Here is a 55936-nt window from a genome sequence, read left to right on the forward strand (position 1 = left end):
GATTGGCGGAGAACCGGCCCGTCCCAGGTCAGCCCAAGCCAGCGCAGATCGTCATAGATTTGCTCTTCCCAATGTGGTCGCGCGCGGCTTTGGTCGATATCTTCGATCCGCAGCAGGAACTGGCCGCCGGCCTTGCGTGCCATGTCATGCGCGAAGATCGCACTATAGGCATGGCCCAGATGCAGCGGGCCCGTTGGCGAGGGGGCGAAGCGTGTGATCATTGACGCGCGCACCCCGCCAAATCAGCCGCCCGCGCGGCGATCCGCATGCGCCTGATAGATCAGGATCCAGGCGAGCAGGATGAACATCGGATGCGTCAGCCCGCCAGAGAAGATGATCGCCGGGATCCAGATCACGAAGACGAGGATCGCAAGGAAGATGCGCCCGATCAGCACGATAGAAAGCGGCGGCAGAAACAGGGCCAGAACGTAATTCATACAGTCTCTCCTTGCTGCGCCAGCCAGTCGCCGAAGACCGTCTTGGCGCGATCGGTATAGGCCTTGTAGCGGTCTTTGCGGCCACGCCGCCCGCCCTTGGCGTCGATCGGCGGGAAGAGCCCGAAATTGACGTTCATCGGTTGGAATGTCTTCGCCTCGGCCCCGCCGGTGATGTGGGTGATCAACGCCCCCATCGCGGTTTCGGGTCCCGGCGGCGGCAGTTCGCGGCCTTGAAGCTCGGCAGCAGCCATACGGCCGGCCAGCAGCCCCATCGCGGCGCTCTCGACATAGCCTTCGACGCCGGTGATCTGGCCGGCGAAGCGCAGGTTCGGGTGCGACTTCAGCCGCATCTGTGCATCGAGCAGCGTCGGCGAGTTGATGAAGGTGTTGCGGTGGATGCCGCCCAGACGCGCGAACTTGGAGTCCTGAAGGCCCGGAATCATCCGGAAAACAGCGGCTTGCGCACCGTACTTCATCTTGGTCTGGAAGCCCACGATATTGTAAAGCGTGCCAAGCGCGTTGTCGCGGCGCAGTTGCACCACGGCCCAGGCCTTGGTTTGCGGATCGTGTTCATTGGTCAGCCCGACCGGTTTCATCGGCCCGTGACGCAGGGTTTCACGGCCGCGTTCGGCCATCACCTCGATCGGCAGGCAGCCGTCGAAATAGCCCGCGGTTTCGCCCTCGTGGAACTCGGTCTTGTCGGCCGCGAGAAGCGCGTCGATGAAGGCTTCGTATTCGTCCTTCGTCATCGGGCAGTTGATATAGGCCGTGCGCTCCTCCTCGGTTTCGCCCTTGTCGTAGCGCGACTGACGCCACGCGACGGACATGTCGATCGTGTCGGCATAGACGATGGGGGCGATGGCGTCGAAGAAGGCCAGACGCTCTTCGCCGGTGGCTTGCAGGATCGCTTTGCCCAAGGATTCCGAGGTCAGCGGGCCGGTCGCGAAGATCCATTTGCCACTTGAAGGAAGCTCCGTAACTTCTTCCTCGGTAAAGGAAATATTCTCATGGGCGCGCAGCGCCTCGGTCACGGATTGCGAAAACGCCTCGCGGTCCACGGCCAGCGCACCGCCTGCGGGCAGACGGTGCTTGCGCGCGGTTTCCATGATCAGCCCGTTCGCGGCGCCCATTTCCCAATGGAGCTGACCCACGGCGTTGCGCTCGTGATCGTCCGAGCGGAACGAGTTCGAGCAGACCATCTCGGCATAGTTGCCGGTCTGGTGCGCAAAGGTTTCGACCTTGGGCCGCATTTCGTGCAGCACCACGCGGATACCGGCATTCGCCGCCTGCCAGGCCGCTTCCGAGCCCGCCATGCCACCGCCGACGATATGGAGTTCTTCTGTCATGGCCGCTCATGTAGTGGTCAAAGCGGCAAAAGGGAAGGCCGATCGCAGATGCTCAGTCCAGGGCGAAGGTGCCGCGCGCAAATAGCCCGTCCAGCGGGCGGATCGGCGCGAAGTTCTGGTTGCGCACGCCGTGGCCGCGCGGGCCGAAGCGCAACTTGAGGCCGAGGGCGAGACGGGTCTCGTCGCGGCTGTCGGGGCGACCTGTGAAATGGGCGCGCTCGATGCGGGTGAAGAGCGTCGCTGGGCCGTCGCCCAGCCGGTGGCCTATGCCGAACGCGGCGGTGGTCTCGCGGGTGCTGAAGGCGAGTTCGGAGATGTCCACGACGGAAAGGTCGGCGGTGAGCGTCGTGCGCGGGCTGACGTCCCATCGTCCGCCGAGGCCTGCGAAGACGTAATCGTTGCTGCCGGGTTTGACGGTGCCGAGCCCGGCGCGTGCCGAGACGCTGCCGCGCGCGCCGACAGCCCAGATCGCTTCCGCGCCCGCCGCATAGGCCGTCTGGCTGGCGTGGCTGGTGTCGGAGACGGCGGCGAAGAGCCCGTATTTGGCGCGCTCCGTGGGCGCCATGTAGAGATGCGCCGCGAGATCGCCGCGCCAGCGCGGACCGGCATCGTTTGCGCCGAGGTCGAGTTGCAGCCCATGCGCCGGGGTCAGCGCGAAATCGGCGCTCAGATCGGCGCGGGCGGTTCCAAAGTCGCCGGTGCTGTTCTGGATCGTCAGCTCGGCCCCGGTGAAGCCGAGCGCGCTTTGGGCGAGCGCGGGGTCAGCGCTGACGGCTGCGGCGAGACAGAAAAAGGCGCCCCGCAGGGCAGAGACAGGAGCGTTGCGCATGATCGGACCTCGTGACGCGGTAACTGAACAAGGCCGATCTTCGCCGGCTGCGCTTCGGGCTCATGCTCCGCTGCGGCTTCGATCTCTTTTGGCAGGCGGGTGGGTCTTAAGGAAGGGTTAAACTTTCTAATGGGTTAACGGCCCGGAGCGTTTCCTCTCCGGGCCGTTCGATTGGGTCTGACCTCGGAATCGCGCGATCAGAAATCGTCCAGCTTGGGCCGCTTCCCGATCGAGACGTGGTCGATATCCTCCAGCGCAAAGCCCTTTATGATCGAGGGGATCATCATCGACACGAGGATGAAGATCGGCAGCCCGACGACCGTAATGACCTGCTGCAGCGCGGTCAGCCCCGCATCGCCCGCCAGCACGATCAGCATCGCCGCGACCAGCCCCTCAGCCGCGCCCCAGAAGACGCGCTGATGGACCGGGCCGGGGGTCGGCGTGCCGGTGCAGAGCATGTCGACCACCAGCGAGGCCGAGTCCGACGAGGTTGCGAAGAAGATCGCCACCACGATCACTGCGATGCCTTGGACGATATGGACGAAGGGGAAGTGCTCGAAGAAGGCGAACATCGCCAGCGGCACACTATCCGAGACGGCCTGAGACAATTGCCCCGCCTGATCGCCCATCGCATCGCGGGCGGCTTGGCCGATCCCGTCGAACTCCATCGCCTGCCAGCCGAAGATCGCGAACCAGATCAGGGTGAAGAGCGAGGGTGCCAGAAGCACGCCGAAGACGAATTCACGCACCGTGCGACCGCGCGAGATGCGGGCCACGAACAACCCGATGAAGGGCGACCAGGTCACCGTCCACGCCCAGTAGAACACGGTCCACGAACCCTGCCAGCCCCAGCCGGGCGTGTCGGGGTTCTCGTTGGCCAGCATGTCGTTCCAGAAGGCCAGATGCGGCAGGTTGGTGAGATAGAGGCCGACGGTCTGCACGATCCCGCGCAGCAGGAACAGGGTAGAGCCGAAGATCAGCACGAAGACCATTAGGCCCACGGCCATGCCGATATTGATGTTCGACAAGAGCTTCACGCCCTTGTCGAGCCCCGCCACGATGGAGGTGATCGCAACAGCGGTGAGCGCGGTCAGGATCGCGATCTTGACGAAGGTGCCGTCGCCGGTGCCCAGAAGCGCATCCAGACCGGCGGCGATCTGGCTGGAGCCGAGGCCGAGCGAGACGGCGACGCCGAACAGCGTGCCGAGGATCGAGGCGATGTCGATCGCTTTGCCGATCGGCCCGTTGATGCCCTCTTTCAGCAGCGGGTAGAACACCGATGACACCCGCACTGGCAGGTCATAGCGGTTGATGAAATAGGCGAAACCAAGCCCCGGCAGCGTGAAGATCGTCCAGGTATGCAGGCCGAGGTGATAGACCGCGATGGAAATCGCATCTTTCGCGGCCTCGTCTGAATAGGGCTCGACGCCCGGCAGCGGTGGCTTGGAGAAATGGCTGATCGGCTCGGCCACGCCCCAGAACATCAGCACCGTGCCGATGCCGCCCGCGAAGAGCATCGTGAACCATGACAGGTTTCCATATTCCGGGCGGCTGTCCTTCGGACCGAGCCGGATATGCCCGTGGCGCGACAGTGCGGCCCAGATCAGGAACCCGAGCCAGATGTTTACGCCGAGGATGAAGAACCAGCCGAGATTGGTGACAATCCAAGAACGGCCCGTGGCGAACGCATCGCCAATCGGGCCGGGGAAGATGACAAGCGCGAGCACGAAGAGGATCGTGAAGCCTGCCGATACGAAGAAAATGGTCGGGTCGGTTCTCAGACCGAGCCTGTCTGCAAAGGCTTTCATGAAACTCTCCCTGTTTCTAATAGTGCAACCGCAACGGGTGGCTTCAGGGGTGGTTCCGCGCAGACGGGACATTGGAGAAAAGAAAAAATGGAAACGGCCCGGCGCGTGGCCGGGCCGCAACATCGGAATGCGTCTGCAATCAGAAGGTGGGTCGGTAGCGGAACAGCTTCTTGTTCGAGCCTTTGCCGAGCGCCACGCGCCCGCCGAAGTTCCAGACGTCGACCCCGTCCTGTAACAAGAAAAAGCCCCCGTCCTTGCGGAGCGGGGGCTTGATTTCATTGCTTTTTGCGAAGCCGTTCCGAATTGGGAACAGCCCGTACGGGATCAGCTTTCGCTATCCGGCGTGCCGCCGTCACCCGACGTGTCGGGCGCGTCCGGCGCATCGGTCGGCCCTTCGGCCTCCGGATCCAGATCGTCGTCATCGCCCTGATCGGCGATCCGCGCGACCGAGACCACGACCTCGCCCTTGGCGGTGTTGAACACACGCACGCCACCGGCCGAACGCGAGCGGAAGGAGATGTCTTCTACCGGGCAGCGGATCGACTGTCCCGTCGAGGTGGCGAGCATGATCTGATCGCTCATCTCGACCGGGAAGGAGGCCACAAGTGGGCCGCCCCGCATCGCCTTGTCGATCGCCGTCACGCCCTGACCGCCGCGACCGCGCGTCGGGTAGTCATGCGACGACGAGATCTTGCCGGAGCCCTTGGACGTGATCGTCAGGATCAGATCCTCGGCGGCGGACATCTCGGCATAGCGCTCGGTCGACAGCTGACCTTCGACCACGGCTTCCTCGTCCTCGTCGGGCTCGATCTCTTCCTCGGTGACGCCCGCCATCAGGCGACGCTGCTTGAGGTAGGCCACGCGCTCTTCCGAAGTGGCCTCGAAGTGGCGGATGACCGACATCGAGACGACCTCGTCATCGCCCTTCAGCTTGATGCCACGCACGCCGACCGAGTTGCGCGAGTTGAACACGCGCACTTCCGGCACGGGGAAGCGGATCGCGCGGCCGCTGGCGGTGACCAGCATCACGTCATCGTCCTCGGAGCAGATGCGCGCGTTGATCAGGCGCATGCCTTCGTTCTCGTCCTCGAATTTCATCGCGATCTTGCCGTTGCGCATGACGTTGGTGAAATCCGACAGGCGGTTGCGGCGCACGGTGCCCTTGGAGGTCGCGAAGACCATCTGCAGGTCGTCCCATTCCGCCTCGTCGCGATCGACCGGCGTGATCGCCGCGATCGAGACGCCGGTGGGGATCGGCAGGATGTTGACGATCGCCTTGCCCTTGGACTGGCGCGAGCCGAGCGGCAGCTGCCAGCACTTCATCTTGTAGACCATGCCGCCGGTCGTGAAGAACAGAAGCTGCGTGTGGGTATTGGCGACGAACAGCGTGGTGACCGTGTCGTCATCCTTCAGCGCGCCACCCGACAGCCCTTTGCCGCCGCGCTTTTGCGAGCGGAAATCGGCGAGCGGCGTGCGCTTGATGTAACCGCCCTGCGTGACGGTCACGACCATGTCTTCGCGCTCGATCAGGTCTTCGTCGGCCATGTCGCCGGCCCAGTCGATGATCTCGGTGCGGCGCGGCACGGCAAAGAGCTCGCGCACTTCGCGCAGCTCGTCGGCGATGATCGCCATGATCCGCTCGCGCGAGGCGAGGATGGCGAGGTATTCGCGGATCTTCTCGGCCAGTTGGGCGAGCTCATCCGTGACTTCCTTCACCCCGATCTGGGTCAGACGCTGCAGGCGCAGATCGAGGATCGCGCGGGCCTGCGTCTCGGACAGGTTATAGGTGCCGTCATCGTTGACCGGATGCAGCGGATCGTCGATCAGCTTGAGATATTCGACGATGTCATGCGCGGGCCAGCGGCGCTCCATCAGGCGGGCGCGAGCCTCTGCCGCATCGGCCGAGGAGCGGATGGTGGCCACGACCTCGTCCACGTTCGACACTGCCACGGCCAGACCGCACAGGACGTGGCTGCGCTCGCGCGCCTTGCGCAGTTCGAACGCGGTGCGGCGCGCGACAACTTCCTCGCGGAAGCTGATGAAATAGCTGAGGAATTGGCGAAGCGTCAGCTGCTCGGGGCGGCCGCCGTTCAGCGCCAGCATGTTGCAGCCGAAGGAGGTCTGCATCTGCGTGAAGCGGAAAAGCTGGTTGAGCACCACATCCGGAGTCGCGTCGCGCTTCAGCTCGATCACGACGCGGACGCCGACGCGGTCGGATTCGTCAGCGATGTTCGAGATGCCTTCGAGCTTCTTCTCGCGCACGAGATCGGCGATCTTTTCGATCATCGCCGCCTTGTTCACCTGATAGGGAATCTCGTCCAGCACGATCGCGAAGCGGTCCTTGCGGATTTCTTCCACGCGGGTCTTCGCCCGGATGATGACCGAGCCGCGCCCTTCAAGGTAAGCCTTGCGTGCGCCACCACGGCCCATGATCAGGCCGCCGGTGGGGAAGTCGGGGGCGGGGACGATCTCCATGATCGCCTCGTCCGACATGTCGGGGTTGTCGATCAGCGCCAGAGTCGCGTCGCAGACCTCGCCGAGGTTATGCGGCGGGATGTTGGTCGCCATACCGACCGCGATACCGCCCGCGCCGTTGACCAGCATGTTCGGGAAGCGTGCGGGCAGAACCGTCGGTTCTTCCTGCTTGCCGTCGTAGTTGTCCTGGAAATCGACCGTGTCTTTCTCGATATCGGCGAGAATGTAATTGGCCGGTTTCGCCATGCGCACTTCGGTGTAACGCATCGCAGCGGCGTTATCGCCGTCCATCGAGCCGAAGTTGCCCTGACCGTCGAGCAGCGGCAGCGACATCGAGAAGGGCTGCGCCATCCGCACCAACGCGTCGTAGATCGCGGCGTCGCCATGCGGGTGATACTGACCCATCACGTCGCCGACCGGACGTGCCGATTTGCGATAAGGCTTGTCGAACGTGTTCCCGGTCTCGTGCATCGCGAAGAGAATGCGCCGGTGAACGGGCTTCAGACCATCGCGCAGATCGGGGATTGCGCGGCTCACGATCACGCTCATCGCGTAATCGAGATAGGCGGTTTTCATCTCGTCCGCGATGGACACAGTGGGGCCGAGATAAGCGGGCCGCCCGGGGCCTTCTTCTTCGGTTTCCGGCGGTTCAGGAGTGTCGGTCACGCGCGCCTCGATATTCTAGATATTGTTGTGGAACCTTATAAAGGCCGCAAGCGGCGGGTGCAATCATGGAGAAGGCCCCGGCGGGTGCGCGGGGCCTTCTTCGTGACGTCAGCTTGCGGTGTTCCGGTGCGGCGTGGGCCGCAACCGATCACGCTTCGCGCGCGGCGCGCTTACGCTCGTGCGGATCGAGGTGCAGTTTGCGCAGGCGGATCGATTTCGGCGTGACCTCGACGAGTTCGTCATCGTTGATATAGGCGATGGCTTCCTCGAGCGACATCCGCGTCGGCGGGGTCAGGCGGACCGCTTCATCCGTGCCCGAGGCGCGGACGTTGGTCAGCTTCTTGCCCTTGAGCGGGTTCACTTCAAGATCGTTCTCGCGCGAATGCTCGCCGATGATCATGCCGGTGTAGACCTGCTCCTGCGCGCCGATGAACAGCTTGCCGCGTTCTTCGAGGTTCCACAGCGCGTAGGCGACCGATACGCCATTCTCCATCGAGATCAGCACGCCCTGACGGCGGCCGTCGATCGGGCCCTTGTAAGGTGTCCAGCCATGGAACAGGCGGTTGAGCACGCCCGAGCCGCGCGTGTCGGTCAGGAACTCGCCCTGATAGCCGATCATGCCGCGCGACGGGACATGGGCCACGATGCGGGTCTTGCCACCCTCAGCGGGACGCATCTCGGCCAGCTCGCCCTTGCGGTAGCCGGTCAGTTTCTCGATCACGACGCCGGAATATTCCTCATCCACGTCGATGATAACTTCCTCGATCGGCTCCATGCGCTGGCCGTCTTCCTCGCGGAAAATCACCTTCGGGCGCGAGATCGACAGTTCGAACCCTTCGCGGCGCATGTTCTCGATCAGAACGCCCATCTGAAGTTCGCCACGGCCCGAGACCACGAAGGCGTCGCCGCCGGGGGTGTCTTCGACGCGGATCGCGACGTTGGTTTCGGCTTCTTTCATCAGGCGGTCGCGAATGATGCGCGACTGCACCTTCGAGCCGTCCTTACCAGCGAGCGGCGAGTCGTTGATGCCGAAGGTCACCGAGATCGTCGGCGGATCGATCGGCTGTGCGTCAATCGGGGTGTCGACTTCGGGCGCACAGAGCGTGTCGGCCACGGTCGCCTTGGTCATGCCCGCGACGGTGACGATGTCGCCTGCGACGGCTTCGTCGATCGGCTGCTGCGACAGACCACGGAAGGCGAGGATCTTGGTGCAGCGGAAGGCTTCGATGCGGTCGCCCTTGCGCGACAGCGCCTTGAGCTGATCGCCGACTTTCAGCGTGCCCGCCTCGATGCGGCCCGTAAGGATGCGCCCGATGAACGGGTCGGCCGAGAGCGTGGTGGCCAGCATCTGGAAGGGCTCGTCGGCGCGGAATTCCTGCTTCGGCGGCTCGACATGCTTCAGGATCAGGTCGAACAGCGCGTCGAGGTTCTCGCGCGGGCCGTCCAGCTCTTCGTCACACCAGCCGCCGATGCCGGAGGCATAAAGGTGCGGGAAGTCGAGCTGCTCTTCATCGGCGTCGAGGTTCGCGAAGAGGTCGAACACCTCGTCGAGCGCACGATCGGGCTCGGCTGCGGGCTTGTCGACCTTGTTGAGCACCACGATCGGCTTCAGGCCGAGCGCGAGCGCCTTCGAGGTCACGAATTTGGTCTGCGGCATCGGGCCTTCGGCCGCGTCCACCAGCAGCACAACACCGTCCACCATCGACAGGATACGCTCTACCTCGCCGCCGAAATCGGCGTGGCCGGGGGTGTCGACGATGTTGATGCGGGTGCCTTTCCACTCGACCGAGGTGGCCTTGGCGAGAATGGTGATGCCGCGTTCGCGTTCGATGTCGTTGCTGTCCATCGCGCGTTCGGCGACGGCTTGGTTTTCACGGAAAGCGCCCGATTGGCGCAGAAGCTGGTCCACGAGCGTCGTCTTGCCGTGGTCCACGTGAGCGATGATCGCAATGTTGCGAAGGTCCATGGGAGGTCGTCCTGTTCTTGAGTTGCCCCGCCCATAAAGGAAAGATTGCCTCTCGGCTAGCCCCCAGCGCGGCAATCCCGCCGCGATGCGGCATCACGTCAGTGGAAATGCGATTTCGAGAACAGGTTGATTACGATGATCCCCGTCAGAATCAGCGCGATACCGATCAGCGCGGGCAAATCCAACCGTTGATTGAACATCAGCCAGCCCACGCCCGCGATCAGAACCATGCCGATCCCGGACCACAGCGCATAGGTGATCCCGAGCGGCAGCACCTTCAGTACCAGCGTGAAGAAATAAAGCCCGCCGATGAAGCCCACCGCCACGCCCACCGTCGGCCAGAACCGCGTGAATTGCTGGCTCGCCTGCAGACAGGCCGAGCCGAAGGTCTCGAAGGCGACCGCGATGAGCAGGAAGAGGTAGGTGTTGAACATGCCCGGCACTTTGCCGGATCACTCGGCGATATACCAGTCGCGTCGGTGGTTCATCGCGACGATAAAGTTCAGCACCAGCGCGCCCAGAAGCGAGTAGAGAACCAGCGGCGGCGCGAGGATGAAGCTCGCGATGACAAACAGGCACAGGTCATGGATCAACTGCGTCCAGCCGGCGCGGAAGCCGAACTTGTCTTGCAGGATCACGGCGACGATGGAGACACCGCCAAGGCTGCCCTTGTGGCGGAAGAGGCCGAGAAGGCCGACGCCTGCCGAAATGCCGAACAGCACGGCGGCCACGGCGGGGTGGATTTCCGCGACATGCAGCACGGGTTTGAGCGCCTCGGCCATGAGCGAGACGAGCGTCACGGTCACGAGGCTTTTCAGCGCAAAGCCTGCACCGCGCGCGTAATAGGCGAAGGCGTAGAAGGGGATGTTGATCACGAAGAACACAACCCCGAAGCTGAACCCGGTGATATAGGACAGGATCAGCGCGGCACCTGCAGTGCCCCCGGTCACGAGGCCCGCGGCGCGCAGCAGGTGGATCCCCAGCGCGGCTTGGGCCGCGGCCACGACGAGGCCCTGCAGATCCTCGAGCTTCGAGTAATGCGGACGGGTCGCTTCTTTGGCTGCGATCTGGTCGGCGGTGATATGTGCGTCAGTGGTCATGACCTAATAATAGGGCATAATGGCTGACCTACCAAATCGCTGGGCGCAGGTCGGCTTTGCAGCGCGCGAAAGGGTCGGGGCAGGGTGCGCGGACCCGTTGCCCGCAGATCACGCCCGGATCAGGTGGCGATATAGCGGTCGCGGCGGTGGTTGATCAGGATGATCACGTTCAGAACCATCGCGCCCAGCAGCGACCACAGCACCTTGTCGAGCGGCAGCACGAAGAGCGCGAAGAGGAACACGCCGCAATCGAACAGGATCTGCGTGCGGCCCGCCTTGAAACCGGTCTTGTCCTGCAGATAAAGCGCCACGATCCCCACGCCGCCAAGGCTCGCACCGTGGCGGAACAGCGCCAGAAGGCCCGCGCCTGCGGTCACGCCCGCCAGCACGGCGGCCGCGCCGGGGTGAAGGATCGCGAAGCTCAGAAGATGCGGGAATATTTCGGTAAATCCGGACAGGAGCGCGACCGAGAGCACCGTCTTCACCGTGAACCGCGCGCCCATCCGGCGGAAGGCCAGCCAGTAGAAGGGCAGGTTGAGCGTGAAGAAGATCGCGCCGAAGCTCCATCCGGTGACGTAAGACAGCACCAGCGACAGGCCCGCGATCTGACCGGTGAACAGCCCCGCGCCATGCAGCAGCGACACCGACAGCGCCACCAACAAAGTGCCGGTGAGAAGCCCTTGGGTGTCCTCGGGCAGGGTGTGGCGGTGCGGGTCTTGGATACGGGTATCGCTCATGGCGCTCAGATGCCACGCGGCAACGCCAAGCGCAAGAACTGAGGCGCATCGGCAACAGAGGTGCTCCAATACCTGCGGATCACAGTCGCGTGAGTTGCCGCCGCTTTCGGGATCGGGCCAATTGGCGCCATTCGCAATGCCCAAGACAAGAGGAGGGCCGCCATGATGTCATATCGCCAAGCCCTCGCATCGCAGTGCGAAACCCGTATCGGTTTTTCGGGCACCACTCGCGTCGCACGACGCCAGGACTGACCCTCCCGATACGCCCCGGAGCCTAGGCTCCACTCCCGCAAACTGACCCGATTTCCGCGTCCCGATCCTGTCGTGACGCATCCTGGCCGCGCTCTCGCGGTCCCCGTCGGGTCTTCTTTCACATCAGTAGACGAAAGGCCGGTTGCGGGGATGGTCCCGCGCCGGGACATGACATGATCCAGACTCTCGAGCGTCCGAGCGACGCATTCACCATCGAAGCCGCCATCGCCAAGTTCGGCGCAGGCAAAGTTCTCCGCGCGGCGCTGTTCGCGCTGATCGCGCGCGGCGGCAAACCGCGCCCGCTCGATGCGGGGCAGCTCAGCGACCACTTGCGCAGAGATATCGGGCTCGGGCCCGCCGAGCCTCCGCCAGAGCCGTGGAGCATGATGCGGTGAGAGAAAGGGCCGGGCGTGTGATGCGCCTGGCCCATCCCAAACGGAGGGACGCGCCCGACCTCGGGTGGGCGCTGTGCCTCGTTCGTGGCTTGGTGCTTTATCGTGCAAGCCCGTGTGTCGGTCGTGCCTGCGATGTCTTCGCCAATGCGCCCTCCCCGGGGGGGAGGTCGGGCGCGGCCCGGGGCTGGTCGCCCCGTGCCAGAAACGAAAAAAGGCGGGGAGATCCCCGCCTTCCTCAGTCCATCTCGCAGCGCTCAGAGCGACAGCGACTTGTTCAGGTATTCGTCGATCTTCTCGAGGAAGCCCATCGTGGTCAGCCACTTCTGATCGGGGCCGACGAGCAGCGCGAGGTCCTTGGTCATGTGACCGTCTTCGACCGCCTGCACGCAGACCTTCTCGAGCGTTTCCGCAAAAGTCTGGAGCTGCGCGTTGCCATCGAGCTTGGCGCGGTGCTTCAGGCCACCGGTCCAGGCGAAGATCGAGGCGATGGAGTTCGTCGAGGTTTCCTTGCCCTGCTGATGCTGGCGGTAGTGACGCGTCACCGTGCCGTGGGCGGCCTCGGCTTCCACCGTCTGGCCATCGGGCGTCATCAGGATCGAGGTCATCAGGCCCAGCGAGCCGAAGCCCTGCGCGACCGTATCCGACTGCACGTCGCCATCGTAGTTCTTGCAGGCCCAGACATAGCCGCCCGACCATTTCAGCGACGACGCCACCATGTCGTCGATCAGGCGGTGCTCGTACCAGATGCCAGCTTCCTTGAACTTCTCGGCGAATTCTTCCTCGAAGACCTGCTGGAACAGATCCTTGAAGCGCCCGTCATAGGCCTTGAGGATCGTGTTCTTGGTCGAGAGATAGACCGGCCAGCCCTTCAGCAGACCGTAGTTCAGCGAGGCCCGCGCGAAGTCGATGATCGATTTGTCGAGGTTGTACATGCCCATCACGACGCCCGCGTCGGGGGCCTTGAACACTTCCTTCTCGATCACTTCGCCGTCGTCGCCCACGAATTTCAGCGTGATCGTTCCCTTGCCGGGGAAACGGAAATCGGTGGCCTTGTACTGGTCGCCATAGGCGTGACGGCCCACGACGATCGGCTTGGTCCAGCCCGGAACGAGGCGCGGGACGTTCTTGCAGATGATCGGCTCGCGGAAGATGACGCCGCCGAGGATGTTGCGGATCGTGCCGTTGGGCGAGCGATACATGCGCTTGAGGTTGAATTCCTCCATCCGCGCCTCGTCGGGGGTGATCGTCGCGCATTTGACGCCGACGCCGTATTGCTTGATCGCCTCGGCCGCATCGACGGTGATCTGGTCGTCGGTCGCGTCGCGGCTCTCGATGCCGAGGTCGTAATATTTCAGGTCGATATCGAGATAGGGCAGGATCAGCTTCTGCTTGATGAAGTCCCAGATGATGCGGGTCATCTCGTCGCCGTCGAGTTCGACGACGGGGTTGTCTACCTTGATCTTGGTCATGCGCGTTCCTTCCAAAATTCACGGGTTTGTGTTCCGGGGAGGCCGGGAATCGAAAGGGGCGGCCCGCGCCGCCCCCTCTGTCTCAGTGCTCTCAGCCGATGATGGCGTTGAGCGTTTCGCTCGGGCGCATCACCGCTGCGAGCTTTTTCGGATCGGCGTGGTAGTAGCCGCCGATATCGGCGGGCTTGCCCTGAACCTCTGCCAGTTCGGCCACGATCTTCGCTTCGCCATCAGCCAGCGCCTTGGCGATGGGGGCGAATTCCGCGGCCAGCTCGGCATCGCTCGACTGTGCGGCCAGCGCGTCGGCCCAGTAGCGGGCGAACCAGTAGTGGCTGGCGCGGTTGTCGGGCTCGCCGACCTTGCGCGAGGGCGAACGGTCATTGTCGAGAATGCCCTGCGTCGCGGTCTCGACGGTTTCGCCCAGCACGCGCGCTTTCGCGTTATCGGTCTGGTCGGCGAAGAACTTGAAGCTCTCGCCCAATGCGCAGAATTCGCCCAGCGAGTCCCAACGCAGGTGGTTTTCTTCCACCAGCTGCTGGACGTGTTTCGGCGCCGAGCCGCCAGCGCCAGTCTCGAACAGACCGCCGCCCTGCATCAGCTTCACGATCGAGAGCATCTTGGCCGAGGTGGCGAGCTCGAGGATCGGGAACAGGTCGGTCAGGTAGTCGCGCAGCACGTTGCCGGTGATCGCGATGGTGTTCTCGCCCTTGGTGATAGTCTCGAGCGAGGCGATGGTCGCCTCACGCGGGGCCATGATCTCGAACTTGTCGGCCACGCCTTTGGCCTCCAGGATCGGCTTCACGAAGGAGATCAGCTCCGCATCGTGGGCGCGGGTCTCGTCGAGCCAGAAGATCGCGCGGTAGCCGGTCGCCTTCTGACGGTCGATGGCGAGGTTCACCCAGTCTTCGATCGGCGCCTTGCGGGCCGAAGCCGAACGCCAGATATCGCCCTTCTTCACGTCATGCGAATGCAGCACCGTGCCGTCGTCGAGCACCATCTTCACGGTGCCGTCGGTCGGGATCTCGAAGGTGGTCGGGTGCGAGCCGTATTCCTCGGCTTTCTGCGCCATCAGGCCGATGTTCTGAACGGTGCCCGCGGTAGCGGGGTTCAGTTTGCCGTTGGCTTTGAAATACTCGATCGTCGCATCGTAGACCGGTGCGTAGGAGCTGTCCGGGATCACGCAGACGCAGTCGTGTTCCTTGTTGTCCGGGCCCCAGCCTTTGCCGCCGGCGCGGATCAGCGCGGGCATCGAGGCGTCGATGATGACATCGGAGGGCACGTGCAGGTTGGTGATGCCCTTGTCCGAGTTCACCATATACATCGGCGGGCGCTGGTCGCGGACCTCTTCGATCGCAGCGAGGATTTCCGGCTCGCCTTTGACGCGCTCCAGCAGGTCGCCCATGCCCGAAGCCGGATCGACGCCGAGCGACTTCATCTTGTCGCCGTATTTCTCGAAGACCGGCTTGAGCCATTCCTTCACCGCATGACCGAAGATGATCGGGTCGGAGACCTTCATCATCGTCGCTTTCATATGCAGCGAGAACAGGACGCCTTCGTCCTTGGTCTTCCTGATTTCCTCGGCGAGGAACGCGTCGAGCTTGTCAGCGGACATGTAGGTCGCATCGACCACGGTGCCTTCGGGATAGCTCACGCCGTCCTTCAGAACGGTCTCGCCATCTGCGCCTTCCAGAACGATCTTCGCGGTGGATGCCTTCGGCAGGGTGGCCGAGAGTTCGTTCGAGAAGAAATCGCCCTCCGACATGGTCGCCACGCGGGTCTTGCTGTCGGCGGTCCACTCGCCCATGCGGTGCGGGTTGTTCTGCGCGAATTTCTTCACGGCAGCGGCGGCGCGGCGGTCCGAGTTACCCTCGCGCAGCACCGGGTTCACGGCCGAGCCCTTGATCGAGTCGTATTTCGCGCGGACGGCTTTTTCCTCATCCGTCTTCGGCTCTTCCGGGTAGTCGGGCAGGGCGTAGCCCTGACCCTGCAGTTCGCGCACGGCGGCGACGAGCTGCGGCACCGAGGCCGAGATGTTCGGCAGCTTGATGACGTTGGCCTGCGGCGTCTTTACGTAATCGCCGAGCCATGCCAGATCGTCCGACTGGCGCTGCTCTTCGGTAAGCGCTTCGGGGAAGGTGGCGAGGATACGGCCCGCGAGCGAGATATCCTTGGTGCCGACCGAAATCCCGGCCGCTTGCGCGAATTTGCGCACGATCGGCAGCAGCGATGCGCTCGCCAGTTCCGGGGCCTCGTCGACCTTGGTGTAAATGATGTCAGGAGTGTTCTTGTCGCTCATGGCACAGCCCTCTTCGGTTGAAGCCTCGGTTTGCTGCCTCTTACCCGATTCAGATGCGCTTGGCTAGACGGTATGCGATTGTATACGGAGGTTCCGCGAAATCCCGGAGGAACGCCTCGGAATAGGGGGCAAGGGCCGAGTGTGGCTTAGCTGCGTGCGGCGAACCAGCCTTCGACCCGATCCCGTACCCAGTCCCACACCGCAGGCGCGCCGCGGGCGATCTTGGTGCCGATGCGCTCTTCGAGTTGGGTGAAGCTGACATCGTAATCGATCCACGAGCCACCGCCCGACTGGTGGTTGAGCAGCACAGGCTGCACCCGGTCGAGCGATTTCGCGAAGATCGCGTCGGGGGTCTCGTTGGCCTCGAATTCCTGCCAGAGCGCCAGCATCTGCGCTCCCTGATCCCCGGGCAACAACCCGAAGATACGTTCGGCGGCGGCGGCTTCTGCTTTCAGGATGTCTTCCGCGCCATGCGCCGTGCCGCCCTTGGAATGGATCGGCACATCGCCCACGTCGATCTCGACCAGATCGTGCAGCAGGAGCATGCGGATCACCCGGTCGATCGAGACGCCTTCGGGTGCCTGTTCGGCCAGCGTCAGCGCATAGAGCGCGAGCGACCAGCTATGCTCGCCCGAGTTTTCGGGGCGCGAGGCGTCGTGGATCGGCGTCGCACGGGTCACCGATTTCAGTTTCTCGGCCTCGGCGAGGAAGGTGAATTGCTGATCGAGCCGGGTCATGTACGTCTCCAGAGCCGGGGCAGAAGCAGAAGCAGCGCCACGAAGGCGAAGAGACCGCCGGCGCGCCAGCTCATCGCGCGGTCGGTGTAGCCGGAACAGTCGAGGTTCGGCGCCGCGAAGGCGTAGAACAGGACCGTGGCGAGGATCGAAAAGACGACGATGCCCATCCCCAGAACCGGCGGGATCGCGCGGTTTGCGGCCGCGAGCAGCAACCCGGTCCAGCCCAGCCAGAGCGGGGCCACAACGAGGATCAGATGCATCGGGTTTGCGAGGAGTTCGCCGAGGCCCATGACCAGCGCCGCGCCGCGCGACGACGCGCCGCTCCACTCTCCGTCGCAAATCATGTGGCTTGCATGAAAGCCTGTCGCGATGATCAGCGACAGGGCGAGGGAGAGGGCTGCCGCGAAAACGACGCGCGCGGCCCCCGGGCTCATGATCCGGTCCCGGAATCCGGTGTCTTCGCCGCTGCCTGCGCCCGCTTTTCCAGTTCCACCAGCTTGCGCTCGAAGAATTCGCGGCCACGTTGCTCGGCCATATGCAGGCGACAGGCCGTGATATAGGCCTCCTGCAGCGAGGGCGACGACGTGCCGATATAGTTGCTCACCTCCATGAAGAGGCGTTCGTCGTCGTATTTGCGCATCGCCTCCATCGTGTCGGTGGCGAGCTTTTCGGCGAGTTCGTCGATCAGCGCCATTAGCGCGTGCCCTCCGTCAGGCGGCGGCGGACATAGGTCTGAACCGTTTCGATCATCGGCTGCATATGGGCTTCTTCGTTCTTGAAGAAGTGATCCGCGCCTTCGATGACCTCATGGGTGATCGTGATGCCCTTCTGCTCCTGCAGCTTGGAGACCAGTTGTTCGGTCTCTTTGGGCTGCGCGATCCGGTCGTTCGTGCCGTTGATGATCAGGCCCGAGGACGGGCAGGGCGCGAGGAAGGAATAGTCGTAATTGCCGGGGCCGGGCGACGAGGGGCCGGGCGGGGCAACGGAGATGAAGCCGGTAATCTCGGGACGGCGCATCAGAAGCTGCATGCCGATCCACGCGCCGAAGGAGTGGCCCGCGACCCAGCAATGCTTCGAGTTGGGGTTCATCGTCTGCAGGTAGTCCAGCGCCGAGGCGGCATCGGACAATTCGCCCACGCCCTGATCGTATTCGCCTTGGCTGCGGCCCACGCCCCGGAAGTTGAAGCGCAGAACGGTGAAGCCCATTTTGTAGAAGGCGTAGTGCAGGTTATAGACGACGCGGTTGTTCATCGTGCCGCCGAATTGCGGATCGGGGTGCAGAATGATCGCGATCGGCGCGTCGGGTGCGGGCTGCGGGTGGTAGCGCCCCTCGAGGCGACCTTCGGGACCGGGAAAAATGACTTCGGGCATCGTCTCTCGTTTTTATTGCGCCAGCTCTGGGTTCCTTGGGCGCCTGCGCTCCTGCCTTTCTTGACGGGTCGGCGCGGCTGGCCTAGGAGAAAGCCTCCCCCGGCGCCATGCCGGGAGATCGGGCATTGGTGGAGGTAATCGGCCCTCGCGCTTGCGTCAATGCTTTAGCAATGATTCACTCCTGCGCGGGCGGTGTTTTCGGGCCGATTTTCGGCTAAATACGGGTTCGGATGGGTCTCGGGCCGAGGAGGGTGCATGAAACTGTCGACGAAAGGCCGTTACGCGATGGTCGCGCTGGTTGATCTGGCGCTGGCGGGCGAAGGCAGCCGGACCTCTCTGGCGGCGCTGTCGGAGCGTCAGGATATCTCGCTGCCCTATCTGGAGCAGCTCTTCGTGCGGCTGCGCCGGGCGGGGCTGGTGAATTCGGTGCGCGGCCCGGGCGGCGGCTACCGGCTGGCGCGCTGCCCGTCGGAGATCCGCATCTCGGAGATTTTCGAGGCCGTGGACGAGACCGTCTCGGCGATGCATGTCGGCGCTGGCGCGTCAGGGGCGATCTCGGGCTCGCGGGCGCAGTCGATGGCGAACCGGTTGTGGGAGAGCCTGTCGGCGCAGGTCTTCGTCTTCCTGCACCAGACGACGCTGGATGATGTGGTGAAGAACCGCATGAAACCCTGTCCGGCCGTGCCGAGCCTGTTTTCGGTCGTCGACGAGTAACTCCGACCGCCGGGGCGTGATGGCTTCTCGCGGACGCTCCGCGGGGGATATTTTTGCCAAGTCGAAGGCGCGCCCTTTCTTCTGGGGCGCGGCTGCCCTATCCCCGCCGCAGCTATCCGACACCTAACCAAGCGGAGCGTATCATGGCGCGCAGCTATCTCGATTGGAACGCGACAACGCCGCTGAGGGCAGAGGCCCGTCAGGCGATGATCGAGGCGATGGATGTGGTGGGCAACCCGTCCTCCGTGCATTCCGAGGGGCGTGCCGCGAAGGCGCTGATGGAGCGCGCGCGCTCTCAGGTCGCCGCCGCATTGGGGGCCGAGGGGCAGGATGTGATCTTCACCTCCGGCGCGACCGAGGCCGCGGCGCTGGCGTTGTCTGGGCGCGAGGTGCATTGCGCGGGCGTCGAGCATGACGCGATCCGCAGCTGGTGCATCGAGGATCTGCCTGTGGATCGGGCAGGGCGGATCACCGTCACCGATCCCGCAAACTCGGCCCTGCAGCTGGCCAATTCCGAGACCGGCGTGGTGCAGGAACTGCCCGAGGGGCTGTATCTGAGCGATCTCACCCAAGGCTTCGGCAAGATCCCATTTGCGTTCAACTGGCTCGGCACCACCTGCGGCATCGTTTCGGCGCATAAGCTGGGCGGGCCGAAGGGCGTCGGCGCGCTGATCGTGAAGCGCGGCACGGATATCGCGGCGCAGCTCAAAGGCGGCGGTCAGGAGATGGGTCGGCGGGCCGGCACGGAGAACCTGATCGGCATTGCGGGCTTCGGTGCGGCAGCCGAAGCCGCCTCGCGTGATCTTGAGGGCGGAATCTGGCGCGAGATCGAAAAACTTAGAAACATTCTAGAAAACGCCATTGCGGATCGGGCAAGCGAGACTATTTTTGTCGGGAATGAATCGCACAGGCTTCCGAACACCTCCTGCTTCATCACGCCCGGCTGGAAGGGCGAGACGCAGGTGATGCAGATGGACCTGGGCGGGTTCGCGGTTTCCGCAGGCTCCGCCTGTTCAAGCGGGAAGGTCAAAAGCTCTGCTGCGCTGGTCGCAATGGGCTTTTCGGAAACCGAGGCGGGATCGGCGTTGCGGGTCTCGCTGGGGCCGCAGAGCCGCGAAGAAGATGTCATGCGTTTCGCCGAACACTGGCTGAAATGCGAAGCGAAACACCGCGCACGGCGCGGGTAAGAGATGGGAGAGCCGGATATGGCGGGCGTTGATCAGGTGGAAGTACGTGAGGGCGTCGATCGCGAGACGGTCGAGACCGTCCAGAATATGGGCACCTACAAATACGGCTGGGACACCGATATCGAGATGGAATACGCGCCCAAAGGCGTGAACACGGATATCGTCCGCCTCATCTCGGACAAAAACAAAGAGCCCGAGTGGATGACCGAATGGCGTCTGCAGGCCTTCTCGCGCTGGGAAGATATGCCCAAGCCGAACTGGGCGCTGCTGAAGGTTCCGGAAATCGATTTTCAGGACCAGTATTACTACGCGCGCCCGAAAAGCATGGTCGAGAAGCCGAAATCGCTCGACGAGGTCGATCCCAAGCTACTGGCCACCTATGAGAAGCTCGGCATTCCGCTGAAGGAGCAGATGATCCTCGCGGGCGTCGAAGGCGCGGAAGACATCAACCTCGAAGATCGCCAGATCGCGGTGGACGCGGTGTTCGACTCCGTCTCCGTCGGGACCACCTTCAAGGACAAGCTGGCCGAGGCGGGCGTGATCTTCTGCTCGATCTCGGAAGCGATCCAGGAACACCCGGAGCTGGTGAAGAAATATCTCGGCTCGGTCGTGCCGCAGGCGGATAACTTCTACGCCGCGCTGAACTCGGCCGTGTTCTCGGACGGCTCCTTCGTCTACGTGCCGCCGGGCGTGCGCTGCCCGATGGAACTGTCGACCTATTTCCGCATCAACGCGGAAAACACCGGGCAGTTCGAGCGCACCCTGATCATCGCCGACAAGGGCTCGTATGTGTCCTATCTCGAAGGCTGCACCGCGCCCAAGCGCGACACTGCGCAGCTGCACGCGGCCGTGGTCGAGATCATCGTCGAGGAAGATGCCGAGGTGAAATATTCCACGGTGCAGAACTGGTTCCCGGGCGATGAAGACGGCAAGGGCGGCATCTACAACTTCGTCACCAAGCGTGCCGATTGCCGCGGCGACCGCGCCAAGGTGATGTGGACGCAGGTCGAGACCGGCTCCGCGATCACGTGGAAATACCCGTCCTGCATCCTGCGCGGCAATGAGAGCCAGGGCGAGTTCTACTCGATCGCCATCGCGAATAACTGGCAGCAGGCCGATACCGGCACCAAGATGATCCATCTGGGCAAGGACACCCGCTCGCGGATCGTGTCGAAGGGGATCTCGGCCGGTCAGGCGCAGAACACCTATCGCGGTCTCGTCTCGATGCACCCGAAAGCGACCGACTCGCGCAACTACACGCAATGTGACTCGCTGCTGATCGGCGACAAATGCGGCGCGCACACGGTTCCCTATATCGAGGTGAAGAACAACTCGAGCCGGGTCGAGCACGAGGCCACCACCTCGAAGGTGGATGACGATCAGCTGTTCTACTGCCGCGCCCGCGGGATGGACGAGGAAGAGGCCGTGGCGCTTGTCGTCAACGGGTTCTGCCGCGAAGTCCTTCAGGCGCTGCCGATGGAATTCGCGATGGAAGCTCAAAGCCTTGTGGCGATCTCGCTGGAGGGGAGCGTCGGGTGATCTTCACGCGCGCAAATATCGAAATTGCCGAGGATCTGCCGCATTTCGGGCATAATTCTTATGCATGTCTTAACCTGTCCAAATGGATAGGTGAGGGCCATGACGGTATCGAGCGCCAGCTTCAACGATCGCCTCGCGCGGATCGAGAAAACGCGGAAATCGGCGAAGGGCCGGATTCAGCTGCATATCGGGGATCAGGAAGCCTGGGTGGCCAACGATTCAGCGATGCTGCGTCAGGTCATCGCCAAGCCGCGTCACTCGCGGCTGGCCGTGTTCAAGGTCCTGCCCGCGCTGATGGTCGGCGCGATCGGAATGATGGTCGTCACCGCGCTGAAAATGCGTTTTCTGACGCCGGAACTGGCCGAGAAAGTGGGCTCCAACCCGGATCTGGTCCTCGTGGTTGCGGCAGTGCTGACGGCCTTCGGGCTGGGTATGATGCTGCGGCTGGCGTCGGTGAAACTGATGGCGGTGCAGCTGCTGGGCGTCGCGCTGGCCTTCGTGGGGCTGCACAATATCGCCTTCTGGCAACCGGACATGGCGGCGCTCGCCTTCACGCCCGACTGGGTGGAGCAGCAGACCGCGCAATTCGAGCCGCGCACCCTGCGCTACGCCGAGACCACCATCCGCTTCTGACCCTTCGCACGCCCGCCGCGGCCCGCAAGGGTCGCCAATCGGGAGAGCGCGCATGATCGTCACCACCACCACCAGCATCGAGGGTCGCCCGATCGCGACCTATCATGGCATCGTCGTGGGCGAAGCCATCATGGGCGCCAATGTCGTCCGCGATATCTTCGCGCAAGTCACCGATATCATCGGCGGCCGCTCCGGCGCTTACGAATCCAAATTGCAAGACGCGCGCGCCACGGCGCTCGGCGAGCTTGAAGACCGCGCCCGCGAGCTGGGCGCGAATGCCGTTGTCGGCGTCGATCTCGACTACGAGGTCGTCGGCCAATCCATGCTCATGGTGTCGGCCTCCGGCACCGCTGTAACCGTATCCTGAGGAAGAACCATGCTTGATATCAAGAACCTGCACGTCAAACTGGAAGAAGAGGACAAGCAGATCCTCAAGGGCGTCAACCTGAGCGTCGAGTCCGGGAAGGTCCATGCGATCATGGGGCCGAACGGCTCGGGTAAGTCCACGCTGTCCTATGTGCTCTCGGGTCGCGATGGCTACGAGGTCACCGAAGGCGAAGCGCATCTCAACGACACCGACCTGCTGGATTCCGAGCCCGAAGAGCGCGCGGCGGCAGGCCTGTTCCTCGCCTTCCAATACCCGGTGGAAATCCCTGGCGTCGGCAACATGACCTTCCTGCGCACCGCGCTCAACGCGCAGCGCAAGGCGCGCGGCGAGGAGGAAATCTCCGCTGGCGACTTCCTGAAACTGGTGCGCGGCAAAGCGAAGTCACTCAAGATCGACGCGGATATGCTCAAGCGCCCGGTCAATGTCGGCTTCTCGGGCGGTGAGAAAAAGCGTAACGAAATCCTGCAGATGGCGATCCTCGAGCCGAAGATGTGCATCCTCGACGAGACCGATTCCGGCCTCGATGTCGACGCGATGCGTCTAGTGGCCGAAGGCGTGAACGCGCTGCGCGACGAGGGCCGTTCCTTCCTCGTGATCACCCACTACCAGCGCCTGCTCGACCACATCAAACCCGATGTCGTCCACATCATGGCGGATGGCCGCATCATCGAGACCGGCGGGCCGGAGCTGGCCCTCGAAGTCGAGAAGAACGGCTATGCCGACCTGCTCGCGAAACACGGGATCTCGGAGGTGATGGCGTAATGTCGGCAGTCGAGAAAATGACCCCCGCCGAGACGCGGCTGGCGCGCGTTTCTCTGCCCGACGGGTTCGGGCCGCAACGCCGCGCCGCCCTGGACCGTCTGAACGCGATGGGCCTGCCGGGCCGTCGCGATGAATACTGGCGCTGGACCAACCCGACCGATTTCATCGCGCCCGATCCGGTGCCCGCAGCGCCGTTCAGCGATGACGAGCCGGAAATCTTCGGCGAGATCGATCGTCTGAAGATCGTGTTCCGCGACGGCGTGTTCGATGCCGAAGCCTCCGACGATCTGTCGATGTCCGGCGTTGAGATCCTGCGTCTGGCCGATGCGCCCGACGTGAACTGGGCCAGCAGCCTTTACGGCACGCTGGAAACCAACGGTCAGGACCCAGTGAAACGTCCTTTCGCGGCGCTCAACACGGCGTCCGCCACCGATGGTGTGCTGATCCGCGTGACCGGTGCCGCCGAGAAACCCGTGAGCCTGATTTACACCCATGAATCAGAGACTTCCGACCCGATCCTGCATCACCTCGTGAAGCTGGAAGAGGGCGCGGAGATCACGGTTCTGGAAAACGGCCCGGCTGGCGCGCGCTTCAACAAGCTGATGGAAGTGGATGTCGCCAAGGGCGCGAAATTCCACCACATCCGCGTGCAGGGCCGCGACCATGAGCGTCGGGCGATCACCTCGATCTTCACCCGCGTCGCGGAAGAAGGTCTGTTCAAGAGCTTCACGCTGACCTCGAACGGGGTGCTGACGCGCAATGAATGCGTGATCGACATCGTGGGCGACGACGCGAATGCCCATGTCGCGGGCGCGGCTCTTGGCGATGGCAAGACCGGCAAGTTCCACCACGACGACACCGTCTTCATCACCCACGGGGCCGAGCGCGGCGAGAGCCGTCAGGTCTTCAAGAAAGTGCTGAAGAACGGCGCCGAGGGCATCTTCCAGGGCAAGATCCTCGTGAAGCCGGGCGCGCAGAAGACCGATGGCTACCAGATCAGCCAGTCGCTGCTGCTCGACGAGAATAGCCAGTTCCTCGCCAAGCCGGAACTCGAGATCTATGCCGATGACGTGCAGTGTTCGCACGGCTCGACCACTGGTGCGATCGACGAGACCGCGCTCTTCTACCTGCGTTCGCGCGGCGTGCCGGAAGAGGAAGCCACCGCGCTTCTGGTTCTGAGCTTCGTGGCCGATGCCATTGACGAGATTGAGGAAGAGCGGTTCCGCGATGCGATCCTGACCCGGTTGGAAGGGTGGCTTGCACGCCATCGCGGCTGAGGCGCTGCGATGTCCGCGACAGACGATATCCGGCGCAGCTATCGGCGTCCGCGCGTGGTGATGCGCGAGCATCTCGCGCGCCCGGCCTCCGAGCCGCGCGCGCTGGTCTTCCTGCTTGCGGCGCTGACCGTGATCTTCATCGCGCAATGGCCGCGACTGTCGCGGATCGCCCATGAGATGCCCGACCAGCCGATGGTCGGGTTGATGATGGGCACGGTGCTGGCGCTGCTCGCGACCGTGCCCGTCTTCTACGCGATTGCGGCACTGAGCCACCTTGTGCTGAGGCTCCTCGGCGGGCAGGGAAGCTGGTATGGTGCGCGGGTCGCGCTGTTCTGGTCGCTTCTGGCGGTCTCGCCGCTGATGCTGCTGCAAGGGCTCGTGGCGGGGTTCATCGGGCGCGGCGGGGAACTTTCGCTGGTCTCCGCGCTTGTGACGGTAGCTTTCGTCCTGCTATGGGGCGCAGCGTTGCGCGTGGTAGAATTCGAAGGAAAAACAAACTGATGCAGCCCGATCTTAAAGAATGGCTTATCCGTAGCTTCACCGATCCGAAATCGGTTGCGCGCGATTTGATCGGGCTGAATCTGAACGCCAATGCGCGGTTCATGGCGATGGTTCTGGTGGTCGTGATGACCGCGATCCTCGGCACGCTCGCGCAGCTGGTGTTCAGCTTCATCACCAAGGTCGATATTGGCACGGTGACGCCGCCGCTGACCGTGGTGGGGCTGCAGGGCGCGCTTCTGGTCTATGGCGCCTTCGCCATGTCTTTCGTCGGCCAACGCTTTGGCGGGCATGGGAAATTCCCGGATGCGCTGCTGCTTCTGACCTGGATCGAATTCGTTCTGATGATCGGTCAGATGATCCAGGTCGTGTTGATGGTCTTCTTCCCGATCTCGGCCACGCTGATGTCGGTGCTGCTGGTGGCGCTGATGTTCTACTTGCTGGTGCAGTTCACAATGGTTCTGCACGGGTTCGAAAACCCCGTGGCGACCGGCTTCGGGGTTATCCTGACCTTTCTGGGCTCGGCGATGATCGCGGGGATCGTGCTGGTGTCGACCGGCCTCGTGCAAATGCCCGCAGACCCCGCGTCACTCTGAGGTGCTCCATGTATGATATCGAAAAAATCCGCGCGGATTTCCCGATCCTGACGCGAGAAGTGAACGGCAAGCCCTTGGTTTACCTCGATAACGGGGCCTCGGCGCAAAAGCCGCGCGTCGTGATCGACGCGATGACCCGTATGTATGAGCACGACTATTCCAACGTGCATCGCGGGTTGCATACGCTGTCCAATATCGCGACCGAGAAATACGAGAGCGTGCGCGGGATCGTCGCGCGCTTCCTGCATGTCGCCGATGAAGAGCAGATCGTGTTCACCACCGGCTCGACCGAGGGGATCAACCTCGTCAGCTACGCCTGGGGCGCGCCGAACCTCGAGCCGGGCGACGAGATCATCCTGTCGGTGATGGAGCACCACGCCAATATCGTGCCGTGGCATTTCCTGCGCGAACGGCAGGGCGTGAAGCTGGTCTGGGTGGAGCCCGAGGCCGATGGCTCGCTGCCGCCCGAGAAGGTGCTGGAGGCGATCACGCCGCGCACCAAGCTGATCGCGATCACCCATATGTCGAACGTGCTGGGCACCCGGGTCGATGTGAAACCGATCGCGCAGGCTGCACGGACGCGCGGGATCGCGACGCTGGTGGATGGCTCGCAGGCGGCGGTTCATGGCCCCGTCGATGTCGACGATCTGGGCTGCGATTTCTACGTCATCACTGGACATAAGCTATACGGACCAAGTGGTTCCGGGGCACTCTTCATCCGTCGCGATCGGATGCTCGAGATGCGTCCCTTCCTTGGCGGTGGCGATATGATCGACACCGTCACCCGCAATACGGTGATCTACAACACGCCGCCGATGAAGTTCGAGGCGGGCACGCCCGGCATCGTACAGCAGATCGGCATGGGGGTCGCGCTCGATTACCTGATGGGAATCGGGATGGAGAACATCGCCGAGCACGAGCGCGACCTGCGCGATTACACCACCGAGAAACTGAACGGGCTGAACTGGCTCAACCAGCAGGGCACCGCGGCGGATAAGGGCGCGATCTTCTCGCTCACGCTGAACGGTCCGGCCCATCCGCATGACATCTCGACCATCCTCGACAAGCGGGGCGTCGCGGTGCGCGCGGGGCAGCATTGCACTGGGCCGCTGATGGAATGGCTTGGGGTCACGGCCACGGCGCGTGCGTCTTTCGGGATGTACAACACCCGCGAAGAGGCCGATGCGCTGATTTCCGCGCTCGAATTGTGCCACGATCTGCTAGGCTAAGGGCGCCGCTCGGCGAGGGGACTTGCTTTTGCTGCGATGCAGCATAACTCTGCGGCAGGGAGGCAGGCAGCGAAAGGGCCGAGCCGATGAACCGCAAGAGCATTAACCTCGCGTTGCAAGGTGGGGGCGCGCATGGCGCGTTCACCTGGGGCGTTCTCGACCGTTTTCTGGATGAAGACTGGCTGGACTACGCGGCGATCTCGGGCACCTCTGCCGGGGCGCTGAACGGGGCTGCGTTCAAGGCAGGCTATGCCCGTGCCGGTCGCCAAGGGGCGCGTGCGTCTCTGGATGAGCTTTGGAGCCAGGTCGCCGAAAGCGTCGATCTGCGGCTCGAGCGGCTGATGCCTGCGCAACTGCCCGGCACCGAGGCGTTGACGCGCTGGTTCGACGCATTCACGCCGGCGGCCTTCATCGACGGCATGTCGCGGGTCTTCTCGCCCTATGACGCGGGGCCGTTCTACGTCAATCCGCTGAGTTCGGTGGTCGAACGGTTTCGCTATCGCGATGTCTGCGCCGAAGAAGGGCCGCGGCTGCATGTCTCGGCCACCAATGTGCGCACCGGCAAGATCCGCGTCTTCACGGGTGAAGAGATTACGGCGGATGCGATCCTCGCTTCGGCCTGCCTGCCGGAGATTTTTCAGGCGGTCGAGATCGAGGACCCGAAAACCGGCCGCACCGAGGCCTATTGGGATGGCGGCTATACCGGCAATCCGCCGCTTTTCCCGCTGTTCGAACCGGCCTATCCGCGCGACGTGGTGGTGATTTCGATCAACCCGCTCTGGCGCGACGAGATCCCGAAAACGCCCGCGCAGATCGACGAGCGGGTCAACGAGATCAGCTTCAACTCCTCGCTGTTGCGCGAATTGCGAGCGATCAATTTCGTACATCGGCTGATCCGGGAGGACCGGCTCCCCGAAGGGGCGATGAAGGATGTGCTGATCCATATGATCGCCGATGACGACGTCATGGGCGAGCTGAGCGCAAAGTCGAAGATCCTGCCCGAATGGGGGATGCTCGCGAAGCTGAAACTGGCGGGCCGGGCGGCGGCGGATCGTTGGCTCGACGCCCATGCCGACAAGATCGGCAAGGAGGCGTCGACCGATCTTCAGGCCTTGTTCGACTGAAGTTTCACCTTGGTTTTCTTCGCGGGCTTCGCCTCTTTCGGCTGCGGATAGACGAGCCCCGCCGAGATGATCAGCTTCGCCGCATCCTCGACCGACATGTCGAGATAGGTCACCTGCGATTGCGGGACAAACAGCAGGAAGCCCGAGGTCGGGTTCGGCGTCGTCGGCAGGAAGACCGAGATCAGCGGGTCGTCGTCTTCGGCCTTCGCCGCGATCTCGCCTTTCGCGGTCGAGGAGACGAAGGCGACCGCTTTTAGCCCCTCGCGCGGATATTCGATCATGCAGGCGCGGTCGAACTTGCCTTCGGACTGGCTGAGCACCGTTTCCGCGATCTGCTTGAGCCCGCTATAGACCGTGCGCACGAAGGGCAGGCGGTCGACGATGCTCTCGCCGAAGCGCAGCATCGTGCGCCCGAAGAAGCCCTTGGCGAGCCAGCCGACGATCACGGTGAAGACAAGGAAGATGATGACGCCGAGCCCGCGCACATTGATGCCGATATAGCGCTCGGGGCGCAGTTCGGGCGGGACAAGCGGCAGCACCCAGCCATCGACCCAGCCGGCCATCGTCCACATGAGCCATATCGTCAGACCGATCGGCGCGACGACGATCAACCCGGTAAAGAAGGAGGCACGCAGCGCGGCAAAGCGCGAGCGGCGGCGCGGATGGGGGTCGTCTTTTGTCATGATCTGGATGCGCCCTCTCGTGGCGATGCGTTGCCTGCTATCTAGGCAGCGCCGCCACGATGGGCAATGGGCCGCGTATCAGGCGGCCCGCGCTGTGATGATTTCGCCCGCGATTGCGGCAGCCAGACGGGCGTTGTTCAGAACGAGGGCGATATTGGCCTCGAGCGAGCGGCCTTCGGTCAGCTCGAAAATGCGCGACAGCAGGAAGGGCGTGACCGCCTTGGCGGCGATGCCCTGCGCCTCGGCCTCTTGCAGCGCCTGTTCGATGACCGGAACGATTTCCTCGCGGGCGATCTCGGCCTCTGCGGGGATCGGGTTCGCGATCAGCTGGCCGCCCGGCAGGCCGAGGGCTGCGCGTGCGAGCTGCGACTTGGCGATCTCGGCTGCGCTGTCTGCGCGCAGCGGCGCGGGCAGGCCGGAATTGCGCGACCAGAAGGCGGGGAAGGCGTCTTGCCCATAGGCGATGACCGGCACGCCGTGAGTCTCCAGCACTTCGAGCGTCTTCGGGAGGTCGAGGATTGCCTTGGCGCCCGCCGCGACCACGCTGACCGGGGTCTGCGCGAGTTCCAGAAGGTCAGCGGAGATGTCGAAACTGTCTTCCGCGCCACGATGGACGCCGCCGATCCCGCCGGTGGCGAAGACGTCGATGCCCGCGAGGTTCGCGCAGATCATGGTCGCCGCGACCGTCGTGGCGCCCGTCGCGCCCTTCGCAAGGCAGACGGCCAGATCGGCCCGGCTGACCTTCATCGCGTCCTTGGTCTGCGCGAGCGCCTCCAGCTCCTCGGGCTCGAGCCCGATATGGATCTTCCCGCCCATCACCGCGATCGTGGCCGGCACTGCGCCCGCCTTGCGGATCTCGGCCTCGACCGCCTGCGCGGTCTCGAGGTTCTGCGGATAGGGCATCCCGTGCGTGATGATCGTCGATTCCAGTGCGACGATGGGACGGTTTTCGGCTTTCGCGTTAGCGACTTCGGCGGCGAAGGTGAGGGGGGCGCTCATGTGGCGAGTTCTCCGGAAACATAGCGCGCGGCGGCGGTCAGGGCGCTCTCGAGCGCCTCCATGCGGTCCGCGCCGCGCTGTTCGGCCACGAGATGCGCGGCCATGAAAGTATCGCCCGCGCCAGTCACGCGGGTCACGAGGACGGGGGGCGGGGCCGAGGCGATGACATTGCCTGCGGCCGCACTGCCGTCGGCGGCCGCCTTGCCGCCATCGGTCACTAGCACGCGTTGAGCTCCGCGTTCCAGCAGGGTCTCGGCTGCATGTTCAGCGCTGTCGAAACTGCCCTGACACAGGATGCCCGCCTCTTCGAGATTGACGTAAAGCGTCGCCGCCGGATGGGCCAGAAGCGGCGTCAGCCGTTCCGCCTTGCCGGGGCTGGCGGGGGCCACGCGCAGATCGGCCTTGGCGAAAAGCGGAGAATGCGCGATCTGGCTGAGAAGCGCCTCGGTGAGATTGCCGTCGAGCGCGATGGCGCCGGTCCACGGCTCGTTTTCCGTGCCGAGCCGCCCATCCGCGAGCGGTGCGAGGATCTTCTCGCCCGCAGCCTCCAGCGAATGCGCATCCGCGATGGCCGCAATCAGCCCGTTCGCGCCTTCGATCGCCATATAGCGGTCGGTCGGCAGATCGTCGGAGCGATACAGATAGTTGCAATCGACGCCCAGCACCTCGGCGGATTGGATCAGGTCGTTGCCCTGACTGTCGCGCCCCAAAGCGGTCAGCACCGCAGGCTTCAGCCCATAGCGGCGCAGGGTCATCGCGATATTCATCGCGACCCCACCGGGCAGCCGTTCGATCCGCCCCGGCACGTCGGAGCCTTCATGCATATGCACCGAGGCGCGGCCGATGATGTCCCACAGGACCGAACCGATGCACAGAATATCAGGTCTGGATTCGCTCATGCGCGGTTCTTGGCGCGGTTTCCCGGGCGGAGCAAGGGGCTTTGCCCCCGCTCAGGCGCGGCGCGATTTCAGGAAAGCCCAGAGCCAGATGCCTGCCAGCACGAGCGAGCCGACCGCGTTGAGGTTGGCCATGGTGATGCCGAAGATGTCCCACGGAATCTCGTCGCAGCGCACCAGCGGGGCGTCGTTGATTTGCTTGAGCAGATCGGCGGCGGAGACGGTCGTGTCCACGGCGCTCGAGGTGCAATCGGTGGGCCCTTCGAAAATCTTCCGCTCCACGCCCGAGTGATAGAAGCCGATGACCGAGGTGGTCAGCGCGGCCAGCATGCCGAGAAGCGCGGTCCAGCCGGGCAGGCGGAAGGTGAGGATCACGATCCCGATGATCGCGGCGGCCAGATGCGGCCAGCGTTGCAGCAGGCACAGATGGCAGGGCGCGTAGCCGAACGCCTGAAAGACGAAGGCCCCGGCGAGCACGAAGGCGGAGCCCGCGGCGGCGAAGCCCACGAGGCTGCGGAAGGAGGTCAGGGTTTGCATGCGGTCTTGCATCGGGGGCCTCAGAGATATTTCAGAAGATAGAACCCGCCGATCAGCAGGATGACGAAGATGGTGAAGAGCGGGCCGAGCCAGCGCTCGATGAAGGTTTTGATCGGTTCGCCGAATTTCCACAAGAGCCCCGCGACCACGAAGAAGCGTAGCGCACGGGCGACAAAGGAGACGCCGAGGAAGAGCACCGGGCTCAGGTTCGTGGCGCCGGCGAAGATCGTGATCACCTTATAGGGGAAGGGCGTGACGCCCGCGATGAGCACGGCCCATCCGCCCATTTCGTTGAACCGGGCGGCGAGCGAGTTGAAGTCATCGGCCTTGCCGTAGAAATCCAGCACCGGCTTGCCGATCGCATCCATGAAACCATAGCCGATCAGATAGCCCAGACAGCCGCCCGCGACCGACGACAGGGTCGCCACCAGCGCGATGCGCCATGCCGCCCAGGGCCGCGCGAGGATCATCGGGATCATCAGCACGTCAGGCGGGATCGGAAAGACCGAAGCTTCGATGAAGGCGACAGCGGCGAGATACCACATCGCATGCGGGTGGCTCGCGCGGGCCATCGTCCAGTCGTAGATGCGGCGGATCATGGCGGCATCCTTTTCCTTGCTGCTCGGTTCGCTTCATCTCCCGCGCGGGCCGCAAGGTCAAGTCACGCGCGTAGCACCTTTGCTTTTCCCGGCCTCACGCTAGACTTCACATAAAAGCGAGGGAGGCATTCGCGAATGCAATGGCGAGGACGGCGCGGCAGTCGCAATATCGAGGACCGGCGCGGCCAGCGCAGGGCAGGGGGCGGCGCGATCCGTCTGGGTGGCGGTGGCCTGGGCGTCGTCGCGATCGTTGTGGTGGCCTATTTCCTCGGGATCGATCTGACGCCGCTGCTTGACGGCGGGTCGGGCGGCTCGGGGCAGGTGGTCACCCAATCGGGTGAGCTGAGCGATCGCGAGAAGGCGATGGGCGATTTCGTCTCGGTGACGCTGGCCGATACCGAGGAGGTTTGGCAGGGCGTGTTCGAAACCGAGCTGGGGCGGCAATACGATCCGGCGGTGCTGGTACTCTATAGTGGGGTCACGCAATCGCCCTGCGGCAATGCGAGCGGCGCGACGGGGCCGTTCTACTGTCCGGGCGATCAGAAGGTCTATCTCGACACCGCGTTTTTCGACACGCTGAGCCAGCAGCTCGGCGCGCGGGGCGATTTCGCCGCCGCTTATGTGGTCGCGCATGAGGTGGCCCATCATGTGCAGGATGAGCTGGGGATTCTCGGTAAGATTAATGAAGTGCGCGCGCAAAGCTCCGAGGCTCAGTCCAACGCGCTCTCGGTTCGGATCGAGTTGCAGGCCGATTGCTTCTCGGGGATCTGGGCGCGCCGGGCCGAGGATCAGATTGGCGCGATAGAACCGGGTGACATCTCCGAGGCGATGAACGCCGCTGCGCAAATTGGCGACGATACGCTGCAGCGCGAGGCGGGCAGGGTGCCGATGCCCGACAGCTTCACCCATGGCAGTTCCGCCCAGCGGCAGCGCTGGTTCGAGCGGGGCTATCAGAGCGGCGATCTCAAGCAATGCGACACGTTTTCAACGCGTAACCTCTAAGCGTACTTGCCTCGGGCGCGGCTGCGCGCTAGAGGACTCGAACTGGGCCCGAGTGGCGGAATGGTAGACGCAGCGGATTCAAAATCCGCCGCAGCAATGCGTGTCGGTTCGAATCCGACCTCGGGCACCAGACCTTCCGAAAATGATAGATCCATGCGCCGACGGTGATCCGACCGGTGCGCTTTGCCGTGTCCTGCGCGGGTGTTTTCCGTGCCCGGGGGCCCTTTGTCCAAATCTGGCGAAATTGGGGCAGAACTCGGCATCGTGAAACGTGGTTATCAAAAGATGATTCGGAGAAATCTCGTTTCGTTCTCAGAACAAACGGGCATCAGATGCCGGATTGCGGCGATGTTGAGGACAATTGGGGCATATTCGCGGCAGAAATATGGTCGCGATTTAGGCCGCTCCGGGAAACAAATCGATCAAGGTATTGTCGCTAAATTGAAGACAGTTTTTCGCCTTTTAAGACAGGTTCTACAATCGCTGCACAACCCTTAGTTTAAATGTGGCAAAACTTAGGCAAGTTTTCCGACAAAAAGATAGGTCGATCTTTTGCAAAATAGAAACGTCGTTAGAAAACAGGCACTTCGCGATTCGGATTATTGGTGCTCGTTTTTCAAGCAATCCCCCGAAATGAGGCAAGAAAGCGGCAAATTCCCCTTTTCTTTGTGGCGATCAGAAGGGCAAATTGAGGCCAAGCCCTGCTGGGGGGCTTTTGGCCATGGGGGTGGCCGAAGAGAAGAGTTGTCGAAAGAGAGCTCGCCCGGCGCTGCCAAGGGGACCGATCCATAACGGCCTCGACCTTTAGGGCAAAGGAGACGCGGAGCGATCTGCGGCGACTTTGCTGGCAGCGCCCGCGCGCGCTGACGCTGGCCAATTCTTCTCGACATTCACGTTCGGACTTCGGGTCCGGCCACGTCATGGCGCTGCCGCTTTGCGCCAAAGGGAAGACACGGCGCGGGGCCACGGAGCCAAGCGGACGGTAAAGGAGAGTTGGGGATGACTTATTATTACTATCATCACGACGACGATGATTGCGACAAGAACTCCGATCCGAACGCTGTCAACGACAGCGCGAACGTGAAGTACAACACCGCGCAGACGATCGCCGTGCTCTCGAATGACAGCGATCCCGACAGTGATCCGCTCAAGGTGACCTGGGCGAGCGATCCGGCGCATGGCTCGGTCACGGTGAATGCCGATGGCACGATCACCTACACGCCCGATCCCAACTATTCCGGCACCGACAGCTTCACCTACCAGATCTATGACGGGCAGGGCGGCTACGACACCGCGACCGTCACGATCGACGTGAGCGCGCCCGACGGCATCGTCGAAGGTACCTCCGGCGGCGATCTGATCGATGACGAATATACCGGCGATCCCGAAGGCGACATGGTCGACAACAACGACGCGATCCTGCCAGGGGCCGCGCCGAATGACGACTACATCATCGCGGGCGACGGCAATGACACGGTCTATGCCGGTCAGGGCGACGACTCCGTCGAGGGCGGCAATGGCAACGACCTGATCTTTGGCGAAGGCGGCAACGACACGCTCGAAGGCGATGCTGGCAACGACACGATTTATGGCGACAACGATCCCGCGGGCGGCCCGGCGGCCGATCCGGTTTCGGAGACCGTGGACTGGAGCCATTTCCAGACCGATTGCGGCGAGGTGAAGGACCAAACCGTCGATCTGGGCGAGACCAAGGTCCATTTCGACTTCCAGTCGCAGGATGCCGGGGCGAAGGCGACGCTGACCACCGCCGCGCAATATACCGAAGCGGGTGAGAACTTCGACAGCTGCTCGGCGCTGCAACTCTACGGTGCGGGCGGCGATTGCGGGGATGGCGTCTCGCCGACTTCGACGACCGTTCTGACCTTCTCGTCGGACAACAGCGACTATACCGGTGAAGTTCAGGGGCTGAGCTTCCGGATCAACGATCTCGACCGCTCCGACAGCTCGGACGATCACGTTGATATCGTGACGCTTTCGGCGGTGGATGCCGATGGCAATCCGGTCGACATCACGATCGATCCCGAGGGCAACCAGACCGTCACCGACAATGGGGACGGCACTTACACGATCACCGGCGGCGATCAGGATACCGGCTATCTGAATCAGGACGACAAGATCGGCTCGGTCAAGGTTACGATCAACGATCCGACCGCGAAGCTGACCATCGCCTACTCGAACGGTGGCGATACGGATCAGGCGATCTCGATCACCGACATGACCTATGACACCTGCCCGGTGGAAGACGACCCGGGCGAGCCCGGCGATGACAGCATCATGGGCGGTCTGGGCGATGACGTGCTCTACGGTCAGCAGGGCGAGGATACGCTGGAAGGCGGCGAAGGGTCCGACAGCCTCGACGGCGGCGAGGGCAACGATACGCTCGATGGTGGCGCGGATGCCGACACCGTCTATGGCGGCGACGATCGCGACCTGTTCATCGTCGGCTCGTCCGAGGACGGCATCGGCGACACGCTGGACGGTGGCGAGGGCGGCGACGATTACGACACGCTCGACCTGCAGGGCGCAGGCCCGCTGCGCGTCCACTCGACGGTCACCGATTACGACCCGGTCTCGGGTGTCAGCACCTATGCCGGGACGGTCGACTTCCTCGATGGCAGCGGCAATGTCACCGGCACGCTCGAATTCTCCAACATGGAGGATGTCATTCCCTGCTTCACGCCGGGCACGCTGATCGCGACGCCGCGTGGCGAAGTTCCGGCCGAGACGCTGCGCGAAGGCGACAAGGTTCTGACCCGCGATAACGGCATTCAGGTCGTTCGCTGGGCGGGCCGCGCCGAGATGAGCCGCGAGCGTCTGATGCACGCGCCGCATCTCAAGCCGGTGCTGATCCGCAAAGGCTCGCTGGGCAACGATCTGCCCGAGCGCGACATGATGGTCTCGCCGAACCACCGGATGCTCGTCGCCAATGACAAGACCGCGCTCTATTTCGAAGAGCATGAGGTTCTCGTCGCGGCCAAGCATCTCGTCGCCAATCAGGGCGTCGACACGGTGGAGACGCTGGGCACCAGCTACCTGCACTTCATGTTCGATCGTCACGAAGTGCTGCTCGCCAACGGTTCCTGGACCGAAAGCTTCCAGCCCGGCGATCAGACGCTGGGCGGCATGGGCAACTCGCAGCGTCAGGAAATCTTCGAGATCTTCCCCGACCTGCAGACCGCAAAGGGCCGCGATGCCTATCATGCGGCGCGCAAGACGCTGAAGAAGCACGAAGCGAACGTGCTGCTGATGAGCTAAGTCGCGCGCCCTATCGGGGCCGCGCCAAAGCGAAAATTGCGACCGCGTCCGGGGTGTCTCCGGGCGCGGCGCTTTTTGTGTTGTTTCCGCGACTTGAACACTTCGTTTCCGCTACTCCACACGTAGAAGTGGTAAAACACGTTTTCGCCTTAGAGTTTTGTCGCTATCGTGTCATTCTGGATCTCGACTGTTGGGAGGCAGGAGGATCGGATGACGCGGAGCATGCGCGCAACGGATATCGCGGAGATTTTGGCGCAATCGCCGGCTCAGGGCCTGCGCTGCACCGCGATGGCGCGCACCGAGGCGCTGCGTCTAGAATTCGACAGCCATGACGAAACGGATGGCCATATCAGCGGCTATGACGCGGCGGGCGAGACGGTGTTTTCCGGCTCGATCGCGGCGTTCCGCGCGGCCATTCCCTGCGTGACACCCGAGACGCGCGTGGCGACCGAGGCCGGCGGTATTCCGGCGGGCGATCTACGGCCCGACGCCCGGCTCGTGACCCGGGACTCCGGTGTTCAGGCGCTGCGCTGGGTCGGCTCGCGCGTCTTCACCGAGACCGATCTCGCGCTCAATCCGCTGCTGCGCCCGGTGTGCATTCGCGCGGGCGCGCTTGGCGAGGGGCATCCCGCGCAGAATCTGCGCGTCTCGCCCAATCACCGGTTGCTCGCGCCACTGCGCGGAAATGTCGTTATGGCACAGGAGCTTGTCGGGTTGGACGGGGTGGAGGTCGATCACGCGGAGGGCGGCGTGCGCTATCTGCAGCTGCTGCTCGACGCGCCGGAGATGCTGCTTTGCGAAGGGCTGTGGGTCGAGAGTTTCCGGCCCGAGACCGCGATGCTGGCAGGTTTCGATGCGGCGCAGCGGGCGGAGCTCCTGTCGCTGCGCCCCGATCTGTCGCGGCGCGATGCGGGGGCCGCACCGGCCGAGATGCAATCCAGCGACTGAGCTTCCACTAAACGGCAAAAAAGAGCCGGGCGCTGAGGCCCGGCCAAAAGACGATTCCGGTCAGGGGAATTGCCCGGATCGTTCGCGTCACAGGAAGCGGCGCCCTTCTTGCCGGGCAATCTCCCGGCTGATTCCGATATCTTCGAGCAGGTGGTCATCGAGTTTCCCCAGCGCCATCCGCGAACGGCGCGCTTCGAGGACGCGCGCAACGCGCGCGACCAGGCTCAGACGGCCATGACGGGCGGGAACGGGACGGGTCCGCGACAGGGTAAACATTGCGATGCCTTTCTGTATTGATACAATGTGATCTTTGTTGCTATAGAAGGGATACAATGACTCCTTTTAGGCAACCAGAGAAATATTGTGACTGATACAAGCTGGTCTCCCGAGCTCGCCCATATCTCCGGCCCGAAATATCTCGCGCTGGTCCGCGCGCTGCGCGAAGGCATCCGCCGCGGTGATCTCAAGCCGGGCACAAAACTGCCTACAGTCAGGGACTTGGCGTGGTCTTTGGGAGTGACGCCGGGCACCGTGGCGCGGGGGTATCAGATCGCCACGCAGGAGGGGTTGCTGGAGGCCAAGGTGGGGCGCGGCACCTTTGTATCGACACAAACGCAGAGACTCGGTCCTCGAGAGCCGCTTTATCGCCATACGGGAGAGGATATCGACGCCACCCCGGACGATCTGGTCAATCTCAGATCGCCACAATTGCCCGATGTCGGCCAGACAAAAGCGCTACAATGGGCGATGACCGAAGCCGCCCGCGACATCGGCAAGACCTATCTGCAATATCCCGGCCTGCGCCGCGACGCGTATTGCCGCGAGGCGGTGATGGACTGGTTCCCGAAAGATTGCTCGCTCGCGTCGGAGCTCAATGCCGACGATCTCGTGCTGACCCATGGGGGGCAGAACGGGATCAACCTCGTGATGCAGACCTGCCTGCGCGGCGACCGCCCCGGCGTCTATATCGAGGAGCTGGCCTATCCCGGTTTCCGGCACGCGGCGCGGCTGAACCGCGCCGAGGTGCATCCGGTCGCGATCGACGCGCAGGGCATGATCCCCGATGCGCTCGACGCGGTCTGTCGCAAACATGGCGGCCAGATCGTCTGCATCACGCCCGATGCGCAGAACCCGACGGCGGGGCGGATGGATGCCGCGCGCCGTGAAGCGCTGGCCGAGGTCGCGCGCCGCCACGATCTGCAGATCATCGAAGACGATTGCTACACCGCGCCGGTCACCGGCCTGCCGAGCTTCCGCGTCATCGCACCCGAGCGCAGCTGGCACGTCACCTCCCTGTCGAAGACTATCTCGGCGGGGATGCGTTTCGGCATTGTGGCCGCGCCCGAGGGCATGGGCGAGGTGGGGCGGCTAGCCGCCCAGCACAGCTTCTTCGGTCTCGCGCGTCCGATCACCGACATGGTCGCGCTGCTGTTCGAGAGCGGCGAGGCGATGCGCCTGCGTTACGCCGCGCAGGAGGAGATGGGGCGGCGGCTGCAGATGACGGTGCAATCGCTGGCGGGTCAGGATTTCAACTGGCTGCCGGGGCTGAGCTTCCTCTGGCTGAAACTGCCGATGGGTTGGCGCGGCTCCACCTTCGCGCGCATGGCGGAAATGGAAGGCGTGCTGCTGCGCTCGGCCGACGAATATGTCGTGCAGGACGGGCAGGCGCCCAACGCGGTGCGCATCGCGATGGCGGGCTCGGTGCCGGAGGAGCGTTTCCGCACGGCGCTGCGCACGCTGACGGGGCTGCTGGAGCGGATGCCCGACGATCTGCCGGTCTGAGAGCCGAAGCCTCACGCAGCGCCGCCGCAGCGCGCTGCACAAATTTACGGCACCTGCCTTGCCCTTACGCGAGTAGGGGCGGTTGCCCTCTTTTCACGCCCGCGCCCTTGTGCTTTCGTGACATCCAACGACGCCCGAGACGGGTGCAAATCGGGAGAGATGGATGGCGGGTAAAGGGGAGAGCTGGCTGCGCAGCGAGTCCGCGCAGGGCTATGCGTTGATCTCGCCGCCCTTCCTCTATGCCGTTCTTTTGCTGGCCGCACCGCTGGTCACGATCCTCGCCTATTCCTTCTTCCAGGACGGCTATCTGACGGTGGTGCATGAATTCACCCTACAGAATTACATCGCCACATGGACCGATCCGATCTTTCGCGTGATTCTGGTCCGCTCGCTTTTCGTGGCGGGGCTGGTGACACTGATCACGGTCGCGCTGGCCTTCCCGATTGCCTATTATCTGAGCTTCGGTCTCGCACCGAACCAGAAGGCCCGGTGGATCTTCCTGATCACCATCCCGTTCTGGACCTCCTATCTGATCCGCGTGTTCCTGTGGAAGGTGATCCTTGGCTATAACGGCGTGATCAACTCGACGCTGGAAAGTATCGGGATCATCGGGCCGAACGGGCTGATTGCGGACCCGCTGCAGATGCTGAACTCCGTGGGCGCGATCGCGCTGACGCTGGCCCATGCCTATGCGCCCTTCGCGATCCTGCCGATCTTCGTTAGTCTCGAGAAGATCGACCGCTCGCTGCTGGAGGCCGGCCAAGACTTGGGCGAGAGCCGCTGGCGCACCTTCCTGCGTGTGACGCTGCCCTTGGCGATGCCGGGCGTGGTGGCCGCGACCCTGATCGTCTTCATTCCGACGGTCGGCGATTACGTCACGCCCGAATTGATCGGGGGCGGCAAGATGCCGATGGTCGCGAACCTCATTCAGGCGCAGATGCTGCCGCTGGACAACCGGCCCATGGGCTCGGCGATCGCGGTCAGCTCGCTTCTGGTGGTCGCTGCGCTGTCGCTGGTGTTCCTGTGGCTCAATCGCCGTTTCCTGAAGGTCGGAAAGTGAGCCGCGCATGAAAATCTCGTCCCTCAAGATCTACGCGATCGCTTACCTGATCTTCCTCTATGCGCCGATCTTCCTGTTGCCGCTATTCGCCTTCAATGACGGCACGATTATCGCCTTTCCGCTGAAAGGGTTCACGACCGACTGGTTCGCGAAGATGGCCGAGAACGACACGCTGCGCCACGCGCTGTCGAATTCGCTGATCATCGCTCTGACCTCTTCCGCCGGCGCCACGATCCTTGCGATTTTCGCCGCCCGCGCGTCGACGCGCTACCGCTTCAAGGGCAAGGGCGGGATCATGGGGCTGATCCTGCTGCCGATGGTCCTGCCCGATATCCTGATGGGGATGTCGCTGCTCTTGGTGATGCTCGAAGTGCTGAAGGTGAACCTGTCGATCGCGACGGTGATTTTGGGCCATGTGATCATCTCGCTGCCCTATGCGATCGCGGTGCTGCAGACGGCCTTTGCCACGCTCGATCAGTCGCTGGAAGAGGCGGCGGTCGATCTGGGCGAAACCCGCATGTCGACCTTTCGGCTGATCGTTCTGCCACTGGTGATGCCCGGCATCATCTCGGCCTTCCTGATCTCCTTCACGATCTCGCTCGACGAGTTCATCGTGGCCTTCTTCCTCGCGGGCAACCAGCCCACGCTGCCCACCTACATCTTTTCCCAGCTGCGTTTCCCGTCGGCGATCCCGGTCATCATGGCGCTTGGCACCTGCCTCGTCGCGGCCTCGATCCTGCTTCTGAGCGTGGCCGAATTCTTCCGTCGGCGCGGGGTCAAACGGACCGGCGCCAAGGATACCGGAGGTTTCCTGTGACCGATAAACCGATGATCGCCTTTCAGGACGTTCATAAATATTACGGCGATTATCACGCGCTGCGCGGCATCACCGCCGAGATCCGCGCGGGCGAGTTCTTCTCGCTTCTCGGTCCGTCGGGCTGTGGCAAGACCACGCTGCTGCGCACCATCGCGGGGTTCGAGGAGATCTCGGAAGGCGCGGTGCTGATCGATGGCAAGACGATGGTGGGCGTGCCTCCGAACAAACGGCCTACCAATATGGTGTTCCAGTCCTACGCGATCTTCCCGCACCTAAGCGTGGCAGAGAATGTAGGCTTCGGCCTGCGCCGCGACCCGCGCTCGAAATCGGAGAAGGCCAAGCTGGTCGAGGAATCGCTCGAGATGGTGGGGCTTTCCGGCTACGGCGCACGTGCCGCCCATGCGCTCTCGGGCGGGCAGCGCCAGCGCGTGGCGCTAGCCCGTGCGCTGATCCTTAAGCCTAAGGTTTTGCTGCTCGATGAGCCGCTCTCCGCGCTCGACCGCAAGATCCGCGAGCAGATGCAGGTCGAGCTGATCAAGCTGCAGCGCGAGGTCGGGATCACCTTCGTTCTCGTGACCCACGATCAGGAAGAGGCGCTGGTCATGTCGGACCGGATCGCGGTGATGTTCGAGGGCGAGATCGCTCAGCTTGCCGATCCCGAAGTGCTCTATGGCCGCCCCAATTCGCGCCGCGTGGCCGATTTCATCGGGGTGATGAACTTCCTGCCCGCCTCCGTGACGGACGGGCCGGGCGACGCGGTCACGGCCGAGGTCGGAGGACTCGGTCGGCTCGAAGTCGCGCCGAGCCAGATTTCGAGCGCGCCTGCTGGCGATGGCGCGGCAGTGGGCTTCCGGCCGGAAACCCTAACGCTTCTTTACGAAGGTCAACAGGCCTCGGACCGCGAGGCGCCCGGTACGATCGACGAGGTCGTCTATTACGGCGACATGACCTATTACGACGTGCGCCTCGACGGGACCGAAAAGCCGGTCCGCATCTCGATGCGCAACGTCTTCGGGCGGCCCGTACTGGAGGTCGGCACCCGCACCCGCGTCGCATGGTCGCCCGGGGCGCTGGTTCTGTTCCGGTGAACCGGGCAGGGGGCCTAGCCCGACCGATAGTTGTCAGCGAGATAGCCTGGCTTTCCATAACTGACTAGCGGTATTCGCTTGAGCTTGCCCGTTTCCGTCTTTGGCTACTTGTTGCGCAGCCCGTGACAAAGAGAAAGGGCGCGGAATACACCGCGCCCTTTTCCTGTTCGTTTTGCGTGATCTAAGTCTTGTCAACCTTCGCTGGCGTTGTCCGACTTCCCGAGCGCAGCGCGTGCTGCGCCTTCGTGGCCAGGGGTGATGCCTGTCTTTTCGATCCGCTGCGCGATCTCGTCGCGCACGTCGTCCGGGCAGTCGGGATGATTTGCGATCCGTTTGGCGTTGGCGAGCGTTGCTGTTTCGCTGAACAGGCGGAAGAATTCAACTGCCTTGGGCGTACCCGCCAGCTGGGCCAAGACGCTCTCGAGGCTTGCGAACAGGGCTTTATTCGCGCGGTCGTGCTCCCTGTGCTGATCAAGAGCGATCTGCGCCGTGAGGTTTTCCGCGCGGGCTTTCATTTGCCGTTGGCGGTCGGTCATGCGGTTCCAGTCGATGACAGGATGTCGGTTTTTCTGTGCCATGTGGTCTAATCCTTTCGCGGCGGTCATTGCGGCGTCTGCCCTGCGCCTGTCGGGGGGCTTCTTGGCCGCTGATGATGAGGTGGGTTCATAGCGCTGAGCGCGGAAATCGAATTCGCGAACTTTTTCATGTTTTCTCATCCGGGCCCCGATCGGTGTTGTCGAACCGGTCGCTCGTCAAACGACGCCGAAGCGCATTCAGTGGCAACGAAAGCGATCTGCGCGCTTGAGCGAGACGCTGCCGGGCTTTATCGGGCAGCGTTTTCGAGATCTCGAGAAGCGCTGCGTCCGCCGCCTTGATCTGGGTGAACTCATCATCGAGTTCGGCGCGTGCTTCTTCGCGTGCTCGTTGTCGGAGAACCTCCAAAGCGCGTCCGAAAAGCGCCCGCACCGGCGATGGTGTATCGGCTTGAGCGACCTGTGACGCCGTCTCGTCCGTGTCGGAATCTATATCTACGCGGCCTTCAGCCACGGCAGCCGCGATATCGAGCACGGACTGTGCGTCTTGTTGCTGCTGCGTGACCGCCTGCTTCTCTTCAGCGAGCGTCGCTTTGTCGGCAGCGAGGGTGTCCTCAGCCTGCTTCACCGTCTTGTGGCGGGCGGACAGTTTGAATTCTTGTCTCTCGCGCCATTTCCGCGGGCTCATGTGATCGCGATGTTTCGGCAACGAAATCTCGGTACCAGGGTCGTCCACCCCATTGGCACGCGCTTCACGAACTTTCTTGTTGTGCTCAAGAGCCGCTCTTAGCGCTTGCTTGCGCCGCTTGCCGCGCCGGAGCCCGATCTCTGCGAACCATGCACCGACATTATTTTGCGCTTCCTCGTAGTTGCGGATCAGCGGATGAACTGCTGGCTGCAGCATGCGACGGCCATCCTTCGTCACTGCGCGTGGAACGATCACCGCGTGAATGTGGTATGTTGTTTCGTCGAGATCGGCGCGTGCGTGAACGCAATCGTCGCCGAAGTTTTCCAAAAGCCACTCCTTGGCCCGAGTCTCGAACTGCTTCTCGCGGGTTGGGCCGCTTTCTCCAAGAAACTCAGTCAGATCTTCGTCCAACCATTTTTTGCTTACGGTCAGAATGATTTCGCGCATCGGACCATGGCGCGTCGAACGCCACGGGTCGCGCGGACCGCGAAAGAGGGCATTCCGAAGTTCCGTCTTCCGCCGCCGGCGGCGCAACTGCTCGAGTTCGAGGAGATGGTTCGCGTGGCGCATGTCCTGGATTTCGTCCCAAGCATCTTGCGCCCAAGCGTCCGTTCCGATGAGACGTCTGTTGAGGGGTGTTCGGTTGCTGTCGCATTGACCGAGATCGCCGCCGTCACGCATGCGGTGCTTTTCGTAACCGGCAAGATCGCGGGGGCGCATGCCCTGCATGCGCATGACGATGGGATAGGTTTTAGGTGCTGATGACATAGTCGATCTCCGTGTTTGTGAGATCGAGGTGGGTTCATGTCGTTTGGCGCGGAAATCGCTGTGAATTTCCCCCGGTATCTGCCCGGGAGGTACTTGTTTGGCGAATGGCGGGGGCAAGCGGCTAGATGAGGCACGGCGACAAAAGATAATTCCCGACCTTGCGGCCGTGTGCATTTGATGCCGATAAATACTTAGACCGCTCCGCTTCCAAGCTTGGGTCTTTCGAAGATTGTTTGCATACGGCTTCGTCTCCGATGCTGACGCTCTCAACCAGATTCTGAATAACCCTATCGGGAATCTGACCTCGTTTCAGACAAATACGGAAACGCTCTAGGAGCACATTACGCGGCTCAGTCGACTGGAGTTTGCTGATGTGAAGTGCGTAGCCAGCGGCCCGTATCGTTCAGGTAGGTGGAGGCGCAAAGTGCTTCATAGATGGGCAGATCGGGCTTCTCAGCGGAGGCATGGTAGCTGAGAATGACAACATCGCCACATTGCGTTGCTCGACGCTCAGCCATCACCACGGACCGCCAGCCGGTTCTCCGCTTAAGGCCATGCCAGATCTGATCACCTTGAAGGATACCTGGCGGATAGGGAAAGATCATGACTGCGTTATCTGCGGTTGTGGCGCGCGCGTTCTCGGAGCCACTGGTCCAGAAGCGCTCTTCCATTTCCCAAAGAATTCCCTGATCCGGTGGAGATGCCCTGCCAATATTATTTGCAGCATGGTCGCGAGTGGTCCTTCGCGGTACGGAGAGGGTCATTCGGCTGTCTCCCATGTGCCGGAAAGGAATACCTGGATCAGGATCCCGATCACGACCGCTGCTGCCAAGATCGTTCCCGGCGAGAACACGATCCCCTTACTCATCGCATCGCTGAAACTCACAGCGGCCGGTGCGGGATCCGGGAGAAGAGGGGCGAGGGTGCGTGCCACCTCCCCATTCTCTGTCGCAAGTGCGGGCACGTCTCGGCAGCGTGACAGCAGCGTACTCAAGCGCGAGACAGCAGCCTCACGACCCGAAGACACGAGCTCGGCGGTCACTTCCCAAGGATCGAGGTCTAGCCTCGCAAGCGCAGAGAGCACAGTCACGATGGAGCCGTTTCGGTCTTCGCCGACCGAGGCGTAGAGAAACCGTTCCATTGCGGGGTCATGGGGGTTGAGGATACCGGCCGCAGACATTGTTTTTTCCCTTTTCTATGTAGCTCCGGATCGCAGCAGGTTTGGAGGCAGTATGGCTCGGTTCGCCAAGACTAGCTGAAGATCCATCGAATTGCTTCGATCCTGTCCGTATTCGGCTTTATGCGTGCTGACGTAGATCAGTCTGCCGCCAAGCCCTCGCCCCCTGACTGCCATACCTGGCCCGGTCTTGTCTGGAAGCTCACCATTGGGAGCGAGGCTAACATGAGTCAGTGCATGTCTTCCTGTCGCCGAGTAGAACTATCGATATCAGTAACCTGAGCCGTCTCCCCGAAACCATGGCGTGTGCGTGGACTTGGTGCTGCCCCCTGGAGACAGAACGGAGACCAGGTATGGCCATCCGCTCGACCAATTCGACCGTGACAGAAGACACCCGTTTATCTTCTCCCGTTGTGGTTACGCGGATGAATTGCCCGCCGACGACTACGACGTGGTCGTTGAGGAAGAGTTTTTCGGAAGGCCTCAGCTTCGCGGTCTACCGACGGACGACCACGCATCTCATCGTCCGCGCAAAAGGGACGAATGGAGAGAAAGGTCGAACTGCGATCGACCAGCGAGCACGATCTGGAAACGGCACTTGAATCGGACAGAAGGTCCGCGAAGCAAAATAGCGAGACGGCGCTTTCCCCGTCGGAGGACTTGAAATGAACACTCCTGAATGGCTCAAACCTGGCATCTATGGAGCTGCAATCGGCGCGGTCATTGTTGGCATTGTCGGATTTACCTGGGGCGGTTGGGTGACCGGCGGAACTGCGAGCGACAGGGCCATGACCATGGCTCATGACGATGTTGTCGCGGCCATGGTCCCCGTTTGCGTAGAAATGGCCCGGACCGACCCGGAGCGGGATGCAAAGCTGGAAACAATTCGCGCTGCTTCAACCTACCAGAAGCGCGCTGTCCTGATGGAGGCCGGATGGGCGACCGTACCCGGAACAGACTCTCCGGACCGCGACATCGCGCAAGCTTGTCTCGCGAAGCTCGAACTCTAACGCGTCCAAATGGAACGGTCCCCGGACACCGGCAGCGAAAAGATAAGGATCGAGCACATCAAACAGATGAGCGTCCACATAGCAGGTCCTTTGGGGGCCTAATTGTGGAGCTGACTACCGTGGCCGCCTCTCTCGCGTTTCCCGTTCTTGCTCAAGACGGCACTAGAACGATCCCGGAGAGCGCGAAGGCACGCAGTTATAGCGGAGGCTGAAACTCTGCCATGTGGGCCACCGGGTAGATGGTGCTAAGAGCGTCGCCACCGAAATCGCGGCGAATGCCTTTGTAGCGCGTCGTTTCTACGGAGCGGGATGGGAATGCCGCGGTGGATACGAAAAGGTGGGTGGGGCACCCTGCAACCCGATCACCGCACCGGCAAACGCCTTTCTGAAATATTCCGGTAACGACTGGCTGTGCGGACACGAATATCTGCAAGACCGCGCAACCGCGTGCAGATCGTCCGGCCGGATCACGCATTTCTCACCGAAGGTCCCGGAGGCAACGGCTGAACGTACGATCGCCGCGCCTTGGCCGCAAGCAGACACTTCGGTTCCCTCTCTCATCAGACCTGGCCACGCCAGAAAAAGAGGAAAACAGCATGCCGGATCATGATGACGGCCCGGACGATCGAGGGCCTTGGGGCACGAAACAGAACCGTGCACCACCAGAGATTGAGGCCATTCTCCGACAAGGTCGCGAACGTTTGGGAGGGCTACTGCCCGGTGGCCTGCCGCCTGCCACGAGCATCGCGGTGTTGGGGGCGGCCGCCTTCTTCGCGGTTGTGGCCTGGTCGTCCTACTACACGGTTCCAAGCGACTCAGTCGCAGTCGTTCAGCGATTTGGAAAATACACTGCAGAGGTTCCGCCGGGGCTCCACTTCAAATTTCCGCTTGGCATTGATGCCGCGACTCTAGTCCCCGTGAAACGTCAGCTGAAACAGGAATTCGGTTTCACAACGCCGGGTGCGGGTGATCCGTTTCAAAGCCCGGTCGACGGGCGCCGCGAAACCGAGATGGTAACCGGAGATCTGAATGCCGCTCTCGTTGAATGGGTGGTGCAATACCGCATTTCGGAGCCTCTGAAATTCCTCTTCGAGGTGCGTCAGCCGGGCGCGACGCTTCGCTATGTTTCCGAGTCCGTGATGCGCGAGGTTGTCGGCGACCGCACGGTCGACGAAGTCATCACCATAGGCCGGCAGGAGATCGAGAGCGAAGCGCTCCTGAAGATGCAGGCGCTGACCACGAAGTATGCGATGGGAATCAGCATCGACCAGGTGCAGCTGAAGAACATCAATCCGCCCGAACCTGTTCAAGCCTCTTTCAATGAGGTGAATCAGGCGCAGCAGGAGAAGGAGCGCCTAATCAACGAAGCGCGTCGCGAATACAACAAAGTCATTCCGCTGGCCGAGGGCGAGAAAGACCAGCGCATCCGTGAAGCGGACGGCTATCGCCTGAGGCGGATCAACGAGGCCGAAGGCGACGCCGCACGGTTCACCGCGCTTCTGGTCGAATACGTGAAGGCGCCCGAAGTTACGCGGCGGCGTATCTACATCGAAACGCTGCAGGACGTGCTGCCAGAAATCGGTTCGAAGATTATCGTCGACGGCTCGACCGCGAGCATTCTTCCGCTTCTGACGCTTGATCGGGCCCGTGAGGATAAGCCATGAAAATGAAATTTGGAATTCTTGCAGGACTCGCAATGGCGGTTGTCGTGACCGCTCCGGGAGCCTTTTATACGGTCGGCGAGGTCGAGCAGGCCATCATTACGCAATTTGGCAAACCCATTGGGAAGCCGGTTACGACAGCTGGCCTAAAGTTGAAACTTCCCTTCATTCAGGAGGTCAATCGGATCGACCGCCGGGTTCTCGAGTGGGACGGCAACCCTTCGGACATGCCAACCAAGGATAAGCTCTATATATCCGTGGACTTGTTTGCCCGTTGGAAAATTACTGATCCGTTGCAGTATTTTCTTCGGCTGCGCGACGAGCGCAGCGCGCAATCGCGGCTCGACGACATTCTTGGCAGTGAGACCCGCAATGCCGTCGCCAAGCACGAGCTGATCGAAATCGTTCGGACAACGAAAGACCGAGTGCCGCTACGGGACACGCTGCTGACGGATGAAGAACGCGCGCAAGACATCGGCGCGCTGGTCCCCATACAAAAGGGCCGGGCAATGGTGGAGCAGGAGATATTCGCGGCCGCCGCAGAGAAGGTCCGCGTCTTCGGGATAGACCTCCTCGACATTCGCTTCAAGCGGATCAACTACAACGAAAGCGTGCGGCCGAAAATCTACGATCGCATGATCTCGGAGCGACGTCAGATCGCCGAGCGTTTCCTGTCCGAAGGCAATGGCGAAGCTGCGCGTATCCGCGGCAATCGTGTGCGGGACTTAAACAAGATACAATCCGAAGCTTATCGGGACGTGGAAGAAATCCGGGGTCTGGCAGATGCTTCTGCAGCGGACATCTACGCACGAGCCTACAATATCAATCCCGAGGCTGCTGAATTCTATGCGTTTACTCGGACCATGCAGGCCTACAAGGATATGATATCGGGAGAAACGACACTCGTTCTCACGACTGACAGCGAGCTCTTCGGATACCTAAGGGCAATGGAAGCAGGAACGTCGGGCGTAGACGTATTGCCTCCCGCCGCAGGACCCGAAAATGTGGTCGAACGCTGATGCAAGGGAGAAAACGGCGATGACGGACGACCCGGTTGACCTCGATACAAGGCGCAGCGCCGAAGGCAGAATCGCGACCGATATCCGGCGGCATTCCCTGAAGGATTTCGAAGCCGACCAGAGAGCGCTCCGCTTGCGGCAGGAGGAACTTGAAGTGCAGCTCCTCGCCCAACCTGCCGCCAACTGGCACGAGGCAGCGCTCAAGGCGCAGTATCTGATACGGCGCTACTCCGAAACCGGTGAAGCCCGCGATGGCAGGAGACAGGAACTCATCGAGCGCGCGCTTGCTGATCTGGCACGGTTGATCGAAGAGGATGGTGCGGGTCGATGAACGAACTCGTAGATTAAATTCACCGGCATGTGTGGGCACTCAACGATGTAACGCAAGAGCGTCTCTGTCTCCGTTTCCGAGCGAAGGCTTCGGGGAGTGGTTTTTCCGATGGTGCAAAGTGTCGCGCTCATGGCAAGGGGCGGTGCGGCCAACGCTCTCGTCAAGTCGCCGATCGCAGATGGATTGCCGCGCCTCGGCTCAATTCCCAAATCCTGGACACTCTAAGGTCGCCGTCCGGGAGCTCCGTCTTGCATTGCTTCTCATTCCCTCGTCGTGAGACGCGTCAATTGAAGCAGTATCAGAGTGCCCAGTATGGCAGCGATGGCCGACCCTGATAGAATCCCCAGTTTCGCAGTGTTAAGCATCGTCGCATCGAAGGCCAGGCTGGCGATAAATAGTGACATCGTGAACCCAATTCCCGCGAGAAACGAGCCGGCCACGACGAAGGGCCAGGACAGGCCCGGCGCAAGAGCCGCAAAGCCGGAACGAACTGCAAGCCAGCTGAAACCGAGAACGCCGATCGGTTTTCCCAATACCAGTCCGGCAATGATCGCCAAAGAGACCGTTTGTCGCAAATCGGCACTCTGAAACGTGATGCCAGCATTCGCCAGCGCGAAGATCGGCATGATTGCAAAGCCGACCCAAGGGTGCAGAATCATCTCGAGACGCTCGACTGGAGAGACAGATTCCGTAACGGCTATCCTGGCCTGGAGTAGATCATCGCGTTCTGCGGTGTCGCCGCTCCAATACTCGCCTGCAGGATGGGCCAGCAAACGTCCCAGGATTCCTCGTAGACGTGCATCGCTGACCCAGATGCGGGTGGGGGTCATGAGGCCTAGAATGACGCCAGCGATGGTCGGATGGACGCCGGATGCGTCAAAACACAGCCAGATTCCCACTCCCATCACTGAATAGACCGGGAAACTTCTGATACCGAGCCGCGAGGCGCTTGCAACGACTCCAATGCCCAACAGACCTAACCCGACTGCAGACCAGTTCAGGGCGCCTCCGTATCCGAGCGCGACCACGAGGATTGCGCCGACATCATCGAATATCGCCAGCGAGAGCAAGAAAAGACGCAGGATAGGTGGAACCCGGTTTCCGAAAAGCGCCAGACACCCGATTACGAATGCCGTATCGGTTGCCATCACGGTTCCCCAACCATGCATTCCGGGTTCCTCGGACATCAGCGCCAAATACACTGCGACTGGAACGACCATGCCGCCCACGGCCCCCGCTAAAGGTAGGGCGGCTTGTCGTGGATTTCTCAATTCGCCCAGAACGATTTCTCTCTTGAGCTCGAGCGAGAGCACAAAGAAGAAGGGTGTCATCAGCCCGTCGTTGACCCAGTGGCGCAGGGAGCGGGTGAAATCCCATGAACCGAGTGTCAGACCGATACGAGTTTCCCAAAAATCCAGGAAGACGTGGTGCCAAGGCGAGTTCGCCAGTGCCAAAGCCAGTAGCAACGCCAAGAGAAGAAGGACACCGGCTGCCGCTTCGATTTTCAGAAAGCGTGCAAAGGGTCGCGCGAGCTTGTCGGCGGCTTCACGTGGCAGAGTTGTAAGGTCGTCGATCATTGGACCGATTTGCCTTTTTCCATCCTGAGTGGCGCTGCGCGCGCAACCGGGGTTTGTTTCTGTGTCCTTCAGCCAAATCGCACAGCCTTAGGCCGAAAGTGCCCGGGCCTTCGCGAACGACAAGAGTCTGTGGCGCTGCTCGTCCCAGAGGAGGAGGCGCGCGCAGTCGAAGCTTTCCCAAAGTGTTATGCGCTTAGTCTGCGCCAGGACGTCGTGGTTCCGGATAACCTCGTCCAGGCGATAGAAGGGAATGCGACTGGCCAGATGATGCACATGGTGAACTCCGATGTTTGCGCTGATCCAGCGCAGGATACCGGGCAACGCATAGTGTGAACTTCCTTGCAGGGCTGCGTCCTGAATGTTCCAGGCGCCTTCCATTGGCTAGGCTGTTGTGGCTGTTTGTTGCCTGTGTAGGACGAAAACGTCATGGGTGGTGCATCTCCGCTGCGATTTGATGCATCATGCTGGTGGTCTCCGCACTGAATTACCCCCCGCGATGATTTGGTTGATGAGGGCCGCCACTACCCGGTGGATTTCGGCGTCAGGCTCAGAGTCGATGGTGTTCTCGTGGGTGGCCGCAGCGTCGCGCAGCACGCCAACTATCTCGCTCTCCGGCAGCAGTCCGCGATCATTCATTGCAAGTAGAAGCGACTCGCATATCGAAAGGGCAGCCAGTCCTGCAGCGTCGTTCGACGTAGACATCCGGTGTAGTCCTTTCATCATATCACGTCTGGCCGTGAAGCCGGTTGATGCGATCCCCCTTCTTGCACGAAATGCTCTATGCTGAACTGATCGAGAGCAGCCCCTGTGCTAATCTCGGCAGATCCTTCGCAACCGAAAGGAACGGCTCATGATACCGGCCACGGCAAGCCCGCTCGCCCGAAAGCTATCGGCATTCGTCGCTTTGTCAGAGGTCGAACTTGCCGTGCTGGCGCGTCTGCACGGACGTCGGCGGTCCTTTGTCACAGGGCGAGATATAGCGCATCAAGGGCAATCGGATCAGGCCGCCTACATCCTGTCCGCGGGCTGGGTCTGCTCCTACAAGATACAGCCGGATGGGACGCGACAGATCGTCGATTTCCAGGTGCCAGGCGATTTTCTGGGATTGCGAAGCGTACTTTTGCGCACCTCGGACCACAGTTTCGAGCCAGTCGTGGACATACAGGCAGCCGAAGTCTTGACGGGCGATCTCCTCGATGCGTTCGCGCAGACACCGCGGCTCGCAACGGCTATCCTTTGGGCGGCGTCGCGGGATGAGGCGATGGTGGTTGAACATCTCGTCGGGATTGGGCGGCGGGACGCGGGTGCGCGTATGGCGCATTTCCTGCTGGAACTGGGATCGCGACTGGCTCTGGTGGGCATGGGGAGCAAGGCAGGATACGACTGCCCGCTCACGCAATATCATCTTGCCGATGCGCTTGGGTTGAGCGCGGTACATGTGAACCGCGTGTTGCGGCAATTGCGCGAAAGCTGCCTGGTGACCTTCCGGGACAGCCACGTGACGTTTCACGACTACAGTCGGTTGGTAGATTTCGCCGGGTTCGATCCGGCGTATCTGGATCAGACCGGGCCGCTTCTGAAATGACCGGTCGCACCCTCAGCCCGCTTCTGAGGAGGTCGCGATAGACACTGGAATGTCAACCAAGCGCGCGTTTGGCGGCGTCGAGTTCCACGTTCGTCTCAGCCTCGCTCATATCCTTTTGAGCTTTTTTGGCTACAAGGAGGGGCTGTGGCGCCGCGTCTTTCTTCGAACCTTCGGGCGCGTCATCGCACGCGGATTAGCCTGTGGCTCGGCGCAGTTTGATCTGGTCCGCGATTAGGTGCCGTTCAACTGAACACGATCCAAATCGGCTCCCAGCACTGCAGTATTGATCTGGCGGTGTGGAGACCATGCACATATCGTGATCACACTTTGCCAGCCAAGGAGCTTTCGAGGCCGCTCTTTCATCGGCTGACTTAGAAGGGAAAAAACACTGGAATTGCCAGGACTGCGGCGACACCCACGATAATGTTCATCGGCAGGCCGATCTTGATGAAGTCCGTGAATTTGTAGTTGCCGGCTCCATAGACCAGCGTATTGGTCTGATAGCCGATCGGGGTCGCGAAGCTCGCGCTCGCTCCAAACATGACTGCGACAACAAAGGGGCGCGGATCAACTCCAATCTGGACTGCCAGCCCGATCGCCAGAGGTGTCACGACAACCGCGACGGCGCTGTTGGTGACCGCCTCGGTCAAGATTGAAGCAAGCAAATAGACCGCTGCCAAGGCGACGATCGGGGGCATGTCCACGAGTAGAGGCGCAACGGCGCCGACGATCAGGGTAATCGCACCCGAGTGCTGCAGTCCGGCGCCGACTACGAGCATAGAGAAGATCAGGACGAGCACTCCCGCGTCGATAGAGCTCCATGCCTCGTCGTTGTCGATGCAGCGTAGGACGAGGATGAAGGCCACGGCAACAAGGGAAACAAGGCTGATGTCCGCCACACCCATTGCAGCCAGGGCCACAACCGCAGTCAGCGCCATGAGCGCGAGCGGGGCCTTGCCACGTCGAAACGGACGCCCACCGGCCCTCGTGACGCCAGCCAAGTCCCCGGCCTCTATCAAACGGCCGTAGCTTTCGTCCGTTCCCTCCAGTAGCAATTTGTCCGCAGGTCTGAGGCGCATGGTCGAGAGGTCGGGTCCGAGGCTTTCCCCGTGGCGATGTGCGCCTAGAACACGCATGCCATACCTGAACCCGATGGTGAGCTGCGCGATACGTACACCGCGACTGCGATGCGATAGTGTGACGATCGCCTCTGCGACTGTAGTTTCTGTGTTTTCTCCGGTCGCCGGTCCCTGACGTAGTCCGACATCCCATCCTTCCCTGGTTCTCAATGTCAGAAGTTCGGACGTTCGGATAACCGCGATCAGCCGATCACCAGCGGCTAGGACGTGATCGAGCACATTGTGACGTCTAACTTCTGCACCGGAACGTACTCCGACCACCGTCACTCCCGGACGGATCAGATCGTCGATATCCCCCAATCGGCGACCGAGACCCCAGAAATCATCTCTGGGTCGCAGCTCGGTCAGGAAATCCGCTTCACCTGCTGCACCCAAATCCGTCTGATCCTTACGGTTAGGAAGCAGAAACGGTCCGAGAAGCAGCAAGGCAAGTCCGCCTGCAGTCACGGCCACCAGCCCGACGGGTGTAATTTCAAGTATTGAGAAGGGCGTCAGCCCGATATCTCTCGCAACACCATCCACCAGCAGATTTGTCGAGGTTCCGATCATCGTGCAGGTTCCGCCGAGCACCGCCACGTAAGAGAGCGGGATCAACAGGCGCGTCGCCGCCAGCCCAAGGCTTTGGGCCAGACGTATGGCAACCGGGATGAGCACCAGCACGACAGGTGTGTTGTTCATGAGAGCCGAAGCCACGAGAATTGAAGCCAGAAACACGCTTGTTGCCGCGATGGGACGATGGCCAGCGGCGGCGACGACCCAGTTTGCCAACGCATCAAGTAACCCGGTGCGTACCAGGGCGCCGCTGAGAACAAACATTGCGGCAATGGTAATAGGCGCGGGATTCGAAAAGACCGATAGAACAGCGTCTTCCGGCACCAAGCCAAAAACGACGAACAACGCCGCGACGGCAGCGGCCGTCACCTCAGGGGCGTACCGCTCGTATAGGAAACCGGCGAAGAGAACCAAGAGGAGTACGAGCGCAAGATAAGGTTCGTAGGGCGGCAGGTGTGTCATTCGGGGGGCTCCTGTGCGACCTTCGCCATGAACTCGGGCGCGTGCTGCTTGCGTTTCCATATCTCTGATCTTCTTCTCGTCGAAGATAAGCAGACTGCAAATCGTAGCTTGTGTCAGTGTCCGAATTTCGGGGGCAGCTAACTTTTAGCTCTTTTATGGACTTTGCAGCGTTAACGGCAGCTATCAAAACCTATCACCACGAATAGCCTTGGCTCGCAAATTTGGCGTTACATTGGCCTGCCACCTTTCCCCCGCACACGACGCAATTGACAGGAGACCGGAGATGCACTTGGGAATCGACAGTGGAACCGCCCCAGCAGGCGAGCTGGCGGACATGATCGAATGCCATGCCCTCATCCTCTTCACCGGACGCTACCACGAGTGCGTGGAATGAATGCCGTCCGCAGACGGTGGCATCCAGGCTCAGTCAGCTCAAATCGGCAGACTGGAACCGACAAAGGGGACAGGTTGCAGAAGGAAATAACGTTGCGCGGCATGCCTGCGCTGACCTTGTCTTCCAGAAAGCAAGTCCTGAGGGACCTCTTCTCGACGCTTGCAAACGATATCAAGAGATTTGATCCGACCAGACCTCAAAGCCCTCAAGGGTATTCATTCCAAAGGAATGGATCAGCGGAACATCGGCAGCGTCGCGCCCTTGTGCCACAAGGATGCGCCCGATCCGCGGGGTGTTATTGCGTGGATCGAATACCCACCACTGACCGTCCAGCCAGGCCTCCATCCAAGCGGCGAAATCGCCAGGCGCGTAGGGCGGCGGCTGTCCAATGTCGCCGAGATAGCCAGTGCAATAACGCGCTGGGATATTCATGCATCGACAGAAAGTGATCGCGAGATGAGTGTAGTCACGACACACGCCTTGCGCCTCGGCATAAGCCTGTCCGGCGCTTCGCGTGGGACGTGCGGCGAGATAGTCGAACTGGATGTGGGCGTGTACGAAATCGCAGATCGCCTGCACGCGCTCTCGGCCCGGTTTCGTGCACTCAAAAAGGCGCCAAGCCGTCTCGGACAAGACGTCGGTCTCGCAGTAGCGGCTACCCAGAAGATAGACGAGTACTTCGCCCGGCAACGTTTCTATTCGGTCTGTCCCTGACTCAGGCGGCATTGGATCGATAAGACCATTGTCTGCAATGATGGTGTCGGTGCCTATGCTGAACAGGCCTTCGGGAGCGACAAGACGTGTGCACCAATTGCCGAACCCGTCGCGATAGGCACTGAGCGGGACCTTTGGCGTGGTGATAACGTGGTCAGGATATTCCAGATCACCAGCGCGCGAGAAATGCACATTGAGCAGAGCTATCATCGGGGTCGGCTGGGTCAGTCGGAGATCAAACCGGCAGCCGATCTTGATACGCAATTTGTTGTCTGCGTCCTCGGTCGTCGACGGATTGGACGGGGGCGGCGATGCCATGTTGCTTTTTCCTCGATGTGTATGCGGTCGGGCGCCCACCTATCCAGATCGGGCGCGTGGTTCGGGCCTCTTATTCGCAGAAAATCAGGAGATCGGCAGAAGCAGTCTTGCGAACTCGGCGAACTCGCATCAGCGGTCCCAAACCCGGGCAGGTATTGATCTCAATATGGGGGCGGCGCGTGTGATTGCGAGCTCTGTCTTTCTCGATCGCGCTCCCGATGATCTATCCTAATATGAAATCCCGCTTCTCGGAGATCGGTGTCATTTCTTTCACAGCGACTCTGTTGCGGCCACGCAAAGCGTGTTGGAGCCAAACTTCACGTTTGTTGATCAACTGGGAGATTTGTCGGCTGAGCGAACGTTCGACAACCGAAATTGCTGCGCTTAGCGGTCAACTTCAGGTAGGGGGAACTGTGCCGCGGCGATCGGAATCATAGTCAATGGCAGTTGTGGGCCGATTGCGGAAGGCTGATGCAGGTGAATTTCTCCG

The 55936-nt window shown here is 62.2% G+C and carries 56 protein-coding genes and 1 tRNA gene (1 of these 57 only partly in view); 26 read left to right on the forward strand and 31 right to left on the reverse strand.

Going from position 1 to position 55936, the window contains the following annotated elements; translation table 11 throughout:
- The 10 genes from gluQRS to BMI85_RS11515 all read right to left on the reverse strand — a co-directional run.
- Positions 1-221, reverse strand: partial view of a tRNA glutamyl-Q(34) synthetase GluQRS gene (gluQRS, locus tag BMI85_RS11470; protein WP_078601373.1) — the beginning only. It extends 628 nt beyond the left edge of the window; only the first 221 of its 849 coding nucleotides appear in the window; its start codon is at positions 219-221; its stop codon lies off the left edge, out of view.
- Between the two features lie 21 nt (positions 222-242).
- Complete coding sequence (locus BMI85_RS11475) at positions 243-437, reverse strand: hypothetical protein (protein ID WP_078520734.1); 195 nt, start codon at positions 435-437, stop codon at positions 243-245.
- Positions 434-1783 carry a methylenetetrahydrofolate--tRNA-(uracil(54)-C(5))-methyltransferase (FADH(2)-oxidizing) TrmFO gene (trmFO, locus tag BMI85_RS11480; protein WP_078601374.1) on the reverse strand — a complete coding sequence of 450 codons (1350 nt, stop codon included), beginning with the start codon at positions 1781-1783 and terminating at the stop codon, positions 434-436. Before trmFO ends, BMI85_RS11475 begins: the two co-directional genes overlap by 4 nt.
- A gap of 52 nt (positions 1784-1835) precedes the next feature.
- On the reverse strand, positions 1836-2612 hold the full coding sequence (locus BMI85_RS11485) for a hypothetical protein (protein ID WP_078601375.1): 777 nt from the start codon (positions 2610-2612) through the stop codon (positions 1836-1838).
- 197 nt (positions 2613-2809) lie between these two features.
- On the reverse strand, positions 2810-4420 hold the full coding sequence (locus BMI85_RS11490) for a BCCT family transporter (protein ID WP_078601376.1): 1611 nt from the start codon (positions 4418-4420) through the stop codon (positions 2810-2812).
- Between the two features lie 324 nt (positions 4421-4744).
- Positions 4745-7561 (reverse strand): DNA gyrase subunit A, encoded by a 2817-nt coding sequence (gene gyrA / locus BMI85_RS11495; protein WP_078601377.1) that lies wholly within the window; start codon positions 7559-7561, stop codon positions 4745-4747.
- Positions 7562-7709: 148 nt separating this feature from the next.
- Complete coding sequence (gene typA / locus BMI85_RS11500; RefSeq protein WP_078540857.1) at positions 7710-9527, reverse strand: translational GTPase TypA; 1818 nt, start codon at positions 9525-9527, stop codon at positions 7710-7712.
- Between the two features lie 98 nt (positions 9528-9625).
- Positions 9626-9961, reverse strand: coding sequence for an SMR family transporter (locus tag BMI85_RS11505; protein ID WP_078601378.1), 336 nt, complete (start codon positions 9959-9961; stop codon positions 9626-9628).
- A gap of 18 nt (positions 9962-9979) precedes the next feature.
- The gene (locus BMI85_RS11510; RefSeq protein WP_078601379.1) at positions 9980-10627 is read right to left on the reverse strand and encodes a YitT family protein; all 648 of its coding nucleotides are present in this window, start codon (positions 10625-10627) and stop codon (positions 9980-9982) included.
- Positions 10628-10746: 119 nt separating this feature from the next.
- A complete protein-coding gene (locus tag BMI85_RS11515) occupies positions 10747-11364 on the reverse strand; it encodes a YitT family protein (RefSeq protein ID WP_078601380.1) in 618 nt (205 codons plus the stop codon).
- 425 nt (positions 11365-11789) lie between these two features.
- On the opposite strand from BMI85_RS11515, the gene BMI85_RS11520 reads away from it, so the two are divergent.
- The gene (locus tag BMI85_RS11520) at positions 11790-12011 is read left to right on the forward strand and encodes a hypothetical protein (protein WP_078540864.1); all 222 of its coding nucleotides are present in this window, start codon (positions 11790-11792) and stop codon (positions 12009-12011) included.
- 254 nt (positions 12012-12265) lie between these two features.
- Here the strand turns inward: BMI85_RS11520 and BMI85_RS11525 are convergent, their stop codons facing one another.
- From BMI85_RS11525 to BMI85_RS11550, 6 genes are all read right to left on the reverse strand, one after another.
- Positions 12266-13480, reverse strand: a complete 1215-nt coding sequence (locus BMI85_RS11525; protein ID WP_078550291.1) for an NADP-dependent isocitrate dehydrogenase — start codon at positions 13478-13480, stop codon at positions 12266-12268.
- Positions 13481-13571: 91 nt separating this feature from the next.
- Positions 13572-15776 (reverse strand): NADP-dependent isocitrate dehydrogenase, encoded by a 2205-nt coding sequence (locus BMI85_RS11530; protein ID WP_078601381.1) that lies wholly within the window; start codon positions 15774-15776, stop codon positions 13572-13574.
- Between the two features lie 146 nt (positions 15777-15922).
- Positions 15923-16513 (reverse strand): HD domain-containing protein, encoded by a 591-nt coding sequence (locus tag BMI85_RS11535; protein ID WP_078550295.1) that lies wholly within the window; start codon positions 16511-16513, stop codon positions 15923-15925.
- Entirely contained in the window at positions 16510-16947 is a 438-nt protein-coding gene (locus BMI85_RS11540; RefSeq protein WP_078601382.1) for a hypothetical protein, read from the reverse strand. The genes BMI85_RS11535 and BMI85_RS11540 overlap by 4 nt, the downstream gene beginning before the upstream one ends.
- Entirely contained in the window at positions 16944-17207 is a 264-nt protein-coding gene (locus BMI85_RS11545) for a hypothetical protein (RefSeq protein WP_198453180.1), read from the reverse strand. Before BMI85_RS11545 ends, BMI85_RS11540 begins: the two co-directional genes overlap by 4 nt.
- Positions 17207-17884: an alpha/beta hydrolase gene (locus tag BMI85_RS11550; protein WP_078601383.1), complete on the reverse strand. Its 678-nt coding sequence runs from the start codon at positions 17882-17884 to the stop codon at positions 17207-17209. The genes BMI85_RS11545 and BMI85_RS11550 overlap by 1 nt, the downstream gene beginning before the upstream one ends.
- A 255-nt stretch (positions 17885-18139) precedes the next feature.
- On the opposite strand from BMI85_RS11550, the gene BMI85_RS11555 reads away from it, so the two are divergent.
- From BMI85_RS11555 to BMI85_RS11605, 11 genes are all read left to right on the forward strand, one after another.
- A complete protein-coding gene (locus BMI85_RS11555; protein ID WP_078520720.1) occupies positions 18140-18598 on the forward strand; it encodes an Rrf2 family transcriptional regulator in 459 nt (152 codons plus the stop codon).
- A gap of 143 nt (positions 18599-18741) precedes the next feature.
- Positions 18742-19785 (forward strand): cysteine desulfurase family protein, encoded by a 1044-nt coding sequence (locus tag BMI85_RS11560; protein WP_078601384.1) that lies wholly within the window; start codon positions 18742-18744, stop codon positions 19783-19785.
- Between the two features lie 18 nt (positions 19786-19803).
- The gene (gene sufB, locus BMI85_RS11565; protein ID WP_078601385.1) at positions 19804-21324 is read left to right on the forward strand and encodes a Fe-S cluster assembly protein SufB; all 1521 of its coding nucleotides are present in this window, start codon (positions 19804-19806) and stop codon (positions 21322-21324) included.
- Between the two features lie 99 nt (positions 21325-21423).
- Positions 21424-21957 carry a hypothetical protein gene (locus BMI85_RS11570; RefSeq protein ID WP_078540878.1) on the forward strand — a complete coding sequence of 178 codons (534 nt, stop codon included), beginning with the start codon at positions 21424-21426 and terminating at the stop codon, positions 21955-21957.
- Positions 21958-22009: 52 nt separating this feature from the next.
- The gene (locus BMI85_RS11575; protein ID WP_078601386.1) at positions 22010-22324 is read left to right on the forward strand and encodes a heavy metal-binding domain-containing protein; all 315 of its coding nucleotides are present in this window, start codon (positions 22010-22012) and stop codon (positions 22322-22324) included.
- A 9-nt stretch (positions 22325-22333) separates the two neighbouring features.
- Entirely contained in the window at positions 22334-23107 is a 774-nt protein-coding gene (gene sufC / locus BMI85_RS11580; protein WP_075774850.1) for a Fe-S cluster assembly ATPase SufC, read from the forward strand.
- Entirely contained in the window at positions 23107-24384 is a 1278-nt protein-coding gene (sufD, locus tag BMI85_RS11585; RefSeq protein ID WP_078601387.1) for a Fe-S cluster assembly protein SufD, read from the forward strand. The genes sufC and sufD overlap by 1 nt, the downstream gene beginning before the upstream one ends.
- A gap of 9 nt (positions 24385-24393) precedes the next feature.
- A complete protein-coding gene (locus tag BMI85_RS11590) occupies positions 24394-24885 on the forward strand; it encodes a Yip1 family protein (RefSeq protein ID WP_078571056.1) in 492 nt (163 codons plus the stop codon).
- The gene (locus BMI85_RS11595) at positions 24885-25478 is read left to right on the forward strand and encodes a YIP1 family protein (protein ID WP_158522163.1); all 594 of its coding nucleotides are present in this window, start codon (positions 24885-24887) and stop codon (positions 25476-25478) included. Before BMI85_RS11590 ends, BMI85_RS11595 begins: the two co-directional genes overlap by 1 nt.
- A gap of 8 nt (positions 25479-25486) precedes the next feature.
- Positions 25487-26707 carry a cysteine desulfurase gene (locus BMI85_RS11600; RefSeq protein ID WP_078601388.1) on the forward strand — a complete coding sequence of 407 codons (1221 nt, stop codon included), beginning with the start codon at positions 25487-25489 and terminating at the stop codon, positions 26705-26707.
- Between the two features lie 86 nt (positions 26708-26793).
- Positions 26794-27831 carry a patatin-like phospholipase family protein gene (locus BMI85_RS11605; RefSeq protein ID WP_078601389.1) on the forward strand — a complete coding sequence of 346 codons (1038 nt, stop codon included), beginning with the start codon at positions 26794-26796 and terminating at the stop codon, positions 27829-27831.
- Here the strand turns inward: BMI85_RS11605 and BMI85_RS11610 are convergent.
- From BMI85_RS11610 to BMI85_RS11630, 5 genes are all read right to left on the reverse strand, one after another.
- Entirely contained in the window at positions 27813-28514 is a 702-nt protein-coding gene (locus BMI85_RS11610; RefSeq protein ID WP_078540889.1) for a DUF502 domain-containing protein, read from the reverse strand. The genes BMI85_RS11605 and BMI85_RS11610 overlap by 19 nt on opposite strands.
- Positions 28515-28592: 78 nt before the next feature.
- A complete protein-coding gene (locus BMI85_RS11615) occupies positions 28593-29513 on the reverse strand; it encodes a pseudouridine-5'-phosphate glycosidase (RefSeq protein ID WP_078550315.1) in 921 nt (306 codons plus the stop codon).
- Complete coding sequence (locus BMI85_RS11620; RefSeq protein ID WP_078520708.1) at positions 29510-30412, reverse strand: PfkB family carbohydrate kinase; 903 nt, start codon at positions 30410-30412, stop codon at positions 29510-29512. The genes BMI85_RS11615 and BMI85_RS11620 overlap by 4 nt, the downstream gene beginning before the upstream one ends.
- A 51-nt stretch (positions 30413-30463) precedes the next feature.
- On the reverse strand, positions 30464-30946 hold the full coding sequence (locus tag BMI85_RS11625) for a disulfide bond formation protein B (protein WP_078550709.1): 483 nt from the start codon (positions 30944-30946) through the stop codon (positions 30464-30466).
- A gap of 20 nt (positions 30947-30966) precedes the next feature.
- Positions 30967-31545: a YqaA family protein gene (locus BMI85_RS11630; RefSeq protein ID WP_078520707.1), complete on the reverse strand. Its 579-nt coding sequence runs from the start codon at positions 31543-31545 to the stop codon at positions 30967-30969.
- Positions 31546-31680: 135 nt separating this feature from the next.
- Here BMI85_RS11630 and BMI85_RS11635 point away from each other — a divergent pair, with 135 nt between their 5' ends.
- The 4 genes from BMI85_RS11635 to BMI85_RS11650 all read left to right on the forward strand — a co-directional run bounded on the left by BMI85_RS11635 (position 31681) and on the right by BMI85_RS11650 (position 36771).
- The gene (locus BMI85_RS11635) at positions 31681-32547 is read left to right on the forward strand and encodes a neutral zinc metallopeptidase (protein ID WP_078601390.1); all 867 of its coding nucleotides are present in this window, start codon (positions 31681-31683) and stop codon (positions 32545-32547) included.
- 46 nt (positions 32548-32593) lie between these two features.
- Positions 32594-32677 (forward strand) — tRNA-Leu (locus BMI85_RS11640).
- A gap of 869 nt (positions 32678-33546) precedes the next feature.
- Positions 33547-35823 (forward strand): Hint domain-containing protein, encoded by a 2277-nt coding sequence (locus BMI85_RS11645; RefSeq protein ID WP_168174781.1) that lies wholly within the window; start codon positions 33547-33549, stop codon positions 35821-35823.
- Between the two features lie 210 nt (positions 35824-36033).
- Positions 36034-36771, forward strand: a complete 738-nt coding sequence (locus tag BMI85_RS11650; protein ID WP_078601391.1) for a Hint domain-containing protein — start codon at positions 36034-36036, stop codon at positions 36769-36771.
- An 87-nt stretch (positions 36772-36858) separates the two neighbouring features.
- On the opposite strand, the gene BMI85_RS11655 is transcribed toward BMI85_RS11650, so the two are convergent.
- On the reverse strand, positions 36859-37047 hold the full coding sequence (locus BMI85_RS11655) for a DUF1127 domain-containing protein (RefSeq protein ID WP_078601392.1): 189 nt from the start codon (positions 37045-37047) through the stop codon (positions 36859-36861).
- Between the two features lie 87 nt (positions 37048-37134).
- Here BMI85_RS11655 and BMI85_RS11660 point away from each other — a divergent pair, with 87 nt between their 5' ends.
- The 4 genes from BMI85_RS11660 to BMI85_RS11675 all read left to right on the forward strand — a co-directional run bounded on the left by BMI85_RS11660 (position 37135) and on the right by BMI85_RS11675 (position 41518).
- Positions 37135-38553, forward strand: a complete 1419-nt coding sequence (locus BMI85_RS11660; RefSeq protein ID WP_078601393.1) for a PLP-dependent aminotransferase family protein — start codon at positions 37135-37137, stop codon at positions 38551-38553.
- A 163-nt stretch (positions 38554-38716) separates the two neighbouring features.
- Positions 38717-39613: an ABC transporter permease gene (locus tag BMI85_RS11665; protein ID WP_078601394.1), complete on the forward strand. Its 897-nt coding sequence runs from the start codon at positions 38717-38719 to the stop codon at positions 39611-39613.
- Between the two features lie 7 nt (positions 39614-39620).
- Positions 39621-40430 carry an ABC transporter permease gene (locus BMI85_RS11670; RefSeq protein WP_078601395.1) on the forward strand — a complete coding sequence of 270 codons (810 nt, stop codon included), beginning with the start codon at positions 39621-39623 and terminating at the stop codon, positions 40428-40430.
- Positions 40431-40441: 11 nt separating this feature from the next.
- Positions 40442-41518, forward strand: coding sequence for an ABC transporter ATP-binding protein (locus BMI85_RS11675; RefSeq protein ID WP_078601577.1), 1077 nt, complete (start codon positions 40442-40444; stop codon positions 41516-41518).
- Between the two features lie 191 nt (positions 41519-41709).
- Here BMI85_RS11675 and BMI85_RS11680 read toward each other — a convergent pair whose 3' ends face one another.
- From BMI85_RS11680 to BMI85_RS11695, 4 genes are all read right to left on the reverse strand, one after another.
- A complete protein-coding gene (locus BMI85_RS11680) occupies positions 41710-42234 on the reverse strand; it encodes a hypothetical protein (protein ID WP_143595061.1) in 525 nt (174 codons plus the stop codon).
- On the reverse strand, positions 42221-43507 hold the full coding sequence (locus tag BMI85_RS11685; protein ID WP_078601397.1) for a plasmid recombination protein: 1287 nt from the start codon (positions 43505-43507) through the stop codon (positions 42221-42223). Before BMI85_RS11685 ends, BMI85_RS11680 begins: the two co-directional genes overlap by 14 nt.
- 350 nt (positions 43508-43857) lie before the next feature.
- Entirely contained in the window at positions 43858-44271 is a 414-nt protein-coding gene (locus BMI85_RS11690; RefSeq protein WP_246832546.1) for a hypothetical protein, read from the reverse strand.
- Complete coding sequence (locus BMI85_RS11695) at positions 44268-44687, reverse strand: hypothetical protein (protein WP_078601399.1); 420 nt, start codon at positions 44685-44687, stop codon at positions 44268-44270. Before BMI85_RS11695 ends, BMI85_RS11690 begins: the two co-directional genes overlap by 4 nt.
- Before the next feature lie 662 nt (positions 44688-45349).
- Between BMI85_RS11695 and BMI85_RS11700 the strand changes: the two genes are divergently transcribed.
- The 4 genes from BMI85_RS11700 (at position 45350) to BMI85_RS11715 (ending at position 48705) form a co-directional block, all read left to right on the forward strand.
- The gene (locus BMI85_RS11700) at positions 45350-45694 is read left to right on the forward strand and encodes a hypothetical protein (RefSeq protein WP_078601400.1); all 345 of its coding nucleotides are present in this window, start codon (positions 45350-45352) and stop codon (positions 45692-45694) included.
- A 596-nt stretch (positions 45695-46290) separates the two neighbouring features.
- On the forward strand, positions 46291-47358 hold the full coding sequence (gene hflK / locus BMI85_RS11705) for an FtsH protease activity modulator HflK (protein WP_078601401.1): 1068 nt from the start codon (positions 46291-46293) through the stop codon (positions 47356-47358).
- Positions 47355-48374, forward strand: coding sequence for a protease modulator HflC (hflC, locus tag BMI85_RS11710; RefSeq protein WP_078601402.1), 1020 nt, complete (start codon positions 47355-47357; stop codon positions 48372-48374). Before hflK ends, hflC begins: the two co-directional genes overlap by 4 nt.
- 19 nt (positions 48375-48393) lie before the next feature.
- Entirely contained in the window at positions 48394-48705 is a 312-nt protein-coding gene (locus BMI85_RS11715; protein WP_078601403.1) for a hypothetical protein, read from the forward strand.
- A 260-nt stretch (positions 48706-48965) separates the two neighbouring features.
- Here the strand turns inward: BMI85_RS11715 and nhaA are convergent, their stop codons facing one another.
- The 3 genes from nhaA to BMI85_RS21665 form a co-directional block, all read right to left on the reverse strand.
- On the reverse strand, positions 48966-50282 hold the full coding sequence (gene nhaA / locus BMI85_RS11720) for a Na+/H+ antiporter NhaA (RefSeq protein WP_078601404.1): 1317 nt from the start codon (positions 50280-50282) through the stop codon (positions 48966-48968).
- 87 nt (positions 50283-50369) lie between these two features.
- Positions 50370-50660 carry a fatty acid desaturase gene (locus BMI85_RS11725; protein WP_348638975.1) on the reverse strand — a complete coding sequence of 97 codons (291 nt, stop codon included), beginning with the start codon at positions 50658-50660 and terminating at the stop codon, positions 50370-50372.
- 81 nt (positions 50661-50741) lie between these two features.
- A complete protein-coding gene (locus BMI85_RS21665; protein WP_078601405.1) occupies positions 50742-50984 on the reverse strand; it encodes a hypothetical protein in 243 nt (80 codons plus the stop codon).
- A gap of 148 nt (positions 50985-51132) precedes the next feature.
- Here BMI85_RS21665 and BMI85_RS11735 point away from each other — a divergent pair, with 148 nt between their 5' ends.
- On the forward strand, positions 51133-51867 hold the full coding sequence (locus BMI85_RS11735) for a Crp/Fnr family transcriptional regulator (protein WP_078601406.1): 735 nt from the start codon (positions 51133-51135) through the stop codon (positions 51865-51867).
- 49 nt (positions 51868-51916) lie between these two features.
- The gene (locus BMI85_RS11740; RefSeq protein ID WP_078601407.1) at positions 51917-52102 is read left to right on the forward strand and encodes a hypothetical protein; all 186 of its coding nucleotides are present in this window, start codon (positions 51917-51919) and stop codon (positions 52100-52102) included.
- Positions 52103-52238: 136 nt separating this feature from the next.
- On the opposite strand, the gene BMI85_RS11745 is transcribed toward BMI85_RS11740, so the two are convergent.
- Positions 52239-54020, reverse strand: a complete 1782-nt coding sequence (locus tag BMI85_RS11745; protein WP_078601408.1) for an SLC13 family permease — start codon at positions 54018-54020, stop codon at positions 52239-52241.
- Positions 54021-54585: 565 nt separating this feature from the next.
- Complete coding sequence (locus tag BMI85_RS11750) at positions 54586-55446, reverse strand: transglutaminase family protein (RefSeq protein ID WP_246832547.1); 861 nt, start codon at positions 55444-55446, stop codon at positions 54586-54588.
- Positions 55447-55936 lie beyond the last annotated feature (490 nt).

Origin of the sequence: Thioclava sp. DLFJ4-1 (genome assembly GCF_002020145.1) — a bacterium.
In the GTDB taxonomy this organism is placed as follows: domain Bacteria; phylum Pseudomonadota; class Alphaproteobacteria; order Rhodobacterales; family Rhodobacteraceae; genus Thioclava; species Thioclava sediminum.

Bases quoted from the DNA above. Each gene is read 5' to 3' on its own strand.
- BMI85_RS11525 (WP_078550291.1), bottom strand. From the start codon at position 13,480: ATGACCAAGATCAAGGTAGACAACCCCGTCGTCGAACTCGACGGCGAC.
- BMI85_RS11630 (WP_078520707.1), bottom strand. From the start codon at position 31,545: ATGATCCGCCGCATCTACGACTGGACGATGGCCCGCGCGAGCCACCCG.
- BMI85_RS11575 (WP_078601386.1), top strand. From the start codon at position 22,010: ATGATCGTCACCACCACCACCAGCATCGAGGGTCGCCCGATCGCGACC.
- BMI85_RS11540 (WP_078601382.1), bottom strand. From the start codon at position 16,947: ATGAGCCCGGGGGCCGCGCGCGTCGTTTTCGCGGCAGCCCTCTCCCTC.
- sufC (WP_075774850.1), top strand. From the start codon at position 22,334: ATGCTTGATATCAAGAACCTGCACGTCAAACTGGAAGAAGAGGACAAG.
- hflC (WP_078601402.1), top strand. From the start codon at position 47,355: ATGAAAATGAAATTTGGAATTCTTGCAGGACTCGCAATGGCGGTTGTC.
- BMI85_RS11725 (WP_348638975.1), bottom strand. From the start codon at position 50,660: ATGGAAGGCGCCTGGAACATTCAGGACGCAGCCCTGCAAGGAAGTTCA.
- BMI85_RS11490 (WP_078601376.1), bottom strand. From the start codon at position 4,420: ATGAAAGCCTTTGCAGACAGGCTCGGTCTGAGAACCGACCCGACCATT.
- BMI85_RS11740 (WP_078601407.1), top strand. From the start codon at position 51,917: ATGTCAACCAAGCGCGCGTTTGGCGGCGTCGAGTTCCACGTTCGTCTC.
- BMI85_RS11475 (WP_078520734.1), bottom strand. From the start codon at position 437: ATGAATTACGTTCTGGCCCTGTTTCTGCCGCCGCTTTCTATCGTGCTG.
- BMI85_RS11650 (WP_078601391.1), top strand. From the start codon at position 36,034: ATGACGCGGAGCATGCGCGCAACGGATATCGCGGAGATTTTGGCGCAA.
- BMI85_RS21665 (WP_078601405.1), bottom strand. From the start codon at position 50,984: ATGTCTACGTCGAACGACGCTGCAGGACTGGCTGCCCTTTCGATATGC.
- hflK (WP_078601401.1), top strand. From the start codon at position 46,291: ATGCCGGATCATGATGACGGCCCGGACGATCGAGGGCCTTGGGGCACG.
- nhaA (WP_078601404.1), bottom strand. From the start codon at position 50,282: ATGATCGACGACCTTACAACTCTGCCACGTGAAGCCGCCGACAAGCTC.
- BMI85_RS11635 (WP_078601390.1), top strand. From the start codon at position 31,681: ATGCAATGGCGAGGACGGCGCGGCAGTCGCAATATCGAGGACCGGCGC.
- BMI85_RS11675 (WP_078601577.1), top strand. From the start codon at position 40,442: ATGATCGCCTTTCAGGACGTTCATAAATATTACGGCGATTATCACGCG.
- BMI85_RS11545 (WP_198453180.1), bottom strand. From the start codon at position 17,207: ATGGCGCTGATCGACGAACTCGCCGAAAAGCTCGCCACCGACACGATG.
- BMI85_RS11595 (WP_158522163.1), top strand. From the start codon at position 24,885: ATGCAGCCCGATCTTAAAGAATGGCTTATCCGTAGCTTCACCGATCCG.
- BMI85_RS11505 (WP_078601378.1), bottom strand. From the start codon at position 9,961: ATGTTCAACACCTACCTCTTCCTGCTCATCGCGGTCGCCTTCGAGACC.
- BMI85_RS11605 (WP_078601389.1), top strand. From the start codon at position 26,794: ATGAACCGCAAGAGCATTAACCTCGCGTTGCAAGGTGGGGGCGCGCAT.
- BMI85_RS11700 (WP_078601400.1), top strand. From the start codon at position 45,350: ATGAACACTCCTGAATGGCTCAAACCTGGCATCTATGGAGCTGCAATC.
- BMI85_RS11745 (WP_078601408.1), bottom strand. From the start codon at position 54,020: ATGACACACCTGCCGCCCTACGAACCTTATCTTGCGCTCGTACTCCTC.
- BMI85_RS11610 (WP_078540889.1), bottom strand. From the start codon at position 28,514: ATGACAAAAGACGACCCCCATCCGCGCCGCCGCTCGCGCTTTGCCGCG.
- BMI85_RS11570 (WP_078540878.1), top strand. From the start codon at position 21,424: ATGACGGTATCGAGCGCCAGCTTCAACGATCGCCTCGCGCGGATCGAG.
- BMI85_RS11735 (WP_078601406.1), top strand. From the start codon at position 51,133: ATGATACCGGCCACGGCAAGCCCGCTCGCCCGAAAGCTATCGGCATTC.
- BMI85_RS11685 (WP_078601397.1), bottom strand. From the start codon at position 43,507: ATGTCATCAGCACCTAAAACCTATCCCATCGTCATGCGCATGCAGGGC.
- BMI85_RS11600 (WP_078601388.1), top strand. From the start codon at position 25,487: ATGTATGATATCGAAAAAATCCGCGCGGATTTCCCGATCCTGACGCGA.
- BMI85_RS11680 (WP_143595061.1), bottom strand. From the start codon at position 42,234: ATGAGAAAACATGAAAAAGTTCGCGAATTCGATTTCCGCGCTCAGCGC.
- BMI85_RS11655 (WP_078601392.1), bottom strand. From the start codon at position 37,047: ATGTTTACCCTGTCGCGGACCCGTCCCGTTCCCGCCCGTCATGGCCGT.
- BMI85_RS11550 (WP_078601383.1), bottom strand. From the start codon at position 17,884: ATGCCCGAAGTCATTTTTCCCGGTCCCGAAGGTCGCCTCGAGGGGCGC.
- BMI85_RS11530 (WP_078601381.1), bottom strand. From the start codon at position 15,776: ATGAGCGACAAGAACACTCCTGACATCATTTACACCAAGGTCGACGAG.
- BMI85_RS11695 (WP_078601399.1), bottom strand. From the start codon at position 44,687: ATGTCTGCGGCCGGTATCCTCAACCCCCATGACCCCGCAATGGAACGG.
- BMI85_RS11555 (WP_078520720.1), top strand. From the start codon at position 18,140: ATGAAACTGTCGACGAAAGGCCGTTACGCGATGGTCGCGCTGGTTGAT.
- BMI85_RS11560 (WP_078601384.1), top strand. From the start codon at position 18,742: ATGGCGCGCAGCTATCTCGATTGGAACGCGACAACGCCGCTGAGGGCA.
- BMI85_RS11620 (WP_078520708.1), bottom strand. From the start codon at position 30,412: ATGAGCGAATCCAGACCTGATATTCTGTGCATCGGTTCGGTCCTGTGG.
- trmFO (WP_078601374.1), bottom strand. From the start codon at position 1,783: ATGACAGAAGAACTCCATATCGTCGGCGGTGGCATGGCGGGCTCGGAA.
- BMI85_RS11535 (WP_078550295.1), bottom strand. From the start codon at position 16,513: ATGACCCGGCTCGATCAGCAATTCACCTTCCTCGCCGAGGCCGAGAAA.
- BMI85_RS11665 (WP_078601394.1), top strand. From the start codon at position 38,717: ATGGCGGGTAAAGGGGAGAGCTGGCTGCGCAGCGAGTCCGCGCAGGGC.
- sufD (WP_078601387.1), top strand. From the start codon at position 23,107: ATGTCGGCAGTCGAGAAAATGACCCCCGCCGAGACGCGGCTGGCGCGC.
- BMI85_RS11615 (WP_078550315.1), bottom strand. From the start codon at position 29,513: ATGAGCGCCCCCCTCACCTTCGCCGCCGAAGTCGCTAACGCGAAAGCC.
- sufB (WP_078601385.1), top strand. From the start codon at position 19,804: ATGGCGGGCGTTGATCAGGTGGAAGTACGTGAGGGCGTCGATCGCGAG.
- BMI85_RS11590 (WP_078571056.1), top strand. From the start codon at position 24,394: ATGTCCGCGACAGACGATATCCGGCGCAGCTATCGGCGTCCGCGCGTG.
- typA (WP_078540857.1), bottom strand. From the start codon at position 9,527: ATGGACCTTCGCAACATTGCGATCATCGCTCACGTGGACCACGGCAAG.
- BMI85_RS11750 (WP_246832547.1), bottom strand. From the start codon at position 55,446: ATGGCATCGCCGCCCCCGTCCAATCCGTCGACGACCGAGGACGCAGAC.
- BMI85_RS11670 (WP_078601395.1), top strand. From the start codon at position 39,621: ATGAAAATCTCGTCCCTCAAGATCTACGCGATCGCTTACCTGATCTTC.
- BMI85_RS11625 (WP_078550709.1), bottom strand. From the start codon at position 30,946: ATGCAAACCCTGACCTCCTTCCGCAGCCTCGTGGGCTTCGCCGCCGCG.
- BMI85_RS11645 (WP_168174781.1), top strand. From the start codon at position 33,547: ATGACTTATTATTACTATCATCACGACGACGATGATTGCGACAAGAAC.
- BMI85_RS11515 (WP_078601380.1), bottom strand. From the start codon at position 11,364: ATGAGCGATACCCGTATCCAAGACCCGCACCGCCACACCCTGCCCGAG.
- BMI85_RS11690 (WP_246832546.1), bottom strand. From the start codon at position 44,271: ATGACCCTCTCCGTACCGCGAAGGACCACTCGCGACCATGCTGCAAAT.
- BMI85_RS11510 (WP_078601379.1), bottom strand. From the start codon at position 10,627: ATGACCACTGACGCACATATCACCGCCGACCAGATCGCAGCCAAAGAA.
- BMI85_RS11520 (WP_078540864.1), top strand. From the start codon at position 11,790: ATGATCCAGACTCTCGAGCGTCCGAGCGACGCATTCACCATCGAAGCC.
- BMI85_RS11485 (WP_078601375.1), bottom strand. From the start codon at position 2,612: ATGCGCAACGCTCCTGTCTCTGCCCTGCGGGGCGCCTTTTTCTGTCTC.
- BMI85_RS11715 (WP_078601403.1), top strand. From the start codon at position 48,394: ATGACGGACGACCCGGTTGACCTCGATACAAGGCGCAGCGCCGAAGGC.